Raw genomic sequence first — 57,299 nt, forward strand, 5'->3', positions numbered from 1 at the left:
TCGACCTCCACCTCCAGGGGCGGCTGCCGCTGGACGCCTTCGTCACCGAGACGATCCAGCTCGACGAGGTGGAGAAGGCCTTCGAGCGCATGCACGGCGGCGACGTGCTGCGTTCGGTGGTGGTGCTGTGATGACCACGCGCATCGAACGCCTCGTCACCTCCGGGCAGTTCACCCTCGACGGCGGCACCTGGGACGTCGACAACAACGTCTGGATCGTCGGCGACGAACGCGAAGTGATCGTCATCGACGCCGCGCACGACGCCCGGGCCATCGCCGAGGCGGTCGACGACCGTGTCCTGAAGGCGATCATCTGCACCCACGCCCACAACGACCACATCGACGCCGCCCCCGCCCTCGCGGACCTCACCGGCGCCAAGATCTGGCTGCACCCCGACGACCTGCCGCTGTGGAAGCTCACCCACCCCGACCGCGACCCCGACAACCACCTGTCCGACGGGCTGGTCATCGAGGCCGCCGGTGCCGACCTGACCGTGCTGCACACGCCGGGACACGCCCCGGGCGCCGTCTGCCTCCACGACCCCGGCCTGGGCGTAGTCTTCACCGGTGACACCCTCTTCCAGGGCGGCCCCGGCGCGACCGGGCGGTCGTACTCGCACTTCCCGACGATCATCGACTCCATCCGGGACAAGCTGCTCACCCTCCCGCCGGAGACGAAGGTCCTGACCGGGCACGGCGACCCGACCACCATCGGCGCCGAGGCACCCCAGCTGGCGGAGTGGATCGCCCGGGGGCACTGACCCGCACCCGAAGCCGGCTTCCGCGGCGGGCCCGCCACCGGCCACCGCGGAACCGGCCCGCCCTCAGCCGTCGGACACCGGCCGGGTGGGCCAGAGCGCCGGGTGCCCCGGCGGCAGCGCGAGATCCGCGCGCACGGCGGTGTAGTAGCGCTCCCGGCAGGCCCGCTGCCGTGCCAGCAGGTCCTGCCAGGCGTCCGGGTCGACCGTCCCGGAGCGCATGAACCGCTCCATGGCCATCACCGCGGTCACCCACTCCCGGGCCTGCTCCACCACCTCCCGGCTGCCCAGCATGATCAGTGCCTCCCCGGCCGGGTCACGGCCGTCGGTGGCCGCCGCCAGCTGCGGCTCGGCCTCGGCCGGGGAGATCGGGTGCGGATGCGGGTCGTTGCCGAGATGGGCGGCCACACGGTAGGTGAGGTTCACCGTCTTCTTCAGCGCCCGCGCGTAGTCGCTGTACACGGCGAGCCGCCGCTCCTCCCAGCGCGCCTCCTGTTCCCGCCGGAACCGCGCCCGGTCACCCCGCACCACCGCGAGATACGAACCGAGCGCGCCGATCACGACGCCTATCAGGGCCGGGAGTTGCTGCAGGAACGCGGTCATGTGCGCACGGTATCTGTCCTGTTGATCGTCCGGCCCGTACGGTCGTCGTCATGACCGGACTGACTCGCTTTGCCGGACACGGGGTTCTCGTCACGGGCGCGGCCCGCGGCATCGGCGCGGCCGTCGCCCGCCGGCTGGCCGAGGAGGGCGCACGGGTGCTGGCGGCCGACCGGGACCTGCCCGAGGCGGAGCGGACCGCGGCCGTGCTGCGCGAACAGGGGCTGGCGGTGGCGGCGTTCGCCTGCGACGTCGCCGACCGGGACTCGGTGGAGGCGGCCGTCGAGCGGGCCGTCGCCTCCTTCGGCACCCTGGACGTGCTGGTGAACTGCGCCGCGCACTGCACCCCGGACGTCACCCGGTTCGAGGACCAGGAGGACGACGCGTGGGCCCTGGACCTCGACATCACGCTCACCGGAGTCCACCGCTGCTGCCGGGCCGCCCTCCCGTATCTCGCGGCCTCGGGCCGGGGCGCGATCGTCAGCATCGGATCCGTCAACGCCCGGGCCGACTTCGGCAACCACGCCTACAGCGCCGCCAAGGCCGGCCTCGGCTCGCTGACCCGCACCCTCGCCGGGCACGCGGCCCCGCGCGGGGTGCGGGTCAACCTGGTGGAGCCGGGCACGGTCCGCACCTCGGCCTGGGCTGGCCGGGAGGACGAACTCGACGCCGTCCGCCCGCTGTACCCGCTTGGCCGGGTCGGCGAACCCGAGGACATCGCCGCCGCCGTCGCCTTCCTCGCCTCCCGCGACGCCGCCTGGATCACCGGCACCACGCTGAGCGTCGACGGCGGACTCACCGCCGTGCACAGCGGGTTCCACGCGGCGCTGCGACCGCACCGGGAGGCCCGGCACGGGTCAGAGAGCCGCTGAGGCCGCCGCGAGCGCGGCCAGCACGCGCCGCGTGTCGTCCCCGGTGGTCCGCCAGTTGCTGAACGCCGCCCGCAGCGCGGGCACCCCGCCGTACACCGTCGGCGTCAGGAACGCCTCCCCGGACGCGGCGACCGCCCGGGCCAGGGCGGCCACCCTTTCCTGGGTGGGCTGTTCGGCGAGGGTGAAGCAGACGACGTTGAGCCGGACCGGGGCGAGCAGGCGCAGGGCGGGCAGCTCCTCGATGCCGTCGCCCAGGCGGCGGGCCTCGGTGACGTTGCGTTCGACGATCTCGCGGTGCCCGTCCCGGCCGTACGCGGTCAGCGCGAACCAGGCCGGCAGCGCCCGCATCCGGCGGGAGTTCTCCGGGGTCAGGTGCAGGAAGTCCGGGGTGCCGGTGGGTGCGCCCAGGTACGGGGACTCGTTCTGGAAGACGGCCACCTGGAGGTCCGGGCGGCGGGTGAACTGGACGGCCGCGTCGTAGGGGACGTTCAGCCACTTGTGCAGGTCGACACAGACCGAGTCGGCCGCGTCGAGACCGGCGACGAGCGGGGCGTGGGCGGGGGAGAGGGCGGCGAACGCGCCGAACGCGGCGTCCGCGTGCAGCCAGAAGCCGTACCGCTCCTTCAGCGCGGCGATCGCCCGCAGGTCGTCGAAGTCGACGGTGTTCACCGTGCCCGCGTTGGCGACGACGATCGCCGGCCGCCCCTCCAGGGCGGCCAGCGCCGCGTCGAGCGCGGTCACGTCCACCGCCTCCCGGTTGCCGGGCAGCAGCGGCACCCGGCACAGCCGGTCCCGGCCGATGCCGAGTACCGACAGCGCCTTGCCGACGCTGGAGTGCGGGCTGCCGGAGAGCACGTCGACCGGGCCGAGCGCGGCGGCACCGGCCCGCGCGACGTCCACCCCGAGCCGCTCGCCGAGCCATTCCCTGGCGATCGCCAGCCCGACCGTGTTCGACATCGTGGCGCCGGTCACGAACGCCCCGCTGTGCGCCTCGCCGAGCCCGAACAGCCCGGCCAGCCAGGACACGGTCTCGCGCTCCAGGGCGGCACCCCAGGAACCGGCGTCGCCGGACAGGTTCTGGTCGTAGGCCGAGGTCAGCCAGTCGCCGGTGAGCGAGGCGGGGGTCACACCGCCGGTGACGAAACCGAGGTAGCGTGGGCCGGTCGAGGCGGACATTCCCGGCGCCCACCGCTCGGTGAACCGGGCCAGCGCGCCGGCCCCGCCCTCCCCCTGCTCGGGCAGCGGCGCCCGCGCGGGTGCGGGACCGAGCGCGGCCACCGGCCGCTCGGCCGACCCGGCCGCGGCGCGGACGGCCTCGTCGCGGGCGGACTGGAGGAGTTCGGGAAGCCGGGCGAGATCGGCGGCGAGTGCCGGGTGCATGAACCGCACACTAGGTCGGCCACGACGCTGTGGCGCGGGCCACTTCCGGGTAAGTGGACCGATGCCGGCCGGGTCGGCCGCGGCGGCTAAGTTAACCGTTTCGTCACAGCCCGCCCCGGGCTACAACCAATGCCGCGCATCGGGCGGTCAAGTACGACGAGACCACAGCGCAGGAAAAAGCGCAGGAAAAGGAGACAGGCATCACATGGGGGACATACGTAGACGAAGTGCCGTAGTGCTCGGTGTCACGGGCCTGGTGGCTCCGCTCACCCTCGCCCTGACGTCCGCTCCCGCGCAGGCGGCGAGCTGCACCACGCAGGCCGGGCCGTACCAGAAGCAGGTCGAGAAGTTCCTCGGCCGGCCGGTCGACGGCAAGCAGTCCACTGCCGACTGCAAGGCGATCCAGGCCTTCCAGAACAAGCACGGCATCACGCCCGCCGTCGGGTACGCGGGTCCCGTCACCTGGGGCGTGATGGACCTGATGAACAAGCAGAAGGCCGTCGGGACCAAGCCGAACAAGGACGGCAAGTGCCCGACCAACAAGGGACGCATCGCCTGCGTCAACCTCACGCTCCAGCTGAGCTGGATCCAGGACGGCAACAGGCTGGTCTACGGCCCGGTGCCGGTCCGCACCGGCCGGAACGGGTTCGAGACCCGGACCGGCCTGAAGAAGATCTACTGGCGTGACATCGACCACGTCTCGTCCGTCTACAACGTGCCGATGCCCTACAGCCAGTTCTTCGACGGCGGCCAGGCCTTCCACTCGGTGAACCTCAGCATGTGGAACCCGCCGGGCTCGCACGGCTGCGTCAACATGACCCCCACCACGGCCAAGAAGTACTGGTCGCTGCTGAAGACCGGCGACGACGTCTACGTCTACGGCCGCAAGCCGGGCACCTGACGGCACCCGGCCCGCGCCGCCGGCCCCGGCCGGCGGCTCCGGCTCAGCTCTCCGGGGCGTCCCCGAAGTCCGGGATCTCCAGCCTGGCCCCGCCCTGCCGCGCGGACTCGTGCGCGATGATGCCCGGCAGGGTGTAGCGGGCCGCGACCCACGCGTTGACCGACGGCAGGCTGCGCGAGTTGACGGCGGTCACGAAGTCGTCCACCAGGAAGTGGTGGCTGCCCTCGTGCCCGTTGTGCAGCGTCTCGAACTCCCGCGGCAGCCGCGCCCGGTCGTGCACCGGCGCCGACCCGGAGGTGAAGGCGGCCCGCAGCTCCGGCGCGATGTGCTGGAGCGACGGGTCGTCGGGGGACATGGTGGGCTTGGGCTCCAGCAGCTCGCTGATGTCCTGGACGCCCTTCTTGTCCTGCCACAGGGCCACCGTCGCCAGCTGCTCCATGCTGGCCTCCGTGCCGAAGAACCGGAAGCGGGACTCACGGATGTGGGACGGGTAGCCCACCCGCCGGAACTCGTTGGTGCGGAACGAGCCGCCGCCCGCCACCTCGAACAGCGCGGTCGCGTTGGACACGTCGTTGCCGAACTGGCTGACCTCCTTGTCGAAGACGCCGTCGCCGCGGTCGTCCACGACCCCGATCGCCGACACGCTCACCGCGTGCGTCTGCCAGGCGCCGAGCACCCCGCCCACCGCGTGCGTCGGGTAGAGCAGCGGGGGGTAGCTGGCGGTCGCCTTCCAGTTCTCGCCGCCGCTGTAGCGGTAGGCGTCGTAGAAGCCGAGGTCCATGTCGTGGACGTAGTCGCCCTCGGCGTAGAACAGCCGCCCGAAGGCGCCCTCGGCGATCTGGTTGCGGGCGTGCACGGTCGCCGGGTTGTACTGGCTGGTCTCGCCCATCATGTACGTCAGCCCGGTCGCCTTGACCGTGTCGATGATCGCGGCGATCTCCTCGGTGGTGATCGCCATGGGGACCGCGGAGTACACGTGCTTGCCGGCGTTCAGGCCCTGGAGGACCAGCGGGCCGTGCGTCCAGCGCTGGGTGAAGATCGCCACCGCGTCGACGTCGGACTCCAGCATGGCCTCGTACGACGGGAAGGTGCCCGCCAGACCCTGGGCGGCGGCGAGCTTCTCCGCCCGCTCGGGCAGCAGGTCGGTGACGTACACGTCGCCGACGCCGGGATGGGCCTGGAACAGCGTGGCGAACTGGCCGGAGAACTGTCCGGCGCCGACGATGCCGAGTGAGAAAGTCATGGGGGTTACTTTCGTCGCGGAAGAATCTTGGCGTCAAGGGGCGGAAGGAAGTCAGGAAGGTGCAAGCAGGGCGCTTATGCGGCGCACCCGGCGCACAGTAGGGTGGCTTGGTTGCTTCAGTTCCGGAAGAAAAGGGAAGCCGTGACCGACTGGCTGCCGCTGAGCTCCGCGGAGCGTTCCGTGGCGATCGAGGTACTCGTCCACGGCCCGCTGTCCCGCACCGAGCTGGCCCGTCGGCTGAACCTCTCCCAGGGCAGCCTCACCCGGCTCACCAAGCCGCTCATCGAGTCCGGGCTGCTCGTCGAGGCCCCCTGGACGGGCGCCCCGGCGGAGGCGCGCCAGGGCCGGCCCTCGCAGCCGCTCGCCGTGGTCGCCGAGTCCCGGTCCTTCATCGGCTTCAAGATCACCGACGAGATGGTCTACGCCGTCGTCACCAGCCTCAGGAGCGACATAGTCGCCCGCCTCGACCGGCCGCTCGCCGGCCACGACCCCGAGTACGTCGCCGACCTGCTGGCCGCCATGACCGCCGAGCTCGTCGCCCGCCACCCCGCCGTCGCGGGCATCGGCATCGGCGTCGGCGGGTTCGTGCGCGAGTACGCGGTGGTCGGCGAGTCGCCCTACCTGTCCTGGCGTGACGTCCCGCTGGCCGGGCTGGTCCGCGAGCGCACCGGGCTGCCGGTCGTCGTGGAGAACGACGTGGCCGCCCTGGTCGAGGCCGAGACCTGGTTCGGCGCCGGCCGCGGACTCGACCGCTTCGTCGTGCTGACCATCGGCGCCGGCATCGGCTACGGCCTGGTGCTCGGCGGCAAGCGGGTCCCCTGCGCCGAGGAGGACCGCGGCTTCGGGCGGCACTGGATCATCGACCCGCTGGGCCCGCTCACCCCGCAGGGCGAGCGCGGCAGCGCCGTGTCGCTGCTCACCATCCCCAGCATCCGCTACCAGGTCCGGGCCGCCACCGGCCGCGACGCGTCGTACGAGGAGATCCTCGCCGGCGCCGCCGCGGGCGAGCCGTTGGCCGCGCGGGTGATCGGCGAGGCCGGCCGGGCGCTGGGCACGCTGCTCGCGCAGATCGCCAACTTCGTCATGCCGCAGAAGATCCTGCTGGCCGGGGAGGGGGTCGGCCTGATGGAGGTGGCCGGCGGCACGGTGCGCGAGACGGTCCGCGCCCACCGGCACCCGCTCGCCGCCCCGCTCGGACTGGAGACCAAGGTCTCCGACTTCCACGACTGGGCGCGGGGCGCCGCCGTCCTGGCGATCCAGGTTCTGGTGCTCGGCCGGGCCGGTGGCTGAACTGCCGTTTCCGCAGGTGCGGGCGGTGCCGGACGGCAGCGAACTCCCGCCTGTGCTTGACATATTGACGTGACGAGTAACACGGTCCGATATGTCCGTATCAGTCGTACTTACTCACGGCGCCTTCACGTCGACCGGCATATGCTTCACACCATGTCCACCACTGTTGAAAGCGTCACCGAGCGATCGGCCGACGAGGTCAACGAGGAGATCCGGGCCCTGTGGCTCCGGTCGGGCGGGACACTGAGCACCGAGCAGCGCGAGGAGTACCAGCGGCTCGTCCTCGAATGGGCGGCGGCGACCCCGTAGCAGCCGGGCCAGCCGGCCTGACCGCCCGTCCCGGGCACCCGCAGAGGCCGGGTGCCCTTCTCGTCGGACCTCGCGCGGCAGACCCCGCGCCGCCCCCCGCCACCCCGTCAGCCCCAAGTGGCCGAGTAGTAGCGCTGGTAGGCCTTGCGGTCCTGCTCCGCGCGGATGAAGCGCGTGCCCACCAGCGCGATCAGACTGCCCCCGATCACCAGCAGACCCGGACCGACGTTGCGGGTGTCCGTGAGCCGGGCGACCAGACTCGTGTCGTCCCCGGTGACCGGCGCCGTCGAACCGGGCGAGGCCGCGCTCGGCGCGATGGCGCTGTGGTTGGCCGACGCGGACGGCGCGGGCGTGGCGCCCTGGGCCCCGGCCGCCTGCTTCGTCACGATCAGCTGCACGTTCAGCGCCGCCATCGCCCGCGTCACCGGCTGGAAGAACGTCACGCCGCCCGTGGTGCAGTCGCCGCTGCCGCCCGAGGTCACCCCCAGCGCGATGCCGTTGGAGAACAACGGGCCGCCGCTGTCGCCCGGTTCGGCGCACACGTTGGTCTGGATGAGCCCGGTGACCGTGCCCTCCGGGTAGTTGACGGTCGCGTTCAGCGCGGTCACCGTACCGTCGTGCAGACCGCTGGTGGAGCCGCTGCGGAACACCTTCTCGCCGACCGTCGGATCGGCCGCCCCCGTGATCCGCACGCCCTGGCCGTTGCCGATCGCGACCACGTCCGGGTTGTCACCGGCCTTCCCGTTCGCGTACTGGATCAGCGAGAAGTCGTTGCCCGGGAACTGCGTGTCGATCGTGGTGCCCACCTGCTGGTCGTTGCCCTGGCCCTCGTCGAACCAGATGGTGTTGGCGGGACCGCAGTGACCGGCGGTGAGGATGAAGTCGGTGGTCCCGTTCGTGACGTTGAACCCGGCCGAACAACGGCCGCCCGTCGACAGGATGGGCTGCGCCCCGTTCAGCCGGGTGGTGAACTTCCCCTCGGAGCGCTGCATCTGCACGAAACCGCCGATGCCCGCCGCGACCCGGCTCAGGTCCGACCAGTCGGAGGCGGAGACCGTGCTGTCGGCCTCCACCGTCACCCGGTTCGTCTTGTAGTCCACCACCCACGCCGTGCCGGCCACCCGCGGCGCGGCCTTCAGTGTGGCGGTCGCCGCCTTCAGCTCGTTCATGCTGTGCGACACCATCTTGGGCTCGGCGCCCGCCTGCTTCACCATCGCCGCGGCCCCGGCGTCGGTCACCGCGACCACCGGCCTGCCGTCGGCGCCGATCCAGCTGCCCGCCGTACGGGCGGTGCCGAGCTTCGCCACCAGCGCCGCGCCGGTGTCACCGGCCGCGGTCGCGGAGCCCGAGCTGAACGGGACGGCGGACGTGCCGGGAGTCTCGCTCGCCATGGCCGTGGTGACCATCGCGCCTCCCAGAAGGAGTCCGCCGACCGCCGCCAGCTGTGTCCCCCGCCGGACGACCCGTCGTCGTGCGTGCCTCATCCATGGCTCCCGAAACCCCGAACGCGCGGTGCCTGCACCGCGGGGCCCTCCGGTCGTCGAGCGCCCTGCTCTCCATACGTCCGCGGCCTCCAGGACGTTCACAGCGTTGGTGATCTTTACGATCCCGTGGCAGTGCGGCGCGGCCGTACGCCTCGTTCCCGGCCCCGCCGCAGCCGCCTATCTTGAGCCCATGACCAGCACCCCGCAGGAGAATCCGGGCGAACCGAACCCGCTGCGCGCCCTCACCCTCGACCGGCTGCGATGTCGTACCAGCATGAAATGGCGCACCTATCCCGAGGACGTGCTCCCGGTATGGGTGGCCGAGATGGACGTACCGCTCGCCCCGGCGGTCGTCCGCGCGGTCACGGACGCGATGGAACGCGGCGACACCGGCTACCCGGCCGGCACCGCCTACGCCGAGGCGCTCGCCGCGTTCGCCGCGAAACGCTGGGGCTGGGACGGGCTCGACACGGCCCGCACCGCGATCGTCCCCGACGTGATGCTCGGCGTCGTCGAGATGCTGAAGCTCGTCACCGGGCCCGGCGACCCGGTGGTCGTCAACTCGCCGGTGTACCCGCCGTTCCACCAGTTCGTCGCACACATGGACCGGCAGGTGGTGGAGGCCCCGCTCGGCGGCGACGGCCGCATCGACCTCGGCGTGCTGGAAGCGGCGTTCCGCGGACTCGGCGGCGGCCGGGCCGGGTATCTGCTGTGCAGCCCGCACAACCCGACCGGCACCGTCCACACCGCCGACGAACTCACCGCCGTCGGCGCCCTCGCCGAGCGGTACGGCGTCCGGGTCGTCGCCGACGAGATCCACGCCCCGCTCACCGCCCCGGGCGTCGGCTTCGTGCCGTACCTGAGCGTGCCGGGCGCCGAACGCGGGCTGTCCCTGATGTCGGCGTCCAAGGCCTGGAACCTCGCGGGCCTCAAGGCCGCGCTCGCCCTCGCCGGACCCGGGGCCGCCGCCGACCTCGCCCGGCTGCCCGAGGAGGTCAGCCACGGCCCGAGCCACGTCGGCGTCATCGCCCACACCGCCGCCCTGACCGACGGCACCGCCTGGCTGGACGCCCTGCTCACGGGCCTCGACGAGAACCGGCGCCTGCTCGCCGGCCTGCTCGACCGCCGGCTGCCCGGCATCCGGTACCGGCCCGGCGAGGCCACCTACCTCGCCTGGCTCGACTGCCGCGCCCTCGGCCTCGGCGACGACCCGGCCGAGGTCTTCCTGGAGCGCGGCCGGGTCGCCGTCAACTCCGGCCTCCCCTTCGGGACCGGCGGCGCCGGGCACGTCCGGTTCAACCTCGCCACCTCGCCCGAGGTGATCACGGAGGCGGTACGGCGGATGGCGGCGGCGCTCGCGTGAGGCGCTACAGCGCGGCTGACATCATGGCCGCATGCGTGTGCTGATGCCGCTTCCCGACCGGGACTTCGACGTGACCGAGGTGGCCGTGCCCTGGCGGGAGCTGACCCGGGCCGGCCACCAGGTCGTCTTCGCCACCGAACGCGCCGGCACCCGGCCCGCCGCCGACCCACGGCTGCTCACCGGCGTCCTGTTCGGACAGCTCGGCGCCGAGGACGAACCCAAGCGGTTCTACGAACAGCTCACCGCGGCACCGGAGTTCACCGCCACGGCCGCCTGGTCCGACCTCGACGTCACCGGCTTCGACGGGCTGCTGCTGCCCGGCGGACACGCGCCCGGCATGCGCCAGTACCTGGGCTCGCCCGAACTGCGTGACCAGGTGCGGAAGTTCTGGGCACTGGGCCGTCCGGTCGGCGCGATCTGCCACGGCGTCCTGGTGCTCGCGCGCACCCTGGATCCGCAGACCGGGCGCAGCGTGCTGTCCGGCCGCCGTACCACCTGCCTGCCCAAGTACATGGAACGCACGGCCTACGTGACCACCGCCTGGCGTCTCGGCCGCTACTACCGCACCTACCCCGCCTACGTCGAGGACGAGGTGCGCGGCGCCCTCGCCGACCCGGCAGCACAGTTCGAGCGCGGGCCCCGCGAGCTGACGCGGCGCGGCACGGCGACCGACGACAGTTACGCGTTCGTCGTCGAGGACGGGGCGTATCTGTCGGCCCGGTGGCCCGGTGACGCGTATCTGTTCGCGCGGAGGTATCTGGAACTGCTCGGCCGGCGGGCGGATGTCTGAGCGCTTCGCCGACCGCGGGTCGGTGGGGGCTGGTCGCGCAGTTCCCCGCACCCCTTCGGGGCGCGGGTCCGCCTAGACTTCAGGGATGGACGACACCACCGGTACGACGCTCGACCGGCTCGGTGCCGGCAAGTACTTGCTGGTCACCAGCTACCGCAAGGACGGGACCCCCGTTCCCACGCCGGTGTGGGTGGTGCGGGACGGGGATGCGCTCGGTGTCTGGACGGTCGCCGACTCGTTCAAGGTCAAGCGCATCCGGCGCCGGGCCGACGTCACGGTCGGCCCCTGTGACGTGCGCGGCAATCCGAGCGGTGACCCGGTACCGGCCACCGCCGAGATCACCGACGCGGCCACCGCTGCCCGCTACCGCGGCCTCATCGCCCGCAAGTACGGCATCTCCGGCCGCCTCGTCCTGCTCGGCAGCAGGCTGCGCCGGGGCAGCGACGGCACGCTCGGCATCCGGGTGACCCTGAAGCCCTGAGGAGGCCGGGACCCCCTCAGGGCGCGCGGAGCGCTACGAGGCGTCCAGCACCGTTCCGGTGAGCGTCAGACCGCCGGGCAACGGCTTGCCCTCGTCGTCCGCCTGCCGGAAGGTCACCGACTCGGCCGGTTCCGCGACCCGGTCCCCTACCGTGGGCACGGTCACGTCGAGGCCGGTCTGCCCGGCGGGCACGTCCAGCCACAGGTACAGGCCGTCGACCTGGGACAGCGGGCGTTCCGGGTCCGGATCCGCGCCGGAGACGTCGGCCAGCCAGGCCGGGTCGACGTCCTTGGTGGACAGCTCCGTGGAGCCGCTGCCGGCCGGTACCGGCACGAACAGCGCGCCGATGTCCGTGTCCGCGGTCTCCGACAGCGAGATCCGCCACTTCAGGGCCGAGCCCTCGGTCACCCGGTCCGCGAGCGGGGTCACGGTGACGGTGGGCGCCGGGTCGTCGTCGTGCACGGTCACCCCGCCCAGGTAGGAGCCGACGACCGCCCCGTGGACGGCCTTGACCAGCACGTCGTAGGGCACGTCGGCGCCGTAGCGGGTGTTGCCCCGCACCTTCACCGGCACGTCGATGCCGTGGCCGCCGGGCCGCACGGTGACCAGGCGGTCCTTCGCGGTACCGGTCGCCGGGTCGACGACGTACACCCGGACCTGGCCGCTGCCCCGCCCGGACACCCGCACCGGGACGTGGTAGGTCCGGACACCCGAGTCGCCCTCGTCGACTGTGAGCCGGCCGAGGTCGACGCGCGGCAGCCCGGGCGCGCGGACCGCGGGGGTGCCCGGACGCCAGCCCCAGGCGTCCATCAGCCAGGCCTGTCCGGAGCCCGAACGCGGGGTCAGTTCGAGCGAGGTGACGGACCGCAGGTCGAGGCCGGCGCGGCGGGCGGCGGTGAGCGGGACGCGCAGTTCGCGCGCCCAGTAGGACGCGGTGCGGTCGCTGCCGGGCAGCCCGTCGAGGCGGACCCGGCCCAGCGTGGCCCGTCGGCCGTGGCTGTCGGTGACGGTCACGTCGAGGGCGGTGCCCCGGGAGTTCGGCGGCACGAAGACCCGCAGCGCGAGTGCGTCGGCACCGGAGAGCGAGACCGGCCGGGCCACCCGGACCCGGGCCGGGGTTCCGGCGGACGTCCAGTGCAGCGCGATCGCGTGCCGGCCGGACTCCCGTGCCGTCTCCCACCGCGCGAAGTGCGGTGAGGCGCCGGAGGCACCCTCGCCCAGGCAGGCCACCGCCGGGTCGGGATCGACCGCCGAGCACAGCCGGCCGCCGGTCACGGTGACCTTGCCGTCCGGCAGGAACCCGGCGCCGCGGTTGGCGCCGACCGCGTGGCCGAGCACCCGCGCCGGGTCCGCGGACGGCGCCCGCCGTCCCGAACCGTCAAGGAGCGGACGGACCTTGTCGTCGCCCGCGACGAACAGCCCGGCCGCCGCCGCGATGTACGTCGAGCCCGCCCGGTGCTGCTGGTCGGCGGTGAGCCGGGTCGCGGCACCCGGCGAGCAGACCGGGTCCGGGTGGTCCGGGTCGTCGAAGAAGTCGTCCTCCGCGGGGGCCTGCGCCTGCCCCGGCGTCCACTCGGTGTTGAAGAAGTTGTGGTCGGCGCCGATCACGTACACCGCGCTGTGCAGGGCCTTGCCGCTGCTGACACCGCGGGTGCCGTCGACGTACACCTCGCCCTGGAGGTCGGAGACGTCGCCGTCGCAGCCCGGCAGGATGGTGACCGACGGCACGTCCGGGACCGGGTTCTGGCCGAAGACGGTCGGGCCGATCAGCACGGTCCCGCTGATGTGCCAGCGCACCCTGCCGTGGTAGCCGTCCTGGGCGGCCGGCGGCGGGTACAGGCTGTCCAGCGCCGCCCGGTCGACGCCCTCGCCGCCCCGCGAGTGGCCGATCAGCAGCACGCGGGAGAGGTCGGCGCGGGGGGACTCGCGCACGATGGCGGGTGCGTGGTGCGGGTCGTGCGCCCAGTCGGCCCAGTGCGCGAGGTGCAGCCGGATCAGGGACGAACGGGCCTGTGCGCCGCCGTCCTCGGCCTGCCAGTCCTGGCCGTTGATCCCGTTGGCCGAGATCGACACCGTCACATAGCCCTGGGAGGCCAGCAGTCGCTGGTCGCGCAGATAACCCCGGTGGCTCGGTACGGGGAGCGTGCCGGCCGGGCACGGCCAGGCGCCGGAGGCGTCGTCGGAGCCGCCCTGCGGGGCGTAGCAGGTGGCGTGGCGGCCGTGCAGGAACAGCGCGAGCGGGCGGGCCCCTGCGGCCCCGGCGGGCGCGACCACCATGGCCTGCATCTCGACCGGGACGGAGAACCCGGGCAGACGCACCGACCTGAGCCGGTACGAGCCCGTCTTCGTCCGGTACGGGCCGGGCTTGCCCGGGTCCACCGGATTGGCCGGCAGCGGGGCCGGGGGCCGCACTGCCGCCGGTGGCGCGACCCCCGGCTTCGCTGCCGGCCGGGAGTCCAATCGGCGTCCACCGGACCAGACCTGAAGGTTCTTCAGCGCCCCCGCCCGGGCCCCGTCCAGGCCGAGTCGGAAGGTGTGCCCGTCCCGTTCCGGCTCCGGCACCCCCAACAGCCGCCCGTCCGCACGGAATTCAACCCGCGCGTCCCCCATCGGCACCCGCCTGGCGGACCGCCACACCAACTGGGGCGCCTGCCGCCCCTGGTCGATGTGCCAGCCCGGTGGCAGCTCCCCGTCGGACCTGGCTGCGGCCGGGACCTGTTGAGCGTGTGCGGTGGTGCCGGACACTCCTCCCACGAGCGCGAGCACCGCCGCCGCGGTGACCCATATGCGCCGGGTACGGACCAATGTTCCCTCCTCCTCGGACCGCGAGCACGGGCCATCCGGACGGTCCCGGAGAGCCCCTCGCGCTCCGGAGGACGGAGAGTCGAGTCTGTGGGTTGCCTGTGGGGTGCGAGTGGCGGATCACGTGTCCCGATGCGCCGGCCCGGTCGGGCGGTTCGTTCACCGGGCGACCGGATGCGTGAGCGTCAGCTCCACGCCCGGTACGGCTCGTCAAGGAGTTGGAAGACCGGCTCGCCCCGTACCGGGTCCTTGGCGGTGGAGAGCCTGACCCGGTCGCCGCTGTGGATGCCGATCGGCGGGCCCATGACCCGGCCGCGGACCACGAAGCCCTCGGCCATCTCGATCAGGGACACGTTGCGTGCGGCGGGTGTGTTGCGGTGGACGACCGTCGAGTGGCGGACCGTGCCCGTGCCCTCGCTGCGTTCCGTCCGCAGCTCGCTGCCCTGGCACACCGGGCAGAGCAGGCGGTGGTACATCGCGGTGCCGCACCAGGTGCAGCGCTGGTAGACGATGGCGTCCTTGGCGCGGTCCGCGGGCACGGGCTCGAGAACGCCCGTCGCGAATCCGACCGCCGACTGCGTGGCGCTCGTCGAGTGGTGGTACACGCTGGTCAACTCCCTGCGCTCGCCCGGAATCCCGCGTGTCCGGACCTGGCCGCACACGCCTGTGCCCGGTCGGCCGTGCCACCGTGCACGCCGACAGCGTATGGCACTCAGTGCCAGCCGTAAAGGCACTGCGTACCCCGAATATGCGGTCTTCCGGAATCTCAGGCGCGGCCGAACGCGGACTCGATCTCCTGGACCACCCGCCACAGCGGGGCGTCCCGCCGGGAGACGAGGACGACCACGTCGTCCGGGTGTTCCGCCGGGCCGCCGAAGAGCCCGGCCGGCGCCCCGCCCGCGGCGGGTCCGGCGGCCTGGGTGCCGAACGCGGCCTGCACGTACCCGAGGGCGTGGCCGACCGTCTCGTCCGCGTCGACCCGCCCGTCCGATCGCAGCCAGGAGCGGAGTGCGTTGTTGTGCGCCGCGACCACCGCCGCCGCCACGACGTCGGCCCGCAGCGTCCCGTCGGGGCGGCCCGCGTACCGGCCGCGCAGGTAGTCGGCGAGCGCGCGCTCGTAGCGCCACACCACCGACAGCTCGTACGCGCGCAGCCCCGGCACCTGTTTGGTGAGCCGGTAGCGCTGCACGGAGAACGTCGGGTTCTCCGCGTACATCCGCAGCACCAGCCGGGCCGCGTCGCACACCTGCCGCACCGGCTCGCACTCCGGGTCGCCCGTCGCCAGGAAGGCCGTCATGTCGGCCAGGCACCCCTCGTGGTCGGGGAAGACCACGTCCTCCTTGGACGGGAAGTAGCGGAAGAACGACCGGCGCCCGACGCCCGCGAGGGCAACGATGTCGTCGACGGTCGTCTGCTCGTACCCGCGCTCCACGAAGAGCCGGAAGGCCGCCGCGATTAGGGCGTCCCGCATGGGCGGCTTGGCGGGCGGTGCCGCGCTGCTGGAGCTCATGGACGCGAACGTAGCATTCCGTCGGCCCGCGTGGCACTCAGTGCAGGCAGGAGGGGGACTGAGTGCTCTGCCTGTCCTTTCGGGCCCGGTCGTGCGCCCGGGCTGAACCGGCGGGGCGGTCCTCCCGTATGTGTTCTCGGGGATCGCGGACTCCCCGTGCGCACGGGGAGTGGAAGGAGAGCAGTGTGTCGACACCGCCCGACCCTGAACAGCCGCACCGCGGGCCGGTCCTGGAACCCGTCCGGGTCCTGCGCCCGCGCCGGCTCGACACCCTCGCGGAGCTGATGCGCGAGTTCCACGCGGACGCGGAGGCCGCCGAGCGGACGCGGGAGACGAGAGAAGCGAAGGAAGCGAAGGAAGCAAAGGAGAAGAGGGAGGCGAGGGAGGGGAGAGGCCGGGGGCTCGCGGACTTCGAGGCCTTCGAGCCCGCCGCCGGTTCCGGCACCGGGTCCCTCGGCTCCTTCGGGTCCTTCGGTTCCGGCACGGAGGACGAGACCCAGGAACTGCCGCCCGTCACCGACGGCCCGCGCACCGCGCCCGGCAGCCGTGGCCACGGCATCGACCCCTCCCGTTCCTTCGGCTTCGGGCCGGGACTGCGCCGGGCCGCCGTCGTGGTGGCCGTCGGCGCGGCGGCCCTGGTCGGCTTCGGCTGCGCCCTGCTGCTTCCCGGCAGGGAAGGCACCGCCGAGGCCGCCCAGCCGACCGAGTCCGCGACGTCCGCGACCACGGCCCCGGCCTCCACCCCGCCCGCCTCGGACACCTCCGCCGACCCCGACGGTGCCGGCACCCTCCGCCAGGGCGACACCGGTCCCGAGGTCGTCGAGCTGGAGCAGCGCCTGCTCCGCATCCCGGACGTCTACCGCGACGGCTCCACCGCCGGCACCTACGACGCGGCCCTGACCGCTGCCGTGGAACGCTTCCAGATCTGGTACGGCATCAGCGGGGACGAACGCGGTGTCTACGGCGACGACACCCGCCGTTCCCTGGAGTCCCGCACCAGCCTCACCGACGGCTGACGGCCCGGAGGTGCGACTACTCCTCGTCCGCCACCGGCACCCGGATGTCCAGCACGCACACGTCGTCCCGGCGTTCGCCCGCCAGCATCGCGGCGAGGAGCGCGTCCAGGCTGCCGGGTCCGGCGGCGAGCGCGGCGGCGGCCAGGCGGTCCAGGCCCGCGTCGATGTCCTCGCCGGGCCGCTCGACCAGGCCGTCGGTGTACAGCAGCAGCCGGTCGCCGGGCTCCAGCTGGAACTCGGCGGACTCGTAGACCGGGTTCGCCGACGCGCCGAGCAGCATCCCCTCCGGACGGTCGAGCCGGTGGGCCCTGCCCCCGCGCACGAGGAGGGGCGGCGGGTGACCCGCCTGGGCCCAGGCGAGCCGCCGCTCGGCAGGCTCGTAGCGGGCGAGGACGAGCGTCGCGGTGGACTGGGCGTCGCGCGAGTGCAGGAGCAGGAAGTTGAGCCGGGCCAGCGCACCGGTCAGCGAGGAGCCGGTGCTCACCATGCCCTTGGCGGTGAACCGCAGCTGGGCCATCGTGGCGACGGCGTCGACCCCGTGGCCCGCCACGTCGCCGATCACGAACAGCGCGGTCTCGTCCGGCAGTTCGATGGCGCTGAACCAGTCACCGCCGACATGCACCCCCGCCTGGGCGGGCAGATAGGCGACCTCGACGCGCAGCCCGTGCAGCCGCACCGGATTGCTGGGCAGCGGCAGCAGCGCGTGCTGGAGCCGGGCGGCGAGCGCCCGCTCGGCATCCAGGACGCCGCGCTGCACGAGGATCGCCCGCTCGCTGTCCACCAGGGCGAGTTCGGCGCTGCGCTGGGCGGTGAGGTCCTGCACGAACCCGTGCACCTCGACGACCGTGCCGTCCGAGGCGCTCACCGCCTCCGCGACGGCCCGCAGGTGCCGTACCGCGTTCCCGGTCCTGATCCGGAACGGTACGTCGAACGACCGGCCGGTGCGGGCGAGTTCGGACACGGCACGGGCCAGCGCGTGGGCGTCCTCGGGCAGTACCAGGTCCGGCAGCAGGTCCAGCGGCACCGCTCCGCGTCCCGGGTCGCGTCCCAGGATGGTGTACACCTGGGTCGACCAGTTGACCTGGCGGGTGACCAGGTTCCAGTTCGCCCAGCCGAGGTTGCCCAGCCGCTGCAGCTCCGCCAGCCGCTGCTCCTGGCGGTCCTCGGTGTCGTGCCGCAGCCAGGTCACCAGCAACTGGTCGCCGAGCCGCGCCGCGCGCACCGAGTAGGTGGCGGTCACGGTCACCCCCGCGACGATCTCCTCGTAGACGAACGGCTCGCCCTCGTACGGCTCGCCCCCGCCGAGCGCCTTCAGGTACCCCTGCCACAGCGACTCGCCGGCGACGGACGGATAGCTCTCCAGGATGTGCGAGCCGACCAGCTCGCGACCGGTGCGGCCGAGGATGTCGACGGCTCCCGGAGTGGCCGCCTCGATGCGGTAGTCCTCCACCTCCCCGGCGCCGGTGCGCAGCGGGACCAGCAGGACCGTCGCTCCCGGCAGCGCGTCGAGCACCGACTGCACCGCCGCGGAGAGGTCCGAGGCCACCGGTTCGGCGGGGGCGCCCAGGGCGCCGAGCCGGCCGGCGCCGAGCCGGGCGACGGACCGCAGCAGCTCACGGTCCGCGAGGCCGAAGGCGCCCTCGCGGCGGCGCAGCACGCCGAGGACCGTGTCCGCCGAGACCGGCAGCCAGGCCCGGGACAGCCAGCGCCCGGGCGGCTCGTCGATGAGCTGGAACGACTGCCGGTCCTCGGTGAAGTCCTCCAGCCAGAGCGGCTCGCCCGCCTTCAGCGCCTCCAGCGGGGCGAACCCCTGCAGCGGCGGTACCTGGTGCCACTGGGCGGCGAGCGTGGCGTCGAGTCCCGCGTGCCCGACGAGTTCGAGGCCGTCGCCGGGCAGCCGCCGGTAGAGCAGCACCGCGTCGGCGTCGATTCGGGGTGTCAGGTGCTCGCGGAGCGTTCCGGCCAGTTCCTGCGGGGAGCCGACGTGCAGCAGGGCCTTGCCCAGACGGCCGAGGATCTCGGCGGTGCCGGGCCGGCCGGGCGTCTCCCGGGCCACGGCCGGGGCGAGCGGTTCGGCGGCGGGGACCGTACCGGCGGAACCCGTACCGGTGGGGACCGCGGCGGCGGGCGTGGTGGGCATCAGGGCGCCGAGGGTGAGCCAGCACTCCTCCAGCAGCGTGCGGTCACCGGCCTCGGCCCGCTGCGCGAGCGCCTCGTGCGCGGCGTCGGGGGAGCAGCCCGTGGTGGCCATCAGCGCACCCTTGGCGCGCTCCACCACCGCGGAAGCGGCCACCGATTCCCGCAGAAGGTCCAGCTCCGCGCGCTGCCTGGACACGATCCTGGCCAGGGCTGCCAGCTCGGCGACGGCGCCGGTGTCCACTGCAGGCACGTACTCGCTCGTCACGGGTCGAGCATCGCACAAGACGGTGTCTCCGATCACACTCGTACCCGATCCGTGAAGGATATGGGCATCCGTGGACGGATTTGGTCAGCGGCCGGTGCTGTGCCCGACGAGCGCCTCGGTGACCACGCGGACGCTGCGGGCGATGTGCTGGAGCTGCATGACCTCGGCCGCGTACAGCTTGATGGTGTGCTCGATGACCGACTCCGGCAGACCCAGCAGGGGCAGTTCGGCACGCGCGGTCTGGAGCGCCGTGCGCGCCACCCGGACCTCGTGCTGGACCTGGATCTGCGCGTGCCGGGCGAGCAGCACGGGGTGCCGGATCAGCGCCGGGTAGCTGGCGTAGCGGGCCGGAACCAGCTCGCGCAGCCACTTGGCGGCGGAGCGTTCCCAGTCGTAACTCCCCGGTGCCTTGACCTGGCAGGGCCAGTCGGGGCTGATGCGCGCGGTCGTCGTCAGAGTCATGGTCATCGCTTCCGGGTGTGCGGTGTCGTGAGGGTGCTCGACGAGGGTGTGGGCGGCTCCGGCCTAGGGGATGGCCGGAGCCGCCGCGGGCGGATCGCGCAGGCGATGCCCGTTCGAACATCCCCGGCGCCGACGCGGGTAGGAGACGGCGGCTGGGGGTGTCCGTGCGAGGCCCCGGGCGCCGGCCGCCGGCACTGCGGTTCGTGCTGCGTGCGCATGGGCGGTCCGTCGGCTTTCTCGGGGAGGGTGCGAGCGGTGCGTCCTCGGGTGCGGAACGTGCCCGGAGTGGGCCGGGGGTGATCCGTTGAGCAGTATTTATATATGCCGTCCGGTTTTCAAGACGTATGAAAACATTCATGCGCGAAATGAGGTGAATAATCCCCCTACGTGGTCCTGCGGGGGACGTCCGGTCCGAGGCCGGTCAGGTCAGTCCTTGAGGAAGAACTGGTGCTCCTCGGCGACCTGCTCGTACTCCTCCAGCCGCGCCTGGGTGCGCGCGGGGTCGGCGTCGGTCATGGCCTGGAGCAGGGCGGCTGCCATCAGACCTGGCGCCGCGTAGGTGTCGAAGACCAGGCGGGAGCCGATGCCGGTGCTGAAGGTGACGTCGGCCTCGTCGGCCAGCGCGCCGAGCGCCAGGTCGGTCACGAGCGCGACCCGCAGCCCCGCCGTGCGCGCCACCCGGATCGCCGTCAGCGTCTCCTGCGCGTGCCGCGGCATGCCGAACGCCAGCACCCAGGTGCCGCCCGCCTCGCGCGACTGCAGCAGCGCGTCGTAGGCCACGCTGCCGCCCCGGGTCACCAGCCGTACGTCGGGGTGGATACGGCGGGCGGCGTAGGCGAAGTACTCCGCAAGCGAGACGGAGATGCGCAGGCCCAGCACGGTCAGCGGGGACGACTGGGACAGCTCGCGGCCGATCCAGATCACCCGGTCCGGGTCGGCGAAGTCCCGGCGCAGGTTCTCCAGGTTCTCGATCTCGGCGTCCACGGCGGCCTGCAACTCGTTGCTGCGCTGCTCGGTGGCGGGCCCGGTGCCGCCCGCCAGGGTGCGCAGCGCGATCGACTGGAGCCGCTCCCGCAGCGCCGGGTAGCCGCTGAAACCGACCGCGCCCGCGAACCGGGTCACCGACGGCTGGCTGACCCCGACCCGCTCGGCCAGGTCGGTGATCGACAGGAAGGCCGCCTCGGTGATGTGGTCGATCAGGTACTGGGCGATGCGGCGCTGGCCGGGGGAGAGACGGGGACCGTCGAACAGCTCGCGGAGCTGGGAGGTGGGCGCGGCCTCCGCCTCCGGCACGGTTTTGCCCGAGGTGATCGCGGATGCCTGGGCCCGGGCCTGCTGCGGCGATGGCACCGAAGCGCCTCCTTTGTCTCCCACGAGGACTCAACATAGCTCACGGACCGTGGTGACCAGGGGTTGTGCGGTACGCCGGACCGTCCCGGCGGCGAACGCCCAGGATGCGGAAACAGCACCGGGATTCCGGTGCTCACCGGCGACGGATGCGGTGGTCCGCGCCGGTGGATCGGATGGATCGTACGGTCATCGCCGATAGATGGTGATCGAATGACCGACATCATCGACCGCACGGCTGGTGTCGATCAATTCGGCAAGTCTGCCCCGTGCCTTGGCGGCCGACGAGTCCGAGACGACGAGCACTCCGTGCACCTGCCCGGGCGGCACCTCGCGAGGGTCGGCGGCGTGGATGCCGTAGTACGCCGGGACGCCACTGCCCTTGTAGACCAGCCAGATCCGCTCGCCCGGGTAGCGCTCCCTCAGCCGGTCGGCGAGCCGGCCCAGGTCCTGACCCCAGTCCACGTTGGAGTCGTGCAGCCACAGGTGCGTCTTCGCCGGACCCCCGAACGCCTCGTTGGCGTACGGCAGGTAGAACGGGAACGCGCGCAGCGAGCTGACCGCGACGAACAGGGCCAGCGCCCCGCCCACCGGCCGCGCCCACCGCCGGCGCACCGTCAGGACCGCGGCTCCCGCCACCGCGAGGAACATCGGCATGAAGACCGCGTACCGCGTCCCGAAGTCCCGCGACCCGGTCATCGCCGAGACCAGCAGCACGGCCGGCGGCAGCAGGAGGTAGGGCGCGGCCCGCCGCAGCCGCCGTACCGCCACCAGCGCGAGGGCACCGGCCGCCCACAGCGCCAGCATGCCGAGGGGGGTCTTCACCAGCAGGGCGGCCGGCAGGTAGTACCAGCGGGAGCCGGTGTAGAGGTGCCCGAACAGGTAGCCCTGCCAGGGGTAGTCCTCCATGGCGAACTGCATCCGCATGCCGTCCCGGTAGGCCTGCGGGAAGGGCATCAGGTCGACCAGGAGGCCGCGCAGTCCGTGCACCGCCGGCACCGGCTGGGCGGACAGCGGACGGAGCCGCGGGTCGACCGCCAGGTAGGAGAGCCACACGACGGCGACCGCCGTCACGGCCACCACGGCCGCCGCGGCGAGGGCACGCAGCGCACGCCCCGGGCGCGCCCCCCACACCGACACCACGGCCAGTGCCACGAGCACCGGGATCGCGGGCAGCGCGCTCATCTTCGTCGCCACCGAGGCCCCCAGCGCCGCCCCCGCCAGGGGCAGACAGCGCCGGGGCCGCCGCCGGGCCCGCCACACCAGCCAGGCCGCCGTCAGCACGAACCCGGCCGACGGCACGTCCAGGGTGGCCAGCGAGCCGTGCGCGACGACGTCGGGGGAGAAGCAGTACAGGGCGAGCGCCAGCAGCCCGGCGGCCGTACCGAGGACCTCACGGGCGAAGGCGAACACCACCAGACCGAACAGCAGTGTCAGCACGATCACCGGCAGCCGCGCCCACAGCATCACCCGCCAGGGGTCGTTGCCGGACGAGTACAGCAGATGCCGTCCCACCTGCCCCTGGTCGCCCCGGTACGACGGGTCGTAGTGCGGGTCGGCGACGGCGAGGCCGGCCATGATCACGAGCTTGCCGAGCGGCGGGTGCTCGGTGTTGTAGCGCAGCCGGTGCTCGTGCAGGTAGTCGGTGGCGGTGGCCACGTAGACCGGTTCGTCGATGGTGGGGGTCTGCTGGACGGCGGTGGTCACCATCGCCGCCGCCATCTGCCCGAGCAGCAGCACCGCGAGGACCGGTACCAGCCACCGGCGGCGGGCCCGCAGGGCGGCGGCGAGCCGGGCCGCGGCGGTGCGCCGGGGGAGCGGCCCCGCTCCCGCGGGCGGGCCCGGGCGGCCGGGGACGTGTGGGACGTCGGGTTCGAGGACCGACTGCTGTTCGCTTGCCATCTTCCGCCCCGCGGGGACACCGGGCCCGCGGTGACGGGAGCGATCACGAGCGGCCATGGGCCCTACTGTCGCATCGCTCCCGCCACCGGGTGCGTCACCGCTTCACGAGTCGTACCGACAGACCGTCTGCCGTGTACACGGGTACGGCCCGCAGCGTGGCGGAGTTCAGCTCCACCGTGTCGAACTGCCCGCGCAGCCGCGGAGCGTCGACGACCTTGAGGGTGCTGCCCGCGGCCGGCTGGTGCTCGGTGTCGAGGTGCAGGGACAGGGTGGTGCCCCGGCCCAGGACGGCCAGGTGCTTCACCGTCAGCGGCGCCTTGCGGCCCTTGGCCAGGGTGACCTCCAGGGTGCCCGCGTCCTGGGTGTACGTGCCGCGCACGAACAGCTCCCCGGCGACCCGCAGGGTGCCGGCCGCGACCCGGACGTCACCGCGGCCCAGCGCGTCCTCGGAAGCGGCGACCAGGGCGCCGCCCGCCACCACGGTGCCGCCCCGGTAGCGGTTGTCGCCGCTCAGGGTCAGCGTGCCGGTGCCCTTCTTGGTCAGCGCGCCGTGGCCGTCGATGTCGTTGCGCCAGACGTCGGCTGCCGCGAAGCCGCCGGCCGCCGCGTCCAGGGTGACCGTGACGTCCGTGTCGAAGGCGCCGTAACCGTCGGCCGCGGCGAACAGGTTGAGGCGGCCCCACTGCTCAGGGCCGTCCAGCAGCACGTACCCGGAGGGCAGTCCTGTGGTGCGCAGCACCTCGCGGCGCTGGTCCGCGGTGAGGTACGGCTGGCGGGTCTCGAGGAGCACCTCCGCGCCCTTGGGCACGTCGAAGGGCAGCTCGCGGCCCTCCCGGTCCAGGATGTACGTCAGCCGGGGCGTGGCCGCGCGCTCGTTGGCCGCGCGGTCGGCGTACGGGTCGGTGGCGGTGCCGGCCGAGTGGGCGTAGGCGTACAGGGTGTCGGCGGTGGAACCGGTCTGCGCCTCGAAGTACGCGAGGGCCTGGGCGCGGGCCGCCGCCTTCAGGTCGGCGTTGGCCGGGTCGGCGAGGGTGGCGGCGGCCAGGGCGGTGGCCATGATGCGACCGCCGATCACGTCGACCGTGTTGTGCATACCGGCGATGATGCGGGTGTCGCTCAGCTCCAGGGCGCGGGTGACCAGCTCCTGGAAGCGCTCCGGCACCGCGTACGCGTAGGCCAGGCCCGCCAGGTGGAAGGCGTTGGTGTGGCCGGACGGGAAGCCGCCGTCGTCGGTGGGGGAGGTGCTGCGCTGGCGCAGCAGCTGCGGGGCGACGGCCACCTCGGAGTCGTACACGGGGAAGCCGTACGCGTCGGTCCTGCCGGTGTCGACGACCTTGCTGTCCTCGTTCATGCGCCACGGACGCGGGTACTGGTAGGCGTACTTGGACGGGTTGCCGGACGCGTAGTTGCCGCGCACGGTGTCGACCAGGGTGGCCACCTTGCCCAGCGCCGAGTCGTGCGAGCCCGCGCCGAGCGCCGAGCCGGCCGGGGCGTCGGCCGGGACGGCGTCGTTGATCGTGGTGGCGGGGGTGCCGTCGGGGGCGCTGGTGATCGAGGTGACCGCGAGGGCACCGGCCTTGTAGAGGTCGGCGAGCGGGCCGAGCCCGGCGATCATCGCGTAGCTCTGGTGCTGGCGGTCGTAGAGGAACGCCTTCTTCGCGTCGGCGGCGCTCCGCTTCCTGGTGATCTTGGCGCAGTAGCGCATGTTGTCGCGCAGGATGTCGGCGCGCAGCACGCTGCCCGTGTTCCAGGCGGAACCGGTCTTCCAGATCCGGGCGAAGCCGCCGAGGATGCGGACCACGGCGTTGGTGTCGGCGGTGAGGTTGGTGCTGATGTTCGTCTTGTAGTCGTCGACGAACGCCAGGGCCGTGGCGGCCTTCGCGTCGGCGGCGGCGAGCCAGCCGACGAAGGTCGGGGCCGCGAGGACACCCGCCGACGCGCCGAGCGAGGTCTTCAGGAATCCCCGTCGGCCGACGGCGGATCCACGGGTCGGAGAAGCGGAGTGGTGCCCGGCAGGTGACGGCATGGATGTGCCTCTCTTGAATTCTGGGGAGTTCACGCGGACGGCCAGTGCTCCAGATGCGCGTGAGCGTGTGGGTTCGCGTGGGAAAAGTGTTGAACGAGCGAAGTTCTAGGGTGAGTTCGTGTCCCGGCGGTCATCGCCCGACGACCGCCACGTGACCCGGAGTTGAACGGCGGCCCTGTGGTTCACAGGAAGAACCGGCCGGGACCTGCGTGTGCGCAGCCTCGAACGGCCCGTGGTCCGGTGCCGTGGGACCGGACGGGCTGCGGACAGGTTTCTCACAGGATCGAACGCGCCAGCGCCACCGCTCCTTCGACCGGCGGGAGCCGCAACGGCTGGGGCCGAGCTCCCGGTACCGCCTCGGCGAGCCCGGCCGCGAAGGCGTCGTACAGCCGCGGCTGGGAGAGGATCGTGCCGCCCGCGACCACCACGTCGTCCACGGCGAGACCGCGGGCGGCGAGCCGGGCCACGAGGGCGGCGAGGGCGCGGCCCCCGCCGGTTATGACGTCGGTGGCGAGCCGGGAGCCGGCGTCGGCCGCGGCGAAGAGCACCGGGGCGTGCCGGCCCCACTCGGCGGAGACGTCCGTGGCGCTCTCCAGGGCGGCACCGAGCGCGGGCACCTCCGCCACCTCGAAGGCGGCGACGAGCCCGGTCGCGAGCGCGTCGGGAGCCTCGCCGCGGTCGTGCGCGGCCCAGACGGCGCGGGCGGCCTCCCGGACGAGTCCGGCGGCACCGCCCTCGTCGCCGAGGACCGCACCCCAGCCGCCCACCTGCACGGGGCTGCCGTCGGCCTGCCGGCCGACGGCCACCGAGCCGGTGCCGGCCACCAGGCCGACGCCCTTGTCCAGGCCTGCCGCCGGGACGAGGAGTTCCGCGTCGCCCACCACCCGGACGGGCACGCCGAGGAGGTCCCGCAGGGCGGCGGCGATGCCGGCGCACTGACGGGGGGTCTCACAGGCATGCCCGCCGACGGCCAGGGCGGCCGGGCGGGTGCCGGGTGGAAGGACGTCGTGGACCAGTGCGGCCAGCCAGCGGGCCGCGGCGGCCGGGTCGTGAGGCCGCCAGCCGCTGCTCGGCCGGACGTGGTCGGCGACCCGGTCCGGGCCGGCGACGGCGCGGAGCTGGGTCTTGGTGCCGCCCACGTCGATGCCGGCCACGAGCGGGGGAGAAGATGTGTCCTGCACGGATCCTCTTTCGTCGTCTGGGCGAACAGCGCCGAAGAGCTTGGCACTGTGCTGCGACGGCGGGCGAACCGTGCCTGGCCGAACAGGAGTCGAGCACGTCGGGAAGCCCCGGGACGGGCTTCTTGCGGAGCACGGCAGGCGAGTACCGTGTACTTCGTTAGGAAGTTAACTAACGAAGTACAGTGCGTCAAGAGTTGCCGCGGACTCGATCAACGGGACGCTGTCGAGGCCAGAACCGCGCGGCACAACGGCACCGCATCGCCGCATCTCCCGGCCCCCGGGGGAGCGCGGCCCCTGACCCATGGGGGATCTGTGGAACACGTCGTGGCTGAAGCCCCCCGGCTCACCGAGAGCGCCGGCGCGGTCTTCGCCGTGCTGGCCCAGGCCGGCAGCGCCACCCGGCCGCAGCTCGCGAGCCTCGCCGGCCTGTCCAAGCCGACGGTCTCCGCGGCCGTGGCGGAGCTGGAGGGTGCCGGACTGGCCACCCACTCCGGCACCGCCTCCAGCGGCACCGGCCGCTCCGCCGCCGTATACGGTCTCGGACCCGCCTCCGGCTCGGTCCTCGCCGTCGACCTCGGCCCGGCCCGTACCCGGGTCCGCGCCTGCGCCCTGGACGGCACCCTGCTCGCCGAGGCGGACACGCCCCGCACCAGAGCGCCCGACGCCGTCCGCGAGGCCCTGGCCGCGCTGCCCGCCGGGGCGCCGCCGCGGGCCATCGTCGTCGCCATCGGTGACGTCACCGCCCCCGACCTGGCGGGCACCGGGATGCGCCCGGCGACCGCCAAGGCCGGACCCGTCTTCGACGCGGTCTCCGTCGCCCTGCCCCCGGGAGTCCCCGTCCACCTGGAGAACAACGTCAACTGCGCCGCCCTCGCCGAACTCCACGAGGGCGCCGCCCGGGGCCGCCGCAGCTTCGGCTACCTGCGGATCGGCGTCGGTATCGGTCTGGGCATCGTCATCGGCGGCCACGTGCTGCGCGGCGCCAACGGCGCGGCCGGTGAGCTGGCCCGGCTGCCCTACCCCTGGGACGACGACCGGGAGCCCCGCCAGGAGGCCCTGGAGGCCTACGTGGGCTCGCACGCCCTGCTGCGCCGGGCCGCCGAGGCCTGGCCGGAAACCGACGGCCCGAGCCCGCGCACCGCCGAACAGCTCTTCGCGTTGGCGGCCCAGGGCCGGGAGCCCGCCCGTGGCCTGGTCGCCCGGCACGCGGCCGACGTGGGCCGGCTGGCCGCAGCGGTGGCCGCCGTGCTGGACCCGGGGCTGATCGTCCTCGGCGGCAGCACGGGCGCGGACCCGCAGGTCCTGCCCGGGGTGCGGGCCGAGCTGGGAAGACTGAGCTGGCCCACCGAGGTGGTCAGCAGCCAGATCGGTGATCTCGGTACCGTGGTGGGTGCGGCCCGGCTCGCGGTGGCCAAGGGAGTCCAAACCGTGACCGAAGGCGCGCAGGCGAAGGATTGACGGCTTCCTAATCGGTCTGCCAATGTCCGGACAAGCGCTTTCTAAGTCGGCCGGGACGCCGACTTGGGGCGAGCCTCCCAGCCCGTACACGACGTACGGCAACCGCACGAGGGCGTGCCCGTGCGGTGACGGCCAGGACGGCCGGGGATCTCACCCCGCGTGGACGATGCGGCCGGGCGAGGCCGCGCCCCCCGGAAAGCGACTTTTCCTTCAAAATGCACCAGTGCCGCCTCAGCCGGCGCCGTGCTCCGTCCGTACGACGAAATGGGATCGAAGATGACCACTGTGGGTGTGCGGCGCTCCAGCCGACTCGGCCGCGGCGGTATGCGCCGCCTTGTTCCCCTCGCTGCCGCGACCGCGGCAGGAGCCCTGCTGCTCTCCGCCTGTGGCTCGGGCTCCGACTCCGGCGGTACCTCCAAGTCGCTGACGTTCTGGATCTCCACGGTCCCGGGACAGGACGCGGGCTGGAAGAAGCTGGTGGCGCAGTACAAGAAGGAAACCGGCGTCAACGTCAAGCTCGTCAACGTCCCCTACGACGGCTACACGACGAAGCTGCACAACGCCGCGCAGGCGAACTCCCTGCCCGACGTCGCGGACGTCCCGGCGCTGGACCCGATCTGGTCGAACAAGCTGATCGACCTCAGCTCCATCGCCAACAACAAGAGCTACAACATCAACAGCAACTTCCTCGCCAAGGACTCGTCCGGCAAGGTGCTGTCCATCCCCTCGGACGTCACCGCGTCCGGCCTGTTCATCAACAAGACGCTGTTCAAGAAGGCCGGCGTCGAGGTCCCGAGCTCGCCCTCGGACACCTGGACCTGGGACGAGTTCATCGCGGCGGCCAACAAGGTCCGCGCGAAGACCGGCGCCAAGTACTCCCTCACCTTCGACCAGTCGCCGTCCCGGCTGCGCGCCATGGTGTACGAGATGGGCGGCAAGTACGTCCACGCGGACTCCTCCGGCAAGTTCTCCGCGGACGCCGCGACCAAGAAGGCCGTGAACTACTTCGTCGGGCTGAACGACGACAAGGTCATGCCGAAGTCGGTGTGGACCAGCGGCGCCGACCCGTCCGCCATGTTCCAGAGCGGCGACGTCGTCGCCTACTGGTCCGGTGTGTGGCAGGTCGCTGCCTTCGCGGACAGCATCAAGAAGTTCGACTGGGCGAGCGTCCCGACCCCCGCCCAGCCGGTGCAGGCCAGTGACGTCAACAGCGGCGGCATGATGGTCGGCTTCAACAACAACGGCGCCGCCTCCACCGCGGCCAAGAAGTTCATGTCCTGGGTCTACGACCCGAAGCAGTACACCGAACTGGTCGAGACCTCCGGGTTCCTTCCGGTCGAGAGCGGTCTGAGCCCGAAGTACCCCTTCACCTCGGACGCGGCGCAGGCGGCCTTCAAGCTGTACAACGAGGAGATCCCGCTGTACGCCCCGATCTCGGGCTACTTCAACAACGCGCAGACCGCGTGGGTGCTGAAGGGCAAGAGCCTCACCGAGGACCCGACCAAGACGGAACTCGGCAAGGCGATCAACGGCCAGCAGACGGCCGACAAGGCCCTCCAGAACATCGTGGACGGCTACAACCAGCAGGTCGGCGGCTGATCGCAGGCCACAGGGCCGGGCGGCGGAGGTCGAGCCACCGCCGCCCCGCCCTGGGCGTCCAGGTCACGCCGGGCTCATGGTGTGAGCCCCCGGCAATCCCATCCACCAGCACGGAGTCAGGAAGATGAAAAAACGCGCCTCGGACGTGTCCGGGAGCCCGCCCAGGCGACGCAGCACCTACACCGTCGCGCCGCTCGTCCTCATCGCGGCCAACGTCGTGCTCTTCGGACTGTTCTTCGTCTGGCCGGCGGTGATCGGGCTCGTCTACTCCTTCACGAACTACACGGGTGTGGGGGCGTTCCAGTTCGTCGGACTGGACAACTACACGAACCTGTTCGGGGACTCCACGTTCTACGACGCGCTGTTCCGGACGCTGCTGTACACCGTGCTGGTCGTGCCGCTGAACTTCGTGCTCTCGCTCCTCATCGCCAACCTGGTGGTCAGCAAGCAGGCCAAGGGCGCGTCCTTCGCCCGGGTCATCTTCTTCATCCCGTGGCTCATCTCGCCCATCGTCGTCGGTGTCCTGTGGCGGTGGCTGTTCGGTGAGAACTTCGGACTGATCAACTACGTCGTCGAGAAGCTCGGCGGGCACGCGATCGCATGGCAGTCGAACGCGGACCTGTCGCTGGGCGTGGTCGTGATGGCCGGCGCCTGGTGGGGAACGGCCTTCTCGATGCTGCTGTTCATCGCGGCGATCAAGAACGTGCCCACCTCGTACTACGAGGCGGCCTCGCTCGACGGCGCGGGCCCCTGGCGCCAGTTCATCAGCATCACGCTGCCGAGCATCGCGCCGACGTCCTTCATCGTCATCCTGCTCAACACGATCAACGCGATGAAGGAGTACCCGCTGTTCGTCTCCCTCAACAACGGCGGACCCGGCACGTCGAACAACCTGCTCGTCCAGTACATCTACCAGACCGGATTCAACCGGGGCCAGATCGGCTACGCGAGCGCGGCGTCGTTCGTGCTGATGCTCATCCTGATGGCCGTCGCGATCATCCAGCTGATCGCCAACCGGCGGATGGAGAACCGATGACCACCACCGACACGCCGCGTCCGGTCGACGCCGGATCCCCGAAAGCCCCTTCCAGGCGGCGGCCCCGAGGCGGGCGCGACGGTGGGCTCCGGCGCGCGGTACCCGCGACGACACTGCTGTGGATCCTGGCCGCCCTCTACGGGCTGCCGGTGCTGTGGTTCGTCCTCAGCTCCTTCAAGCCGGCCGGAGACCTGTTCTCCCTTCCGCTCACGGTGCTTCCGCACCACCCCACCCTCTCGGGCTACAAGGCGGCGTGGGACAGCGCCAACTTCTCCCAGTACTTCATCAACACCGCCCTCGTGTGCGTGATCACGACGATCCTCACGGTGGGCGTCAGCTGCTGCACCGGGTACGCGCTGGCCAAGTACGACAACAAATGGCTCAAGGCCTTCTTCATCTGCATCCTGGCCACCACGATGCTGCCGTCCGAGGTCATGCTCGCCCCGGAGTTCCTGGTCGTCCGCGACCTCGGCCTCTACAACACCTTCGGCGGCATCATCCTCCCGGCCGTGCTCACCGCGACCGGATGCTTCATGTTCCGCCAGTTCTTCCTGACGGTCCCCGACGAACTCGTCGAGGCCGCCCGCATCGACGGCGCACGTGAACTGTCGATCTTCCTGCGGATCATGGTGCCGATCTCCCGGCCCATCATGCTGACCCTCGCCATCCTGTCCTTCCAGTGGCGCTGGAACGACTACATCTGGCCGCTGCTGATGCTCAACGACCCCAGCAAGTTCACCGTGCAGATCGGCATCCAGAGCCTGGTCGGGGCGCAGAACATCAACTGGTCGGTGCTGCTGGGCGGATCGGTCATCTCCATGATCCCGCTGATCCTCGTCTTCCTGGTGTTCCAGCGGTACGTCATGAGCGCCGACATCAACGCCGGACTGAAGGACTGACCTTGCCCACCCCGCTCGACCACGAGTTCGTCCGCGCGGCGGCCGGGGCGGCCGACCGGTCGGCCGCCCCGCTCGCGGCCCGCCCCGACGAAGAAGCCGTCGGGGTGACCCACCGCGAGCTGGCCCGCCGGGTGAAGACGCTGGTCGCGGCCTACCGTTCCCCGGAGTCGGCCCTGCACGGCAGCGGGCGGGCCGTCACCGCCGCGCTGACCCACCTCCGCGCCCTCCGGGCCGCCCAGACGCCCTCCGGCCTCTTCGCCGGCGGCGACAACGTGCAGTCACCGCCGGACTCCGCCTTCACCGTCAACGACGTCTGCGACGCGCACGTCCTCGCGGCGGGAGCGGGACCGGAACTGCGGGACGTCACGGCCGCGCTCGCCGAGATCGCCGGCGCCGCCACCACCGCTCTCCTCACCGGCGGGGTGCACACCCCGAACCACCGCTGGGAGCTGTGCGCGGCGCTGGCCCGGCTGCACCGGTCCTTCCCGGACGACCGGCTGCCCGACCGCGTCGACGCGTGGCTCGCGGAGGGTGTCGACATCGACGCGGAGGGCCTCTACTCGGAGCGCAGCGCCGTCTACGCGTCGCACGTGACCAACCCGTCGCTGCTGCTCCTGTCCGACGTCCTCGGCCGCACCGACCTGCGGGACGCCGTCGAGCGCAACCTCACCGCGACCCTGGACCTCATCAGGCCGGACGGCACGGTGGAGACCGTCCACTCGCGCCGCCAGGACCAGCGCCACCCGTTCCCGCTGGCGCCCTACCTGCCGCACTACCGGCTGTTCGCGATCCGCACCGGCCGGGGCGACCTCAGCCGGGCGGCGCGGCTGGCCGCAGCGGGCGGCATCGACGACCCCGACCTGCTCGCGCAGACCCTCCTCACCCCCGACCTGTGCCGCGCGCTGCCGGCACCGGCGCCGGAACCCCTGCCCCGCGCCCGGTACCTCACCACGGCCCGTCTCGCCTCGCACGCCTCCGCCACCGCGCACAGCGTCCTGTACGGCGGCTCGGACGTGCCCGAACACCGGCGCATCCGCTCGGGCCTGGCCTGCAACCCCACCTTCCTGCGGCTGTTCGCCGGCGACGCCGTCCTCGAATCGGTCCGGCTCTCCCGGGGATTCTTCGACCTGGGCCCGTTCCGCGCCGCCGGCATGGAGCAGCTCGCCGACCACCGGTACCGGCTCACCCAGACCCTGACGGCCGCCTACTACCAGCCGCTCCCGCCGGAGCTGCGACGCGACGACGGCGCCTACCGGATGGCGGACGAGGGCCGCTTCTCGGCCGCCATGGCCTTCCCGGACCGGCCCCGGGACGAGATCTCCCAGACGACCCGCGTCGAAGCGGAACTGCGGGACGACGGCGCCGACCTGCGGATCGAGATCAGCGGACCACGGGTGCCCTGGGCCCTCGAACTGACTTTCCGGCCGGGCGGCGTGACCGAGGGCGCCGTACCGATCGGCGACGGCCGCTGGTGCCTGACGACCGGGGCGACGACCTACCGGGTCGGCTCCGACGAGATCCGGGTCGAGGCCGCCGTCGAGGCGGGCGAACCGCTCGCCGGACCGGACCGGAGCGACGTACTACGGTACGACCCGGGGCAGGACCACACCGTGGTGGGCGGCACCGACGCGACGACCGGGAACCGCGTGTACCTCGGTGGACTCGGCCCCCAGACACTGACCGTCGCACTGCGCGCCCGCCGTTCCCCGCCCGTCGCCTGACCCGACGCAACACACCATGGCCACCTCCGGCATGAAGGGCTGACCTCCTCCGATGCACCTGCCGCGCCAACTCGGCCCGCTGCACGACCTGCCGTCCACCCCCGAGGCGTACGACGCGGTCCTCGCCGACGTCGTCGAACAGGCACTGGCCCGCCTCACCCCCGAGGGCAACCTCGAACACCCCGACGCGGACGACGACATCGGCGACACCTCCCTCGGCGTCACCTCCCTGCTGGCCCTGGCCTGGCAGCGGTCCAAGGACCCGCGGCTCCCGGAGGCCGTGCACCGCAGCCTCGCCTTCCATCTGCGCGAACGGGTCTACACCGGGGACAACCCCGGCTACCCGAACCTCACCGTCCGCAACTCGGGTCTCCCGTACGCCCGTTACGTCCTGGCGGCGGGCGCGCACCCGATCGGGGACTGGCCCAGCACGGTCTGGGCGCTGCTCCAGGCCGTGAACATCCTCGACCTCGCGGACGGCCTGGTCGACGACGGACAGCGCACCGAACTGCTCGACCTGGGCCGCGGCTACTGGCGCTGGCTGACCGAGGCCACCTTCTTCAACCCGCAGGAGGCCGGCAACCAGGCCATCGGCTGCGTGGTCGGCGGGCTGATGCTGGCGCGGCACCTCCCGCCCGAGGAGGCCGGGCCGGTCCGCGAGCGGGCACTCGCCCTGTACACCGACCGGATCCGCGCCCACCGCGTCCTCGACCGGGGCGCCCTGCTGCCGCCCGAGCACGGCGGCGCCTACGACAACAACTACGGCCCGATCTCGCTGTCCTTCCTGGCCCGGGCCCACCGCATCAGCGGCGCGGACATGTTCGCCGAGGACGGTGACGCGCTCGCCCGGTACATCGACGCCCGGCTGCCCAACGGCGGCTTCGACAACGGCGGCCCCCGCTACAGCGAACAGCACTCCGGCTTCGAATCCGTCCTCGGGCTGCGCTACTTCGGCGCCCGGATCGGCTCCGACCTGGGCCGCTACCGGGGCGACACCAACTGGGGCCGGCACGCGGTCAAGCCGGACGGCGGCGTCGACGGGCACTTCGCCTGGATGCTGGTCTGGCAGATCCAGGACACCACTCCCTGGCACCGCGAACCGTCGACGGAACCGGCCCGCCACCAACTCCGCGCGGGCGACGTCTCGGTGGCCTTCGACAGCCGCATGACCCCCTCGCTCGTCGAGGCCGGCGGCACCTACCACCTGCCGGCGGCGGTGAACCGGCAGCACGGCTTCGGCCCGGTCCTGGACGGCTTCCTGTACTGCCGGCCGATGGGCGAGGTCCGGGTCCGCGACGTCCACGCCGACGGCCTGACCGCCAAGCTGGTCAGCAAGCCGGTGGTGGGCCGCGACCACGTGCTGCGCCACGTGCGGTCGCTGTACGTCACCGACGGCACCCGGCTGTGGGTGACGGTGGCCGTGGAGCGGCTCGGCGGGACGCCGTACCTGCTGGCCGGGCTGCCCTACGCGGCGGACGACGGCGACCGGGTGCGGCGGGTCGCCGAGGGCGAGGTCGCCGCGGCGGGCGTCCTGCGTCTGACGCACCCCGACCGGCAGGACCCGGACCACTTCGACGCCCGCGCCGAACTCACGCAGGAACAGGCCGCGTTCGCGCTCGCCGCCGACCCGCGCGGGTACGGCAACCCGGACGAGGGCTGGCGTCACCTGGTCGCCTCGACGGCCTACGAGGCCGAACCGGCACCGGGCGCACCGGAGCACCTGCACGTGTTCGCCGTACGGTACGGACCCGGCGGCGCCTTCACCCCGTCCTTCGAGGGCGATCTGACCGTCCACACCGACGAGTTCACGGCCGCCATCGGGCCAGAGGACGCCGACGGAGTGCCCGAACTGGCCCTGACCGCCTGCTAGGGGTCGTCCCGCGCGCGTCGATGAGTCCTGGGATCCCCGGCAGTCGTACTGTCGAACCCGTTCCCGAGCAGGAGGACTCCCGATGCGCAGCGTGACCTATTCGATGAGCATGTCACTCGACGGCTACATCGTCGGGCCGGACGGCACGTTCAACTGGACGGCGCCCGACAAGGAGGTCTTCCGCTTCTGGATCGACGAGATCCGGGAGGTCGGCGTCCACCTGATGGGACGGCGTCTCTACGAGACGATGCTGTACTGGGAGACCGCCGACCAGGATCCCGCGCTCGACGCCGCCGAGCGCGAATGGACCGCGCTCTGGAACCCGCTCCCGAAGGTGGTGTTCTCCACCACCCTGCCGGAGGTGCGGGGCCAGGCCGCCCGGCTGGCCTCCGGCAGCGTGGCGGAGGAGATCGCACGCCTGCGCGCCGAGCCGGGAGAGGGCGACATCGCGATCGGCGGTGCGACGCTCGCCGTCGAGGCGGCCGAACGGGGCCTCATCGACGAGTACCGGACCATGGTCTACCCGGTGCTGGTCGGCGGCGGCACTCCGTACTTCCCCCGCCACGACCGCCGCGTGGATCTCGAACGCGTCGAGACCCGCACCTTCGACTCGGGGGTCACCTACCTCCGCCACCGGGTGGTGCGCTAGGCGGAGGCGGCGGCCACGGAGAACGGCACGGCGACGAGGCAACGGCCGGCCTCGTCCCGTCCGCGCTGCTGGGCGAACCGGGCGGACGCCCCCGTCACCTGCGCCAGAACAGGTGGTGGGTCACGCCGCTCGGGCTGGGGACGACCTCCAGGTGGAAGCGGTCGAGGAGTTCGTCGGGGGACTCCCAGAGGCGGAGACCGGAGCCGAACTCCACCGGTGAGACCGCCACGTGGAGGGTGTCGACGAGGTCGGCGTCGAGGAACTGGCGGACGGTGGTGACGCCGCCGCCGAGCCGGACGTCCTGGCCCCGGGCGGCCTCACGGGCCTGGGCGAGGACGGTGGCCGGGTCGCCCTCGACGAAGTGGAAGGTGGTGTCGGAGAGGGTGAACGACGGACGCTTGTGGTGGGTCATGACGAACACCGGGGTGCGGAACGGGGGCTCGTCGCCCCACCAGCCCTGCCACTCGAGGTCCTGCCAGGGCCCGCGCTGGGGGCCGAACTTGTTGCGGCCCATGATCTCGGCGCCGATGTTGCGGGCGAAGTCCCGGGTGAAGTAGTCGTCGAGGCCCCGGCTGCCCCCGGCATCCGTGCGGTTGGGCCAGCTCGCGGTGGCGCCGGCCCAGGAGAACAGCCGCTCGGCACGGTCGAGGCCGAACGGCCGCTCGAAGCTCTGGTGCTCACTGGCACCGGCAGCGATCCCGTCGGCCGAGACGACGAAGTTCATGACTCTCAGTAGCTGATCCACGTGTTTCCTCGCCAGGTTCGGTTCGTGTCATCGTGGGGCGGGACGCCGCACATCATGATGTCGAACGGGAGGCGGCCGGATCGACAGCGGCCCGGGATTATTTTCGCGCGGGCAGCGCGGTCCCCGGCACCACCAGGTCCGCCCGGTCCCGGGTGGTCGCGACCAGGTCGGCGTTGAGCTGGTCGGTGCCCGCCACCCAGGCCACCGCCTCGGCGTGGCCCTTGCCGAACTCCTCGTGCCGGGCGACCAGCCGCCGTATCCGCTCGGACTCGTCCGTCTCGCAGAACCAGACCTCGTCCAGGGCCGGCCGCACCCGCGCCCACAGGCCCTCCGCCAGCAGCAGGTAGTTGCCCTCCGTCACCACAAGCCGGGCCGTCGGCGGCACCGGGATCACGCCCGCGATCGGCTGCTCCAGGACCCGCTCGAAGCCCGGCGCGTACACCACGACGTCCCGCTCCTCGCGCAGCCGCCGCAGCAGTGCCGCGTACCCGGCCGCGTCGAAGGTCGCGGGCGCCCCCTTGCGGTCCCGCAGCCCGAGGCGGTCCAACTCGACGTCGGCCAGGTGGAACCCGTCCATCGGCACATGCGCGGCCCACGGCTCACCGGCGCCGTTCAGCTCCCGCACCAGGTGTTCGGCGAGGGTCGTCTTGCCGGCGCCGGGACCGCCCGCGATGCCGAGCAGCGCGCGCGGGGCCCGTCCGGCGAGTGAACGGGCGCGGTCGAGGAGGTCGTCGAAAGTCAGCGGCACGCAAAAAGTGTGGCACCGGGCCCGGAATGTGGCGGGCGCCACCCCCTCGAAGCCGAAGGGTGGGGAAGATGCGGGACATGACTGCACTCGGTCTGCCCGACACCATCCAGGCCTGTCTCTTCGATCTCGACGGGGTCGTCACCAGGACGGCCGTCGTGCACGCGGCGGCCTGGAAGGAGACCTTCGACGCCTTCCTGCGCGGCCACGCCGGACAGCGGCCCTTCGACTCGGTCGCCGACTACGACGAGTACGTCGACGGACGCCCCCGCGCCGACGGGGTCCGCGCCTTCCTCGACTCCCGCGGCATCCAGCTGCCCGAGGGCACCCCGGACGACCCGCCGGACGCCCCGACCGTGCACGGCCTCGGCAACCGCAAGAACGAACTGCTGCTGGAGAAGATCCGCACCCAGGGCGTCGAGGCCTACGACGGCACCCTGCGCTACCTGGAGGCGGTCCGCGCGCACGGGCTGCGCACCGCGATCGTCTCCTCCAGCGCCAACTGCCGTGACGTGCTGCGCTCGATCGGCGCCGAGCACTTCTTCGACGTCCGCATCGACGGAGTCGTGGCCGCCGAGCGCGGGCTGCCCGGCAAGCCGCACCCGGACACCTTCCTGGCCGCCGCCCGTGACCTGGGGGTCGAACCCGCCGCCGCCGCGGTCTTCGAGGACGCCCTCGCCGGGATGGACGCGGGTCGGGCGGGCCGGTTCGGGTACGTCGTCGGCGTGGACCGCGTCGGGCAGACGGACGCCCTGTACGCACACGGCGCGGACACGGTCGTGAAGGATCTCGCCGAGCTGGGAGGCAAGGAGTGATCACCCAACGGTCGTACGCCGTGGAGCCCTGGACGGTCCGCGAGACCACGCTCAACCTGGACGTGCTCGCCCAGAGCGAGTCGGTCTTCGCGCTGTCCAACGGGCATGTCGGCTGGCGCGGCAACCTCGACGAGGGCGAACCGCACGGGCTGCCGGGCAGCTACCTCAACGGCGTGCACGAGGTGCACCCGCTGCCGTACGCCGAGGCCGGCTACGGCTACCCGGAGTCCGGGCAGACCGTCATCAACGTCACCAACGGCAAGATCCTGCGGCTGCTGGTCGACGACGAACCCTTCGACCTGCGCTACGGCCGGCTCGTCGCCCACGGGCGGGTCCTCGACCTGCGCCGGGGCGTCCTGGAGCGAACCTGCGAGTGGACCTCGCCGGCCGGCTCCACCGTGCGGGTGCGCTCGACCCGGCTGGTGTCGCTGACCCAGCGGGCCATCGCCGCCGTCGCCTACGAGGTGGAGGCCGTGGACCGGCGCTGCCGGATCGTCGTCCAGTCCGAACTGGTCGCCAACGAGCAGCTGCCCGAGGCGAACGGCGATCCCCGCGCGGCGCTCGCGCTGCAGTCGCCGCTGGAGCAGGAGGACGACTTCGCGTCCGGGCACCGGCTGCGCCTCGTGCACCGCACCCGCCGCAGCGGACTGCGGGTCGCGGTCGCCGCCGACCACACCGTCTCCGGTCCCGAACGGACCTCGGCGCGCGCCGAGAGCGGCGTGGACGTGGCCCGGCTGACCGTCACCTCCGTCCTGGAGCCCGGACAGCGGCTGCGGGTGGAGAAGCTCGTCGCGCACGGCTGGTCCGGGGTGCGCTCGCTGCCCGCCATGGCCGACCAGGTGGACGCGGCCCTCGCCGCCGCCGCCCACGAGGGCTGGCAGGGGCTCGCCGACGAACAGCGCGGCTACCTGGACGACTTCTGGTCCCGCGCCGACGTGGAGGTGGACGGCGACGAGGAGATCCAGCAGGCCGTCCGCTTCGCCCTCTTCCACGTGCTGCAGGCCGGGGCCCGCGCCGAACAGCGGGCGATACCCGCGAAGGGCCTCACCGGCTCCGGGTACGACGGGCACGCCTTCTGGGACACCGAGATGTTCGTGCTGCCCGTCCTCACCCACACCGCCCCCGGCGCCGTCGCCGAAGCGCTGCGCTGGCGCCACAACACCCTGCCCGCGGCCCGCGAACGCGCCGCCCAACTGGGCCTGGACGGCGCCGCGTTCCCCTGGCGGACCATCGCGGGACCGGAGGGCTCCGCCTACTGGCCGGCCGGCACCGCCGCCTTCCACGTCAACGCCGACGTCGCCGACGCCGTGGTCCGCTACGTCGCCGCCACCGGCGACACCGACTTCGAACGGGACACCGGCGTCGAACTGCTCGTGGAGACCGCAAGGCTGTGGCGCTCGCTCGGCCACCACGACAGCCGCGGCGCCTTCCACATCGACGGCGTCACCGGCCCCGACGAGTACAGCGCGGTCGCCGACGACAACACGTACACGAACCTGATGGCCCGGGCGAACCTGCTGGCCGCCGCCGACGCCGCCGAACGCCACCCGCGCGAGGCCGCCCGGCTCGGCGTCGACGCGGAGGAGAGCGCCGCCTGGCGGGACGCCGCCGAGTCCGTGCACATCCCGTACAACCACGAGCTGGGTGTCCACGAACAGCATGCCGGGTTCACCCGCTACCAGCGCTGGGACTTCGAGAACACCCGCCCCGAGCAGTACCCGCTGCTGCTGAACTTCCCGTACTTCGACCTCTACCGCAAACAGGTCGTCAAACAGGCCGACCTGGTGCTGGCGATGTACACCTGCGAGGCGTACTTCGACGAGGAGCACATCGCCCGCAACTTCGCCTACTACGAGCCGCTGACCGTCCGCGACTCCTCGCTCTCCGCCTGCTGCCAGGCCGTCGTCGCCGCCCAGGCCGGGCACCTCACGCTCGCCCACGCCTACACCGCCGAGGCCGCGCTGATGGACCTCGACGACCTGGAGCACAACACCCGCGACGGACTGCACATCGCCTCCCTCGCCGGCACCTGGATGGCCCTGGTGGCCGGCTTCGGCGGGCTGCGCCACTACGACGACGGGGCCCGCTTCGCCCCCCGGCTGCCGGAGCGGCTGCGCCGGCTCGCCTTCAGCCTGCAACTGCGCGACAGCAGGCTCCGGGTGGAGATCGGCGCCGACAAGGCGACGTACACCTTGCTCGACGGCCCGCCGCTCACCGTCCACCACCACGGCGAGCCGGTGACCGTCGGCACGGACAGCCCGGCGGTGCGCGCGGTACCCCCGGTCAGGCCGGGCCCGCCCCCGGGCCAGCCACCGCACCGGGCACCCACTCGACCGAGCTGAGCTACAGCGCCCCTGACAGGCGCCTACGTGAGGGCGTTGAAGAGGAGCTGTACCAGGTCGTCCGTCGCGTCTGCCGCGAACAGGGCGGCTCCGGCGCCGAGCGCGAGGACGGCCGCCGCGGCCGGCCACAGCGAGGGCGGCGGAGCCGTCTGCAGCGCCGCGATCCGGCGCGTCACCGCACGGTCCGCGAAGTTCAGGGCGCAGCCCGGCCGCGCGCTGAGGGCCGCCCGGGCCAGCGCCCGGGCGGTGGTCCCGCGGTCCCCGACCTCGGTCGCCGCCTGCTCGTCCGCCCACCGCTCCACCAGGAAGATCACGGCGGACCGGACCGGACCGAGCAGCGGGTTCGCGGCGGCGGCGACCGTCACCGCCGCGACCAGGCGCCCGTGCCGGTGCCGGAGATGGGCCCGCTCGTGGGCCAGCAGCACCCGCCGCTCCGCCGGGGCCAACGCGCCCAGCATCGCCGAGGTGACCAGGATGCGGCCCGGCCGGCCCGGGATCGCGAACGCCTGCGGCACCTCACAGGCCGCCACCACCAGCTCGGTGTCCCGCGGATGCCCCTCGCACAGCCGTCGCAGCGCCCGCCGGGTGCGCCGCTCGGCCCGTACGGCGCGCTGCACCCGCCAGACCACCACGACCAGCGCGAGACACGCGGCGACGCCGATCACCTCGGGCACCGGGTCGGCCAGCGGGCGCCCGTCCTCGTGGGCCTCCCGGACCACCGGCGGGGCGTCGCCCAGCAGGGCCGTCGTCAGCAGGATCAGCGACCAGGTGGCCGCGGCGGCGGTGAGCACGGCGGCGGACGCCAGTACGCGGGCCGCGAGGGCGGGGGCCATCCGGCGGCCGATCACCCGGCTCACCAGGGGCAGCAGCAGGGAGACCAGCAGGGGGGTGTAGACGTCGAACCTCATGCGCCGCCTCCGGCGAACAGGTTCCGCAGCGCCCGCTCCTCCTCCGGGCTCAGCCCGGACACGAACTGCTGGAGCGCCGCGATCGGGTCCGGGCCCCGGTCCAGGGCCTCGTGCATGGCCTCGGCGGTCAGCTCGGCCGCGTTCTTCGCCGGCCGGTACGCGCCGCGCCGGCCGTCCGCGTCACGCAGGACGAGCCCCTTGTCGTAGAGCCGCTTCAGGATGGTGTGGACCGTGTTGTACGCGAGTCCGCCGCCGATCTCGGTCTGGATCTCGGCCGGGGTCAACGGGCGTTCGGTCGCCCACAGGGCCGCCAGGACCTCGCTCTCCAGCTCTCCGGCGCTGCGCCGCTCCGTCCTGCCGCGGGACCCTGTGCCAGCCATGGCACAACCTTACAGGTTGTAGTGCCGCCGTTCGTATGGACGTACCCGCGCTGCCTCCGCCGGTAAGTCCGGTTAGTTTGTCACTGTTTGTCCCTGAGTCCACGGAGGGTCCTGCGTGCCGCAGGGGAACAGGGGGGTGCCTCGATGGTCCCGAACGTGAACGCCACGCCCGTCCTGGGCCGCCGGGGACTCTACTGGCAGAGCGCCGCCTGCCTGGTGCTGCTGACCGGCGCGGGCTGGCTGGTCCGGCGGCACTGGCCGGTGGTGGCGCACGGGGCGGTCCGGCTCGCGGGCGCCGACCAGGGGTGGCTGCTGGTGGCGGCCGTGGCGGCGGCCGGGACCTGGGCGTCCTCCGCGCTCGCCCAGCAGGGCGCGGTCACCCGCCGGCTGCCCGGCGGGCGCCTGGTCGCCGCGCAGTTCGCCGCGTCGGCCGCCAACCATGTGCTGCCCGCCGGGCTCGGCGCCGGCGCGGTGAACCTGCGGTTCCTGATGCGCTGCGGCATCACGGCGGGCCGCGGTGGATCGGCCCTCGCGGTCAAGGCGGCCTCCGGTGCCGTGGTCCGGCTGGTGCTGATCGCCGCGCTCGCCCCCGCCTGCCCGGGGCTGCTGCGGATCCCGCACGTGTCCGGGGCCGCGCTCCTCGCGGTCGCCGCCGCGGCCGTCCTGGGCATGGTGCTGCTCCGGGCCCGGGTGTGGCCCCGCTGCCGGGGTGCGGTGGCCGCCGTGGCCGCCGACATCCGGGCCCTGCATGCCCGCCCGGTCCGCGCGGCGGCGCTCTGGGGCGGCTCGCTGGCCTTCGCCGGGCTGCACGCGCTGGTGCTCTTCGCCGTGACCCGGGCGGTCGGCCTGCCGCTGTCCCCGCCCCGGGTGGCCCTGCTCTACCTCGCCGCCAGCGGAGCCGCCGCGCTGCTGCCCACGCCGGGCGGCTTCGGCTCCCTCGACGCGGCCCTCGCGTTCGCCCTCACCGCCTCCGGGACTCCGGCCGCCGTGGCCGCCTCCGCCGTGCTCGGCTACCGGCTGCTGACGGTGTGGCTGCCGCTGCTTCCCGGCCTGCTGGTGCTCGGGCTGCTGGTCCGGCGCCGGGCGCTGTGACCGGGCAGGCGTTTCCCGGCGCCCCGCGTCAGGTAGGAGTCCGGTGTCGTCGGCAGACAGAAGGGGGACCGGTATGACAGCGAACGGCACGGAGGGCCGGCTGGGGGAGGAGTTCTTCACGCCGGGGACCTCGTCCTTCGCCCGCTTCCTCGCCGCCCACCGGCCGGAACTGCTGCCCACCCGCAGCCCGTTGCCCGCCGGCACGGTCGCCGCGCCCGACGCCTTCCCGCACGGCACCACCGTCCTCGCCCTCGCCCACCGCGACGGCGTGCTGATCGCCGGCGACCGCCGGGCCACCATGGGCAACCTCATCGCCCAGCGCGACCTGGAGAAGGTGCACCCCGCGGACGACCACACCGCGGTCGCCTTCGCCGGCACCGTCGGCCTCGCCCTCGACATGGTCAAGCTCTACCAGGTCGAACTGACCCACTTCGAGAAGATCGAGGGCATCCCCATGACCCTCGACGGCAAGGCCCGCCGGCTCGCCACGATGATCCGCGAGAACCTCGACCAGGCCATGCAGGGCCTCGCGGTCGTCCCGCTGCTCGCCGGCTACGACCCGAAGGCCCCGGAGGGCGCGCGCGGCCGTATCTTCAGCTTCGACGTCGCCGGCGGCCTCTACGAGAAGCGCGCCTTCCATGCCGAGGGCAGCGGCTCGCCGTACGCCGGGGGCGCCCTGAAGAAGCTGTACCGTCCCGGACTCACCCGGCGCGAGGCGGCCCTGGTCGCGCTCCAGGCGCTGTACGACGCGGCCGACGACGACTCGGCGACCGGCGGCCCCGACCTCAACCGCCGGATCTTCCCGCTGGTCTCGGTCATCACGGAGGACGGCTTCGAACGGCTGCCGGAGTCCGAGACGGCGGACCTGACCCGGGAGATGGTCGCCCAGCGCCAGAGCCGTCCGGACGGACCGGGCGCCGAGTCCTGACCAGGGGTGCGGTCACCGGTCGCCGCTCGGACGCGGTCACCGCTCGCCGCTCAGATGCGGTCACCGCTCGCCGCTCAGGGTGCGGCCACCGGTCTCTCCGGCAGGCCGTCCGGTGTTCCCGCGTCCGGAACCCACCGGGCCGCCAGGCACGCGCAGAGCCCGAGCCAGCCGGCCGCGAACAGCCAGCCGCCGATCACGTCGGTCCACCAGTGCACGCCGAGGAAGACCCGGGTGGCCCCCACGGCGAGCCCCCAGCAGGCGAAGGCCGCGCACCAGGCCGTACGGCCGCGCGGGGCCCGCGTCCGGATCGCGAGGACGACCAGGCCGGCGGCGAGCGCGGCCGTGGTGGTGTGGCCGGAGGGGAACGACCAGCCGGAGGCCGACGTCTGCCAGTCGGCCTGCGGCGGCCGGGGCCGGGCGACCAGGTCCAGTACGACCCGCCGGGCCGTCTGGCCCAGGGCGAGGCAGCCCGCGCCGAGCAGCACGGCGGCCACCCGCTGCCGCCGGGTGCGGCCCGCGACCAGACCGGCCGCCACGACCAGGGCGTACGGCACGACTCCGGTGCCGGTCGCGGTGATCCCCCGGGCCACGGCCACCGCCACGTCCGGCCGGTGGCCGAGGGACCAGGCCAGCAGCGTGCGGTCCGGGCCGAGCGGGGCGCCGTGCCGGCCCGCCACGACCAGGGCCAGCACCGCGAACGCCGCCCAGGCCCCCAGCGCGATACTCCCCGCGAACTCCGCGGTCCTCTTGCGGTCCATGACGCCGGCGACGGCCCTTTCGATGCGGTACGGGACGGTCCAGGGGCGGGTGCTGAAGTGGTGACTACGAAGCTGTAGACGGTCTACCCGAATGTAGACGATTGCCGTGCCGACCGCGTTCCCGGGGCCCCGGGTCCGTGTTCGAGCCCTGCTTTTGCCGCACCATTGCCAGTTCATGACCGACTGACTACACGGGTGTAGTCATCATGGTCGGCGGAGTAAGGCATGCCTTCACTAAGTTCGAGCCACAGGGCGGGGACGGGCCTGCCGGGGAGGGCTGCGGCGAATGTGGGACGACGCGTTTCCTAGTTTCCTGATCGGGCTGAGGGAAGGTCTCGAGGCCGGCCTGATCGTCTCGATCCTCGTCGCCACGCTGGTGCGGGCCGGGGCGAGGAACCGGCTGCCGCAGGTGTGGACGGGCGTCCTGGCCGCGATCGCCCTGGCGATGAGCTTCGGCGCGGTCCTCACCTTCACGGCCGCCTCCCTCTCCGCGACCGCCCAGGAGGCCTTCGGTGGCACCCTCAGCGTGATCGCGGTCGCCTTCGTCACCGCCATGGTCTTCTGGATGCGCCGCTCGGCCCGCAGCCTCGCCGGCGAGATCAAGGAGAAGGTCACCGGTGCCCTGGCCATGGGTACCGGCGTACTGATCCTGACGTCGTTCCTCGCGGTCGGCCGCGAGGGCCTGGAGACCGCTCTGTTCCTGTGGACCACCGCCCGGGCGGCCGGGGAGTCCGCGGGGCCGCTGACCGGCGCCGGGATCGGCCTGGTCCTGGCGGCCGGCCTCTGCTGGGGCCTGTACCGCCGCGTCCTGAAGATCAACCTCACGAGGTTCTTCACCTACACGGGCGCCGTCCTGATCGTCATCGCGGCCGGCGTCCTCGGCTACGGCCTGCGCGACCTCCAGGAGGGCGGCGTCCTCCCGGGCAACACGGCCTACGCCCTCGACCTCAGCGCCCACATCGACGCGGGCTCCTGGTACAGCACCCTCCTCCAGGGCGTCCTCAACATCACGCCGACGATGACCTGGCTCCAGGTGGTCGGATACCTCGGCTATCTCGCGGTCGTCATGACCCTGTTCGTACGGGGAGTGCGCACCGCTGCACCGAAGCCGGCCGCGGCGAAGCCCGCGCCGGACCCGGCCGCCGACGCGCCGCAGGCGCAGCCGGACCCCGCTGCCGAGCGGCCGGAGCCCGGTCCGAAGGCCATGGGAGGGTGGCGCCGGCCCGCCTGGGTGGTCCCCGTCGCCGTGGTCGCCGTGCCGGCCGTGGTCGCCGGACTCGTCGTCGCCTTCGCCCGGCCCAAGCCGGCTTCCGGCGAGACCGTCGCCGTCTCCGAGACCGAGTGCGGCAAGGGCTTCACCGCGCCGAAGCCGGGCCGGCAGACCTTCCGGATGCAGAACACCGGCGGCAAGACCGCCGAGGTGTACCTGATCGACCCGGGCAGCAACGCCGTCTACGGCGAGGTCGAGGGCCTCGCCCCCGGCACCACCCGGGACCTGGTCGCCACGGTCGCCGGCGGCACCTACGCCTGGCGCTGCGTCCCCTCCAGCGGCAAGGCCGTCACCTCCGCGTCGGTCACCGTCAGCGGCGGCACGGCCGGCACCAAGGCGGTCGTACCGGTCTCCGAGAACGACCTCGCGGCGCCGCTCAACGCCTACAAGGCGTACGTCGAGCAGGGACTGGCCACCCTCGTCGCCCAGACCCGCACGCTCGACGCCGACATCGCCGGCAATCACCTCGACAAGGCCCGCACCGACTGGCTGACCGCCCACCTCACCTACTCCTCCCTCGGCGCCGCCTACGGCACCTTCGAGGACTTCGACCAGAAGATCAACGGGCGTGCCGACGGCCTGCCGGGCGGGGTCGCCGACCAGGACTTCGCCGGGTTCCACCGGGTCGAGTACGGGCTGTGGCACGGGCAGACGGCCGGCCGGCTGAAGGCTCCCGCGCAGGCCCTCGCGGACGCGGCGGCCGGACTCCGGAAGGCCTTCCCCGCCCAGGACTTCGACCCGGGCGACCTGCCGCTGCGCGCCCACGAGATCCTGGAGAACACCCTCCAGTTCGAGCTGACCGCCGACACCGACGAGGGCAGCGGCACCAACCTCGCCACCGCGAACGCCAACCTGGCCGGCACCGGCGAACTGCTCACCGTGCTGCGACCGCTGCTGACCACCCGGGCGCCCAAGCTGCTGCCGGCCGTCGACGCGGACATCGCCCGCCTCCAGAAGCTCCTGGACGCCGAGCACCGGGGCGCGAGCTGGACCCCGGTCGAGCAGCTCGACACCGTCACCCGGCAGCGGATCGCCGGCGCCACCGGACAGCTCCTGGAAGACCTCGCCCCGGTGCCGGACCTCCTGGAGATCAGGAAGTCCGCCTGATGAACCGCGCACCGCACCCGCACCCGTACGACGAAGGGAACCCTCCGATGTCCGCTGCCGACACCCCGTCCTGCCCGATGGGCACGGGCCGCCGCTCCTTCGTGCGGACGGCACTGGGCGCCGGGGCCGCCGGCGCGGTCCTGGCCGGCGGCGGCTTCGCGCTGAGCCAGGCCGGCGGCACCGCCGAGGCCCAGGCCGCCGACGCGACCGGCGCCACGAAGATCCCCTTCCACGGCACCCACCAGGCCGGCATCCTCACCCCGGCCCCGGCCGCCGCCACCTTCGTCTCCCTCGACGTCATCGCCGACAGCCGGCAGGAGCTCGCCGACCTGCTGAAGACGATCACCGCACGGGCCCGCTTCCTCACCTCCGGCGGCACCCCGGAGGATCTCGGCGTCGGCGCCCCGCCCGCCGACAACGGCATCCTCGGCCCCGAGGTCCCCTCCGACGCGCTCACCGTCACCGTCGGCGTCGGTGCGTCCCTCTTCGACGACCGCTACGGCCTGGCGAAGGCGAAGCCCGCCCGGCTGACCCCGATGCGGACCTTCCCGAACGACAACCTGAAGGCCGCCGAGTGCCACGGCGACCTCTCGCTGCAGATCTGCGCCGACAGCACCGACACCGTCCTGCACGCCCTGCGGGACATCGCCAAGCACACCCGCGGCGCCATGCAGATCAAGTGGCGGATCGACGGCTTCCAGAACGCCCCCCGCCCCACCGGAGCCCAGCGCAACCTGCTCGGCTTCAAGGACGGCATCGCCAACCCGGACGTGAACTCGGTCCGCGAGACCGACCGGCTGATCTGGGTCGGCGACGGTCAGGGCGAGCCGGCCTGGACGGCGGGCGGCAGCTACCAGGTGATCCGGATCATCCGGATGCTCGTCGAGTTCTGGGACCGGGTCTCGCTCAGCGAGCAGGAGCTGATGTTCGGCCGCCGCAAGGACACCGGCGCCCCGCTGGACGGCGCCAAGGAGACCGACATCCCCCACTACGCCAAGGACCCGCAGGGCAACGCCATCCCACTGGACGCCCACATCCGGCTCGCCAACCCGCGCACCGCCAAGACGGACACCTCCCGCATCCTGCGCCGCGGCTACAACTACGACCGGGGCATCGACGGCGTCGGCAACCTCGACATGGGCCTGGTCTTCTGCTGCTACAACCAGGACGTCAAGCGCCAGTTCGAGGCCACCCAGACCCGGCTGATCGACGAGCCCCTCGTCGACTACATCTCCCCGACCGGCGGCGGCTACTTCTTCGCCCTGCCGGGCGTGAAGAGCGCCAAGGACTGGCTGGGGAGCGGGCTGCTGTCGGCCTGACCGGCCTTTACCGTCCCATGACGTTCTCTTGGTGAAGGCCTGTCGCGGGCGTTGCTGCGAACGATGTGCAAGTACGGGAGGATGGCACCAGGCTGCCCATGGCAGCTGCCCATCGCTCGACCGAAGGATGTCACCTCCCGATGACGGCCGCCCCTGGTTCCGCTCCGCCCCTCCCCGCCCAGGCCGAGACCAAGCGCTCGGCCTGGCACCGTGTCCGGAGCTCCATGACCCGGCAGGAGTGGATCAGGGTCGGCGGGATGGCCGGCTTCGTGCTGGCCCTGCACGTCATCGGCTGGGGCACGCTGGTCGGGATCATCGCCCCGCAGCACTTCAGCGTCGGCACCGAGTCCTTCGGCATAGGCATCGGCGTGACCGCGTACACGCTGGGCATGCGGCACGCCTTCGACGCCGACCACATCGCGGCGATCGACAACACCACCCGCAAGCTGATGGGGGAGGGGCAGCGTCCGCTGTCGGTCGGCTTCTGGTTCTCCCTCGGCCACTCCAGCATCGTCTTCGGCCTCGCGCTGCTGCTCTCGCTCGGCATGAAGACCCTGGCCGGACCGGTCCAGGACGACAACTCGCACCTGCACGACGTCACCGGCCTGATCGGCACCACCGTCTCCGGCACCTTCCTCTACCTGATCGCCGGCATCAACCTCGTCATCCTGGCCGGCATCTGGAAGGTCTTCCGGCAGATGCGCTCCGGCGCCTACGACGAGGCCGCGCTGGAGACCCAGCTCAACAACCGCGGCTTCATGAACCGCTTCCTCGGCCGGGTCACCGGCTCGATCCGCAAGCCGTGGCAGATGTACCCGCTGGGCCTGCTGTTCGGCCTCGGCTTCGACACCGCCACCGAGATCGCCCTGCTGGTCCTCGCCGGTTCCGGCGCCGCCTCCGGCCTGCCCTGGTACGCCATCCTCACCCTGCCGGTGCTCTTCGCGGCCGGTATGTCGCTCCTGGACACCATCGACGGTTCGTTCATGAACTTCGCCTACGAGTGGGCGTTCTCCAAGCCGGTCCGCAAGGTCTACTACAACCTCACCATCACCGGCCTGTCCGTCGCCGTCGCCCTCATCATCGGCACTGTCGAACTCCTCGGCCTCCTCGCCGACAAGATGGACCTGCACGGCGTCTTCTGGGACTGGGTCGCCGGCCTCGACCTCAACACCGTCGGCTTCGTCATCGTCGGTCTCTTCTTCGCCACCTGGGTCATCGCCCTGCTGATCTGGAAGGCGGGCCGCATCGAGGAGAAGTGGACAGCGGGCCTCGCCGAACAAACCGAGGGCTGACCAGCGCGCCCTAAAGGGGCGCTGGGGGTCCCCCCCCCCCGGCCGAAGGCTGGGGGGGGGAACTGCGCGACAAGCCACGACGGCGGCGCGGTCGGCATCCGGCGTATCAGCCACGCATCTTCAGATCCGCCCGCCACTTCACGATCTGCTTCTCCGCATCCCCGGTGTACGACCACGGCGTCCGTGTCGCCCGCCGCCCCTGGAGCCGCAGCAGCTCCACCGCGAGGTCCGTGACGCCCGCCTGGCAGGCCGCGTGCGTCAGGTGGTTGAGGTCGCGCAGCTCACCCGGGGCGACCGGGCCCTCCCCGCGCTGGGCGACCCACCGCTCCCAGGTGCGCCGCACGTCGCTGACCGCGCCGTCGTGCTTCCAGTGCTGGCTGAGCGCGACCGGGTTCTGCTGTCCGGCCCCCGAGTCGAGGGCGTACCGGAACTCCTCGACGCGGGCGTACTGCACCAGGATCGGCAGCGGGCAGCCGGGCGGGGCGACCCCGGCCGCGTCCCGGGCGAAGTCGTACATCAGGCCGTGCGTGCCGTGCCAGCGCGCGGAGTAGTAGTGGAGCACCTGGAGGTGGCCCTCCACGTTGTACGGGTCGCGCCGGTGCAGCTCGTCCCACCAGCGGGCGAGTTCCTGCCGGCGCACCCCGGTCGGATACAGCCGGGCCACCGAGATCAGGGAGACCCAGGGGGTGGGGTCCGGCGGGTACGCGTCGGCGGCGGCCAGGCAGGCCAGCACGGCGCCGTCGATCCTGGCCCGGTCGATCGGGACACCCCGGCCCGCCGAGATGGCCAGGGTGAACGCCCGGGCCGTCTCGGTCGCCGCCCGCAGTACCAGCGCGTCGGCGCCGTGCGGCTCGGCGGCCAGCCAGGACTCGGCTGTCGAGTTGCCCGCGCAGGCCTGTGCGAGCAGCCGTACCCGGTGTCCCCGGACCAGCCAGTCCGGGCCGGTGGCCCGGAGCAGATCCCGGAGGCCCTGCCAGCGGCCGATGACGATGTCCTGACGGGCCGAGGTGAGGGCTTCGTCCCCGCAGTCCGGGTCGAAGTCGGGGGCGAAACGTTCGCGCGCCATCGGACTCGTACCTCAGAAGTCGGTGGGGAGGCCTTCGTAAGCCTGGGCCTGCGCGGTGACATGGTCGTCGGGGACGTAGTCGGCCTCGACCGTGCGGGTGGCGTCCAGCTTGGCCGGCCGGTAGTAGTCGCTGCCCTGCCGCCAGTACCAGAGCATCGGGACCAGGCCGACGGCGAGGCCGCCGACGCCGATCGAGATCGCCGCGGTGCTCAGCTCGCCCAGTGACTCGACGAAGATCCAGAACATGAACACCGCGCCGCACAGCGGCCACAGCCCGCCGAGCAGGAAGTTGCCGGCCGACCTGAAGAGCATCTTGCGGTAGGCCACCACGACCGCGAGGCCGGCGAGGCCGTAGTAGACGGCGATCTGGAGGCCGATCGCCGAGATGGCGTCGGAGAGGATCTCGCCCACCGAGCCCAGCGCGTTGGAGGCGATGAACAGCGTCAGGGCCACCGCGCCGACGACGCCGATCGCCACGTGCGGGGTGTTCCAGGTGCGGTGCACCCTGCCCAGCGCGGTCGGCATCGTCCGGTCGCGGCCCATCGCGAACAGCGAGCGGGTGACCTGGATGAGGGTGGTCTCCAGGGTGGCGATGGTGGACAGCATCACGGCGACGATCAGCACCTTGCCGCCCCAGCCCGGCGCGATCACGTCGCCCAGCGCGCCCAGCACGTTGGCGTCGTTGGCGGCGATCTGGTCGGAGGACATGATCACGTTCACCGCGATGGTGAACACCTCGAACAGCGCGAAGACGATGCCGACGCCGATCAGGCCCGCGAGGCCGGTGGTACGGCGGGAGTTGCGGGTCTCCTCGCTGAGGTTGCTGGTGACGTCCCAGCCCCAGTAGTAGAACGCGGCGATCAACGCGCCCGAGGCGAAGCCGGAGACGCCGTCGAAGTGGGAGAAGCCGAGCCAGGACCAGTCGAAGGAGCGGGCGCTGCCGGTGTGGAAGAGGGCCAGCACCGCGAAGAGCAGCAGGATCGCCAGCTCGATGCCGGACATCAGCAGCTGGGCGCGCACGGTGAGGCGGGCGCCGCCGAGCACCACCGCCAGCATGACCAGGAACCAGGCGGCGCCGACCACCGTGGAGAGCGCCACGTTGTCCGCGAGGTCCGCGTCGAACAGGGACAGGGTCATCGACCCGGCGGGCAGCGAGCCGGCCACCATGAAGATGGTCGCGGACACCACCAGCGCCCAGCCGCTGACGAAGCCGAGGAACGGGTGCAGGGTGCGGCCCACCCAGGAGTAGCTCGCGCCCGCGTTGACGTCGATCCGGCCCAGGTAGCTGAAGGCGAGCGCGATGCCCAGCATGGGTATCGCACACCACAGCAGGGCGGCCGGACTGGCCAGCCCCACCGCCCCGACGAGCACCGCGGTGGTCGCGGCCAGCGAGTACGCCGGTGCGCTGCCCGCGACGGCCATCACTACGGTGTCGAACGTGCCGAGGGCGTTGGCCTGGAGCCCTCTGCCCCTGTTGTTGCTCATGGTTGTGCTGCTTTCCGGTCGTGCAGGGCGCACGGGAGTGCTGACCCGCGGCGGTACGGGTGGGGGGTGCACGACCCGCCCCGCACCCGGTGAGGGATGGCCTCGGGCAAGGACCGGTCGGAAGAGAAAGGTGGTGAGGGCCGCATGCCGAGAGTCGGCGAACGGTCACACCGCGTGTGTGGGTGTGACTATAGCGGCACTCTTTGACCTTTCAAGCTGACCGACCGGTAATCACATATGCCACTTGGGGCCGGTAACGCACCCGCCGGAAGCAGTGGTTCCGCCGGTCCCTCAGTCCTCCAGCCGGTCGAGCTGCCGCAGCTTGTTGGTGGCGTCCAGGGCCGCAACCTTGTACGACTCCGCGAGCGTCGGGTAGTTGAAGACCGCGTCCACCAGATAGTCGACCGTGCCGCCGCAGCCCATCACCGACTGACCGATATGGATCAGTTCTGTCGCTCCGGTTCCGAAGCAGTGCACCCCGAGCAGCCGCCGGTCCTCGGGGGAGACCAGGAGCTTGAGCATGCCGTGCGAGTCGCCGATGATCTGGCCCCGGGCCAGCTCCCGGTAGCGGGCCACCCCGACCTCGAACGGCACGCTGTCGCCGGTGAGTTGGTCCTCGGTCCGGCCGACGAAGCTGATCTCGGGAATGGTGTAGATGCCGATGGGCTGGAGGTTGTCCATCTGCCCGACCGGCTCCCCGCAGGCGTGGTACGCGGCGACCCTGCCCTGCTCCATCGAGGTCGCGGCGAGCGCCGGGAATCCGATGACGTCGCCGACGGCGTAGATGTGCGGCACCTCGGTGCGGAAGTGCTCGTCCACCGTGATCCGGCCGCGCCGGTCCGCGGACAGGCCCGCCTTGTCGAGGTCGAGTCCGTCGGTCAGGCCCTGGCGGCCCGCCGAGTACATCACCGTGTCCGCCGGTATCTTCTTGCCGCTCTCCAGCACGGTCAGCGTGCCGCGCGGATGCCGTTCGACGGCGGCCACGGTCTCCCCGAACCGGAAGGTGACGGCCAGGTCCCGCAGGTGGTACTTGAGCGATTCCACGACCTCGACGTCGCACATGTCGAGCATGGCCGCGCGCTTCTCGACCACGGTGACCTTGCTGCCCAGCGCCGCGAACATGCTCGCGTACTCCATGCCGATGACGCCGGCACCGACGATGACCATGGACCGCGGCACCCGCTCCAGGGACAGCACGTTGTCCGAGTCCATGATGGTCCGGCCGTCGAACTCGACGCTGTCCGGGCGGGCCGGCCGGGTGCCGGTGGCGATGACGATGTGCTCCGCGGTCAACAGCCGCTCGTTGCCGTTCGGTTCGCGCAGGGCGACGGTGTGCGGGTCGACGAACCGGCCGGTGCCGGAGCAGAGGGTGACGTGGTTGCGGGAGAGCTGGTTGCGGATGACGTCCACCTCGCGGCTGACCACGTGCTGGGTGCGCGCGGTCAGGTCGGCGACGGTGATGTCCTCCTTCAGCCGGTAGCTCTGGCCGTACAGGTCGCGCTGGGTCAGGCCGGTCAGGTAGAGGACCGCCTCGCGCAGGGTCTTGGAGGGGATGGTCCCGGTGTGGATGGACACGCCGCCGACCATGTCGGGGCTGTCCACGACGGCGACCCGGCGGCCGAGCTTGGCGGCGGCGATGGCGGCCTTCTGGCCGCCGGGTCCGGAACCGATGACGAGCATGTCGAAGTCGGGCACCCTGCGAAGTCTGTCAGCAGCCGCCCCCGCTTCGAAAGGGTGAACGAGCAACCTTCGCGTGAAATCCGGTACGGGCCCGGGCCGTTGCGAACCCCACCGGCCCCGCCCGCCGCCGGCGTCAGGGCAGGAGCCGCTCGATGCAGTTCGGCCCCTCGCGCTCCATCTTCTTCCTGGCCCATTCCAGCGTGGCCGGGGTGACGTCCCGGCCCGACGCCATCACCAGGTCTTCGGGCGCCACCCCGGTGCCGGGGGCGCTGTGCAGCAGGGAGTCCGGGGTGGCGCGGTCGTCGGACGGCCGGGACGCTTCGGGTTCTGGGGTCGACATGGTCCCTCCTTCACGGAGCGGGGTGCACACTCTCACGATTGCCTGCCCGGCCGCACCCCGCATCCCGAGAAGGAATTCGTCCCTTTTAGGTTGTAAGGTGACCGTACATCCGTTCCGGGGAGGCCGTCACGATGGCCGAGCAGGCGTTCTTCGAGAATGCGCCCGGGAGTCCCCGCTACCTGCCGATCGCCGAACACGGACTGATCGGCGATCTGCGCAGCGTGGCCCTGGTCGGCAGCAATGGCACGATCGACTGGTACTGCAGCCCGTCCTTCGACGCCCCCAGTGTCTTCGCCGCCGTCCTGGACGCCGAGCGCGGCGGTTTCTTCGCGCTGGCCGCCTCCGTACCGGCCCGGACCAAGCAGTTCTACTTCCCCGACACCAACGTGCTGATCACCCGGTTCTACACCGACGAAGGCGTCGGCGAGGTCCAGGACTTCATGCCGGTGACGGGCGAGTCGGCCGAGTGCGCACGGCACCGGCTGATCCGCCGGGTGCTGTGCGTGCGCGGCACGGTGCCCTTCCGGGTCCGGGTGGCGCCGCGCTTCAACTACGGCGCCGACCCGCACACCCTGCGCACGCTCGGTGACACCGCGCTGTTCGAGTCGGCGGCCAAGTCGCTGCTGCTCACCTCCACGGTGGCCCTGGAGAGCGACGGCCCGGACGCCTGTGCCGACTTCAAGCTCTCCGAGGGCGAGTCGGCCGTCTTCGCCCTCGACCAGGCCGGCGAGGACATCGCCCCGCGCGGCTGCGCCCGGGCCGAGGCGGAGAAGCAGTTCGAGACCACCGTCTGCTACTGGCGGCGCTGGCTCCACCAGTCCCGCTACCGGGGCCGCTGGCGTGAGATGGTGCACCGCTCGGCGCTCACCCTGAAGCTGCTCACCTACGCCCCCACCGGCGCCATCGTCGCCGCGCCCACCACCAGCCTCCCCGAACAGTTCGGCGGCGAACGCAACTGGGACTACCGCTACGTCTGGATCCGCGACGCCGCCTTCGCCGTCTACGCCCTGCTGCGGCTCGGCTTCAGCAGCGAGGCCGCGGCCTTCATGAAGTTCGTGACCACCTACATCAGCCCGGGCGACGGCTTCGCCTCCGGCCCGCTGCAGATCATGTACGGCATCGACGGCCGCTCCGACCTGCCCGAACGCGAGCTCACCCACCTGGAGGGCCACTGCGGCTCCGCCCCGGTCAGGGTCGGCAACGGCGCCGCAGGCCAGCTCCAGCTCGACATCTACGGCGCCCTCATCGACTCGATCTACCTCTACGACAAGTGGGCCGAGCCCATCTCCAGCGCCCAGTGGGACGACGTCACCCGCCTCGTCGACTGGGTCTGCGACCACTGGGACCAGCCCGACGAGGGCATCTGGGAGACGCGCGGGGGCCGCAAGAACTTCCTCTACTCGCGCCTGATGTGCTGGGTCGCCATCGAGCGGGCGATCCGCCTCGCCAACCGGCGCGGCCTCCCCGCCGACCTGCCCCGCTGGCGGCAGTGCCGCGACACCATCTACCGGTGGATCATGGACCGTGGCTGGTCCGAGCGGCGCGGCGCCTTCGTCCAGCACGAGGGCGGCGACGTCCTCGACGCCTCGCTCCTGATGATGCCGCTGGCCAAGTTCATCGCCCCGACCGACCCCAAGTGGCTGTCCACCCTCGACGCCCTCACCGAGGACCTGGTCTCCGACTCCCTCGTCTACCGCTACGACCCGCAGGCCAGCCCCGACGGCCTCCGCGGCGACGAGGGCACCTTCTCCATCTGCTCCTTCTGGTACGTGGAGGCCCTGGTGCGCGCCGGACGCGTGGACGAGGCCCGGCTCGCCTTCGAGAAGATGCTCACCTACGCCAACCATCTCGGCCTGTACGCCGAGGAAATCGGCCGCACCGGCGAGCAACAGGGCAACTTCCCGCAGGCCTTCACCCACCTCTCGCTCATCAGCGCCGCCTTCAACCTGGACCGCGCGCTCGGCTGAGGATCACGGCAGCGGCTGCTCCGCCCAGATGATCTTCCCGGCGGGCGTGTAGCGGGTGCCCCAACGCTCGGCCAGCTGCGCGACCAGGAAGAGGCCCCGGCCGCCCTCGTCGGTGCTCGCCGCGTACCGCAGGTGCGGGGAGGTGGTGCTGCCGTCGGAGACCTCGCAGATCAGCGTCCGGTCGCGCAGCAGCCGTACCCCGATCGGCGCCCGGCCGTGCCGGATGGCGTTGGTGACCAGCTCGCTGAGGACCAGCTCGGTGGTGAACGACAGCTCGTCCAGGTCCCACTCCGCCAGCTGCCGGGTCACCCGGGACCGCACCTCGGAGACGGCCGCCGGATCCGCCGGGACCTGCCATGCGGCGATCCGGTCCGCGCCCAGCGCCCGGGTCCGGGCCACGATCAGCGCCACGTCGTCGCTGGGGCGGGCCGGCAGCCGCTCCAGGACGGCCGCGCAGGTCTCCTCCGGGGTGCCGCCGGCCGCCGACTCCAGGGCGCCGGCGAGCAGTTCGAGCCCCTCGTCGATGTCCCGCTGCCGGTCCTCCACCAGACCGTCGGTGTACAGCACCAGGCTGCTGCCCGCGGGCAGCTCCAGCTCGGCCGTCTCGAAGGGCAGCCCGCCCAGGCCCAGCGGCGGACCGGCCGGCACGTCCGCGAACTCCACGCTGCCGTCCGGCCTGACCAGTGCCGGCGGCGGATGGCCGGCCCGGGCCACCGTGCAGCGCCGCGACACCGGGTCGTAGATCGCGTACAGGCAGGTCGCCCCGGTGATCGTGGCCGTGGTGTCCGCGTCGTCCGCCGGGGTCTCGTCCTGGTCGATGCGGCCCACCAGCTCGTCCAGCAGACCCAGCAGTTCGTCCGGCGGCAGGTCGAGGGCCGTGAAGTTGTGCACGGCGGTGCGCAGCCGCCCCATGGTCGCCGCCGCGTGCAGCCCGTGCCCCACCACGTCCCCGACCACCAGCGCCACCCGGGCCCCGGACAGCGGCAGCACGTCGAACCAGTCGCCGCCCACCCCCGACTGGGCCGGCAGATAGCGGTAGGCGATGTCCAGGGCACTCTGCGCGGGCAGCCTGCGCGGCAGCAGACTGCGCTGGAGGGTCACCGCCATGCTGTGCTCGCGCGTGTAGCGGCGGGCGTTGTCGATGGAGACGGCGGCGCGGGCCACCAGCTCCTCCGCGAGGGCCAGCTCCTCGGTGTCGAACGGGTCGGGCTTCTCCGAGCGGCAGAAGTTGGCGAGGCCCAGCACCATGTTCCCGGCCCGCAGCGGAACCGTGATCAGCGAGTGGATGCCGAATTCCAGGATCTTGCCGGTCAGCTCCTCGTCCTGGGCCCGCCAGCCGGGCGAGTCCCGCAGCCGCGGCTCGACGACGGACTCGCCGGTCTCCAGGCTGCGGCCCTGCGGCGAGGACGGCACGAACTGGAACCGCTCGCCGACCGGGTACAGCGGGGCGTCCTTGCGGATGCCGGTGCACGCCACCCGGCGCAGCGCGTCCCCGGGTTTGGGCTCCTCGCCCTTGAGGACCGCCTCGTACAGGTCGACGGTGGCGTAGTCCGCGAACCGCGGCACGGCCAGCTCCGCGAGTTCCTCGGCGGTGCGGGTGACGTCCAGGCTGGTGCCGATGCCCACCCCGGCGTCGTACAGCATGTTCAGGCGCTCGCGGGCCACCTCGGCGCGGCCGGAGAGGGCGCGCAGCTCGGTGGAGTCGCGC

47 protein-coding genes and 1 pseudogene (1 of these 48 running past the window's edge) are annotated in these 57,299 nt (G+C 72.5%); 25 read left to right on the forward strand and 23 right to left on the reverse strand.

Going from position 1 to position 57,299, the window contains the following annotated elements; genetic code table 11:
* A pseudogene (locus AB0D74_RS44700) lies at positions 1-131 on the forward strand (S-(hydroxymethyl)mycothiol dehydrogenase); the annotation flags it as partial.
* Entirely contained in the window at positions 131-760 is a 630-nt protein-coding gene (locus AB0D74_RS44705) for an MBL fold metallo-hydrolase (protein WP_093506757.1), read from the forward strand. The pseudogene AB0D74_RS44700 and the gene AB0D74_RS44705, both read left to right, overlap by 1 nt.
* Positions 761-823: 63 nt before the next feature.
* On the opposite strand, the gene AB0D74_RS44710 is transcribed toward AB0D74_RS44705, so the two are convergent.
* Complete coding sequence (locus tag AB0D74_RS44710; protein WP_362600260.1) at positions 824-1,360, reverse strand: hypothetical protein; 537 nt, start codon at positions 1,358-1,360, stop codon at positions 824-826.
* A gap of 50 nt (positions 1,361-1,410) precedes the next feature.
* Here AB0D74_RS44710 and AB0D74_RS44715 point away from each other — a divergent pair, with 50 nt between their 5' ends.
* A complete protein-coding gene (locus tag AB0D74_RS44715; RefSeq protein ID WP_362600263.1) occupies positions 1,411-2,229 on the forward strand; it encodes an SDR family NAD(P)-dependent oxidoreductase in 819 nt (272 codons plus the stop codon).
* On the opposite strand, the gene AB0D74_RS44720 is transcribed toward AB0D74_RS44715, so the two are convergent.
* Complete coding sequence (locus AB0D74_RS44720; protein WP_362600266.1) at positions 2,215-3,609, reverse strand: pyridoxal-dependent decarboxylase; 1,395 nt, start codon at positions 3,607-3,609, stop codon at positions 2,215-2,217. The two genes, AB0D74_RS44715 and AB0D74_RS44720, sit on opposite strands and share 15 nt — an antisense overlap.
* Before the next feature lie 205 nt (positions 3,610-3,814).
* Between AB0D74_RS44720 and AB0D74_RS44725 the strand changes: the two genes are divergently transcribed.
* Positions 3,815-4,510 carry a L,D-transpeptidase gene (locus tag AB0D74_RS44725; RefSeq protein WP_362600268.1) on the forward strand — a complete coding sequence of 232 codons (696 nt, stop codon included), beginning with the start codon at positions 3,815-3,817 and terminating at the stop codon, positions 4,508-4,510.
* A 43-nt stretch (positions 4,511-4,553) separates the two neighbouring features.
* Here AB0D74_RS44725 and AB0D74_RS44730 read toward each other — a convergent pair whose 3' ends face one another.
* A complete protein-coding gene (locus AB0D74_RS44730; protein ID WP_362600272.1) occupies positions 4,554-5,753 on the reverse strand; it encodes a Gfo/Idh/MocA family oxidoreductase in 1,200 nt (399 codons plus the stop codon).
* Positions 5,754-5,894: 141 nt separating this feature from the next.
* Here AB0D74_RS44730 and AB0D74_RS44735 point away from each other — a divergent pair, with 141 nt between their 5' ends.
* Positions 5,895-7,043 carry an ROK family transcriptional regulator gene (locus AB0D74_RS44735; protein WP_362600275.1) on the forward strand — a complete coding sequence of 383 codons (1,149 nt, stop codon included), beginning with the start codon at positions 5,895-5,897 and terminating at the stop codon, positions 7,041-7,043.
* Positions 7,044-7,196: 153 nt separating this feature from the next.
* The gene (locus AB0D74_RS44740) at positions 7,197-7,352 is read left to right on the forward strand and encodes a hypothetical protein (protein ID WP_362600447.1); all 156 of its coding nucleotides are present in this window, start codon (positions 7,197-7,199) and stop codon (positions 7,350-7,352) included.
* Between the two features lie 107 nt (positions 7,353-7,459).
* Here AB0D74_RS44740 and AB0D74_RS44745 read toward each other — a convergent pair whose 3' ends face one another.
* Entirely contained in the window at positions 7,460-8,836 is a 1,377-nt protein-coding gene (locus AB0D74_RS44745) for a S1 family peptidase (protein WP_362600278.1), read from the reverse strand.
* Positions 8,837-9,026: 190 nt separating this feature from the next.
* Between AB0D74_RS44745 and AB0D74_RS44750 the strand changes: the two genes are divergently transcribed.
* The 3 genes from AB0D74_RS44750 to AB0D74_RS44760 all read left to right on the forward strand — a co-directional run bounded on the left by AB0D74_RS44750 (position 9,027) and on the right by AB0D74_RS44760 (position 11,470).
* The gene (locus AB0D74_RS44750; protein ID WP_362600281.1) at positions 9,027-10,199 is read left to right on the forward strand and encodes an aminotransferase class I/II-fold pyridoxal phosphate-dependent enzyme; all 1,173 of its coding nucleotides are present in this window, start codon (positions 9,027-9,029) and stop codon (positions 10,197-10,199) included.
* Positions 10,200-10,230: 31 nt separating this feature from the next.
* A complete protein-coding gene (locus AB0D74_RS44755; RefSeq protein ID WP_362600284.1) occupies positions 10,231-10,989 on the forward strand; it encodes a type 1 glutamine amidotransferase domain-containing protein in 759 nt (252 codons plus the stop codon).
* Positions 10,990-11,074: 85 nt separating this feature from the next.
* Complete coding sequence (locus tag AB0D74_RS44760) at positions 11,075-11,470, forward strand: PPOX class F420-dependent oxidoreductase (protein WP_362600287.1); 396 nt, start codon at positions 11,075-11,077, stop codon at positions 11,468-11,470.
* A gap of 33 nt (positions 11,471-11,503) precedes the next feature.
* Here AB0D74_RS44760 and AB0D74_RS44765 read toward each other — a convergent pair whose 3' ends face one another.
* From AB0D74_RS44765 to AB0D74_RS44775, 3 genes are all read right to left on the reverse strand, one after another.
* The gene (locus tag AB0D74_RS44765; protein WP_362600290.1) at positions 11,504-14,275 is read right to left on the reverse strand and encodes a hypothetical protein; all 2,772 of its coding nucleotides are present in this window, start codon (positions 14,273-14,275) and stop codon (positions 11,504-11,506) included.
* A gap of 182 nt (positions 14,276-14,457) precedes the next feature.
* Complete coding sequence (locus AB0D74_RS44770; protein ID WP_362600293.1) at positions 14,458-14,877, reverse strand: zinc ribbon domain-containing protein; 420 nt, start codon at positions 14,875-14,877, stop codon at positions 14,458-14,460.
* Positions 14,878-15,038: 161 nt separating this feature from the next.
* Positions 15,039-15,782 carry a TetR family transcriptional regulator gene (locus AB0D74_RS44775; protein ID WP_362600296.1) on the reverse strand — a complete coding sequence of 248 codons (744 nt, stop codon included), beginning with the start codon at positions 15,780-15,782 and terminating at the stop codon, positions 15,039-15,041.
* A 185-nt stretch (positions 15,783-15,967) separates the two neighbouring features.
* Between AB0D74_RS44775 and AB0D74_RS44780 the strand changes: the two genes are divergently transcribed.
* Positions 15,968-16,798 (forward strand): peptidoglycan-binding protein, encoded by an 831-nt coding sequence (locus AB0D74_RS44780; protein ID WP_362600298.1) that lies wholly within the window; start codon positions 15,968-15,970, stop codon positions 16,796-16,798.
* Between the two features lie 16 nt (positions 16,799-16,814).
* On the opposite strand, the gene AB0D74_RS44785 is transcribed toward AB0D74_RS44780, so the two are convergent.
* From AB0D74_RS44785 to AB0D74_RS44810, 6 genes are all read right to left on the reverse strand, one after another.
* Positions 16,815-19,202, reverse strand: coding sequence for a SpoIIE family protein phosphatase (locus AB0D74_RS44785; protein WP_362600300.1), 2,388 nt, complete (start codon positions 19,200-19,202; stop codon positions 16,815-16,817).
* A gap of 84 nt (positions 19,203-19,286) precedes the next feature.
* Positions 19,287-19,670 carry a hypothetical protein gene (locus tag AB0D74_RS44790; RefSeq protein WP_362600302.1) on the reverse strand — a complete coding sequence of 128 codons (384 nt, stop codon included), beginning with the start codon at positions 19,668-19,670 and terminating at the stop codon, positions 19,287-19,289.
* Between the two features lie 420 nt (positions 19,671-20,090).
* Entirely contained in the window at positions 20,091-21,014 is a 924-nt protein-coding gene (locus AB0D74_RS44795) for a MurR/RpiR family transcriptional regulator (RefSeq protein WP_362600305.1), read from the reverse strand.
* 186 nt (positions 21,015-21,200) lie between these two features.
* Positions 21,201-22,913 carry a phospholipid carrier-dependent glycosyltransferase gene (locus AB0D74_RS44800; RefSeq protein ID WP_362600308.1) on the reverse strand — a complete coding sequence of 571 codons (1,713 nt, stop codon included), beginning with the start codon at positions 22,911-22,913 and terminating at the stop codon, positions 21,201-21,203.
* A 94-nt stretch (positions 22,914-23,007) separates the two neighbouring features.
* The gene (locus AB0D74_RS44805; RefSeq protein WP_362600311.1) at positions 23,008-24,939 is read right to left on the reverse strand and encodes a phosphatase PAP2 family protein; all 1,932 of its coding nucleotides are present in this window, start codon (positions 24,937-24,939) and stop codon (positions 23,008-23,010) included.
* 275 nt (positions 24,940-25,214) lie between these two features.
* Positions 25,215-26,120: a BadF/BadG/BcrA/BcrD ATPase family protein gene (locus AB0D74_RS44810; protein WP_362600314.1), complete on the reverse strand. Its 906-nt coding sequence runs from the start codon at positions 26,118-26,120 to the stop codon at positions 25,215-25,217.
* 324 nt (positions 26,121-26,444) lie between these two features.
* Here AB0D74_RS44810 and AB0D74_RS44815 point away from each other — a divergent pair, with 324 nt between their 5' ends.
* The 7 genes from AB0D74_RS44815 to AB0D74_RS44845 all read left to right on the forward strand — a co-directional run bounded on the left by AB0D74_RS44815 (position 26,445) and on the right by AB0D74_RS44845 (position 35,352).
* Entirely contained in the window at positions 26,445-27,578 is a 1,134-nt protein-coding gene (locus AB0D74_RS44815; protein WP_362600317.1) for an ROK family transcriptional regulator, read from the forward strand.
* 276 nt (positions 27,579-27,854) lie between these two features.
* Complete coding sequence (locus tag AB0D74_RS44820; RefSeq protein WP_362600320.1) at positions 27,855-29,177, forward strand: sugar ABC transporter substrate-binding protein; 1,323 nt, start codon at positions 27,855-27,857, stop codon at positions 29,175-29,177.
* Between the two features lie 124 nt (positions 29,178-29,301).
* Positions 29,302-30,213: a sugar ABC transporter permease gene (locus AB0D74_RS44825; RefSeq protein WP_362600323.1), complete on the forward strand. Its 912-nt coding sequence runs from the start codon at positions 29,302-29,304 to the stop codon at positions 30,211-30,213.
* Positions 30,210-31,112, forward strand: coding sequence for a carbohydrate ABC transporter permease (locus tag AB0D74_RS44830; RefSeq protein WP_362600326.1), 903 nt, complete (start codon positions 30,210-30,212; stop codon positions 31,110-31,112). The genes AB0D74_RS44825 and AB0D74_RS44830 overlap by 4 nt, the downstream gene beginning before the upstream one ends.
* Before the next feature lie 2 nt (positions 31,113-31,114).
* The gene (locus AB0D74_RS44835; RefSeq protein WP_362600329.1) at positions 31,115-32,833 is read left to right on the forward strand and encodes a hypothetical protein; all 1,719 of its coding nucleotides are present in this window, start codon (positions 31,115-31,117) and stop codon (positions 32,831-32,833) included.
* Positions 32,834-32,885: 52 nt separating this feature from the next.
* On the forward strand, positions 32,886-34,703 hold the full coding sequence (locus AB0D74_RS44840; RefSeq protein WP_362600332.1) for a hypothetical protein: 1,818 nt from the start codon (positions 32,886-32,888) through the stop codon (positions 34,701-34,703).
* An 82-nt stretch (positions 34,704-34,785) separates the two neighbouring features.
* Complete coding sequence (locus AB0D74_RS44845; RefSeq protein ID WP_362600335.1) at positions 34,786-35,352, forward strand: dihydrofolate reductase family protein; 567 nt, start codon at positions 34,786-34,788, stop codon at positions 35,350-35,352.
* Between the two features lie 94 nt (positions 35,353-35,446).
* Here AB0D74_RS44845 and AB0D74_RS44850 read toward each other — a convergent pair whose 3' ends face one another.
* Both AB0D74_RS44850 and AB0D74_RS44855 read right to left on the reverse strand, forming a co-directional pair.
* Positions 35,447-36,097, reverse strand: coding sequence for a dihydrofolate reductase family protein (locus AB0D74_RS44850; protein WP_362600338.1), 651 nt, complete (start codon positions 36,095-36,097; stop codon positions 35,447-35,449).
* A gap of 97 nt (positions 36,098-36,194) precedes the next feature.
* A complete protein-coding gene (locus tag AB0D74_RS44855; protein WP_362600341.1) occupies positions 36,195-36,845 on the reverse strand; it encodes a nucleoside/nucleotide kinase family protein in 651 nt (216 codons plus the stop codon).
* A gap of 77 nt (positions 36,846-36,922) precedes the next feature.
* On the opposite strand from AB0D74_RS44855, the gene AB0D74_RS44860 reads away from it, so the two are divergent.
* Both AB0D74_RS44860 and AB0D74_RS44865 read left to right on the forward strand, forming a co-directional pair.
* Positions 36,923-37,657 carry a beta-phosphoglucomutase family hydrolase gene (locus AB0D74_RS44860; protein ID WP_362600344.1) on the forward strand — a complete coding sequence of 245 codons (735 nt, stop codon included), beginning with the start codon at positions 36,923-36,925 and terminating at the stop codon, positions 37,655-37,657.
* Positions 37,654-39,999 carry a glycosyl hydrolase family 65 protein gene (locus tag AB0D74_RS44865; protein WP_362600347.1) on the forward strand — a complete coding sequence of 782 codons (2,346 nt, stop codon included), beginning with the start codon at positions 37,654-37,656 and terminating at the stop codon, positions 39,997-39,999. Before AB0D74_RS44860 ends, AB0D74_RS44865 begins: the two co-directional genes overlap by 4 nt.
* A 23-nt stretch (positions 40,000-40,022) precedes the next feature.
* On the opposite strand, the gene AB0D74_RS44870 is transcribed toward AB0D74_RS44865, so the two are convergent.
* Complete coding sequence (locus AB0D74_RS44870) at positions 40,023-40,907, reverse strand: M56 family metallopeptidase (protein WP_362600350.1); 885 nt, start codon at positions 40,905-40,907, stop codon at positions 40,023-40,025.
* On the reverse strand, positions 40,904-41,287 hold the full coding sequence (locus AB0D74_RS44875) for a BlaI/MecI/CopY family transcriptional regulator (protein WP_294007099.1): 384 nt from the start codon (positions 41,285-41,287) through the stop codon (positions 40,904-40,906). The genes AB0D74_RS44870 and AB0D74_RS44875 overlap by 4 nt, the downstream gene beginning before the upstream one ends.
* Positions 41,288-41,443: 156 nt before the next feature.
* Here AB0D74_RS44875 and AB0D74_RS44880 point away from each other — a divergent pair, with 156 nt between their 5' ends.
* Together AB0D74_RS44880 and prcB are read left to right on the forward strand one after the other, a co-directional pair.
* A complete protein-coding gene (locus AB0D74_RS44880; RefSeq protein ID WP_362600354.1) occupies positions 41,444-42,379 on the forward strand; it encodes a lysylphosphatidylglycerol synthase domain-containing protein in 936 nt (311 codons plus the stop codon).
* Between the two features lie 73 nt (positions 42,380-42,452).
* Positions 42,453-43,307: a proteasome subunit beta gene (gene prcB / locus AB0D74_RS44885; RefSeq protein ID WP_362600357.1), complete on the forward strand. Its 855-nt coding sequence runs from the start codon at positions 42,453-42,455 to the stop codon at positions 43,305-43,307.
* A 74-nt stretch (positions 43,308-43,381) separates the two neighbouring features.
* On the opposite strand, the gene AB0D74_RS44890 is transcribed toward prcB, so the two are convergent.
* Positions 43,382-44,065 carry a phosphatase PAP2 family protein gene (locus tag AB0D74_RS44890; RefSeq protein WP_362600360.1) on the reverse strand — a complete coding sequence of 228 codons (684 nt, stop codon included), beginning with the start codon at positions 44,063-44,065 and terminating at the stop codon, positions 43,382-43,384.
* A 286-nt stretch (positions 44,066-44,351) separates the two neighbouring features.
* On the opposite strand from AB0D74_RS44890, the gene efeU reads away from it, so the two are divergent.
* The 3 genes from efeU to AB0D74_RS44905 all read left to right on the forward strand — a co-directional run bounded on the left by efeU (position 44,352) and on the right by AB0D74_RS44905 (position 49,053).
* Complete coding sequence (gene efeU, locus AB0D74_RS44895) at positions 44,352-46,442, forward strand: iron uptake transporter permease EfeU (RefSeq protein WP_362600363.1); 2,091 nt, start codon at positions 44,352-44,354, stop codon at positions 46,440-46,442.
* A gap of 47 nt (positions 46,443-46,489) precedes the next feature.
* Positions 46,490-47,761 carry an iron uptake transporter deferrochelatase/peroxidase subunit gene (efeB, locus tag AB0D74_RS44900; RefSeq protein ID WP_362600366.1) on the forward strand — a complete coding sequence of 424 codons (1,272 nt, stop codon included), beginning with the start codon at positions 46,490-46,492 and terminating at the stop codon, positions 47,759-47,761.
* Positions 47,762-47,901: 140 nt separating this feature from the next.
* Entirely contained in the window at positions 47,902-49,053 is a 1,152-nt protein-coding gene (locus AB0D74_RS44905; RefSeq protein ID WP_362600369.1) for a HoxN/HupN/NixA family nickel/cobalt transporter, read from the forward strand.
* 106 nt (positions 49,054-49,159) lie between these two features.
* On the opposite strand, the gene AB0D74_RS44910 is transcribed toward AB0D74_RS44905, so the two are convergent.
* The 4 genes from AB0D74_RS44910 to AB0D74_RS44925 all read right to left on the reverse strand — a co-directional run bounded on the left by AB0D74_RS44910 (position 49,160) and on the right by AB0D74_RS44925 (position 53,624).
* A complete protein-coding gene (locus AB0D74_RS44910; protein ID WP_362600372.1) occupies positions 49,160-50,119 on the reverse strand; it encodes a hypothetical protein in 960 nt (319 codons plus the stop codon).
* Between the two features lie 12 nt (positions 50,120-50,131).
* Positions 50,132-51,604 carry an APC family permease gene (locus tag AB0D74_RS44915; RefSeq protein WP_362600375.1) on the reverse strand — a complete coding sequence of 491 codons (1,473 nt, stop codon included), beginning with the start codon at positions 51,602-51,604 and terminating at the stop codon, positions 50,132-50,134.
* Between the two features lie 291 nt (positions 51,605-51,895).
* Positions 51,896-53,299 carry a Si-specific NAD(P)(+) transhydrogenase gene (gene sthA / locus AB0D74_RS44920; protein WP_362600378.1) on the reverse strand — a complete coding sequence of 468 codons (1,404 nt, stop codon included), beginning with the start codon at positions 53,297-53,299 and terminating at the stop codon, positions 51,896-51,898.
* Between the two features lie 118 nt (positions 53,300-53,417).
* Positions 53,418-53,624 (reverse strand): hypothetical protein, encoded by a 207-nt coding sequence (locus tag AB0D74_RS44925; protein WP_362600381.1) that lies wholly within the window; start codon positions 53,622-53,624, stop codon positions 53,418-53,420.
* 131 nt (positions 53,625-53,755) lie between these two features.
* On the opposite strand from AB0D74_RS44925, the gene AB0D74_RS44930 reads away from it, so the two are divergent.
* The gene (locus AB0D74_RS44930) at positions 53,756-55,591 is read left to right on the forward strand and encodes a glycoside hydrolase family 15 protein (RefSeq protein ID WP_362600384.1); all 1,836 of its coding nucleotides are present in this window, start codon (positions 53,756-53,758) and stop codon (positions 55,589-55,591) included.
* A gap of 3 nt (positions 55,592-55,594) precedes the next feature.
* On the opposite strand, the gene AB0D74_RS44935 is transcribed toward AB0D74_RS44930, so the two are convergent.
* Positions 55,595-57,299 carry the 3' portion of a SpoIIE family protein phosphatase gene (locus tag AB0D74_RS44935; RefSeq protein WP_362600387.1) on the reverse strand. The gene runs 1,037 nt beyond the window's last position, so only the last 1,705 of its 2,742 coding nucleotides appear in the window; its start codon lies beyond the right edge, outside the window; its stop codon occupies positions 55,595-55,597.

The sequence above is a fragment of the Streptomyces sp. NPDC048278 genome (assembly GCF_040652195.1).
Classification (GTDB): domain Bacteria; phylum Actinomycetota; class Actinomycetes; order Streptomycetales; family Streptomycetaceae; genus Streptomyces.

Bases quoted from the DNA above. Each gene is read 5' to 3' on its own strand.
- AB0D74_RS44800 (WP_362600308.1), bottom strand. From the start codon at position 22,913: ATGGCAAGCGAACAGCAGTCGGTCCTCGAACCCGACGTCCCACACGTC.
- AB0D74_RS44875 (WP_294007099.1), bottom strand. From the start codon at position 41,287: ATGGCTGGCACAGGGTCCCGCGGCAGGACGGAGCGGCGCAGCGCCGGA.
- AB0D74_RS44775 (WP_362600296.1), bottom strand. From the start codon at position 15,782: ATGAGCTCCAGCAGCGCGGCACCGCCCGCCAAGCCGCCCATGCGGGAC.
- AB0D74_RS44860 (WP_362600344.1), top strand. From the start codon at position 36,923: ATGACTGCACTCGGTCTGCCCGACACCATCCAGGCCTGTCTCTTCGAT.
- AB0D74_RS44820 (WP_362600320.1), top strand. From the start codon at position 27,855: ATGACCACTGTGGGTGTGCGGCGCTCCAGCCGACTCGGCCGCGGCGGT.
- AB0D74_RS44915 (WP_362600375.1), bottom strand. From the start codon at position 51,604: ATGAGCAACAACAGGGGCAGAGGGCTCCAGGCCAACGCCCTCGGCACG.
- AB0D74_RS44705 (WP_093506757.1), top strand. From the start codon at position 131: ATGACCACGCGCATCGAACGCCTCGTCACCTCCGGGCAGTTCACCCTC.
- AB0D74_RS44710 (WP_362600260.1), bottom strand. From the start codon at position 1,360: ATGACCGCGTTCCTGCAGCAACTCCCGGCCCTGATAGGCGTCGTGATC.
- AB0D74_RS44755 (WP_362600284.1), top strand. From the start codon at position 10,231: ATGCGTGTGCTGATGCCGCTTCCCGACCGGGACTTCGACGTGACCGAG.
- AB0D74_RS44715 (WP_362600263.1), top strand. From the start codon at position 1,411: ATGACCGGACTGACTCGCTTTGCCGGACACGGGGTTCTCGTCACGGGC.
- AB0D74_RS44740 (WP_362600447.1), top strand. From the start codon at position 7,197: ATGTCCACCACTGTTGAAAGCGTCACCGAGCGATCGGCCGACGAGGTC.
- AB0D74_RS44930 (WP_362600384.1), top strand. From the start codon at position 53,756: ATGGCCGAGCAGGCGTTCTTCGAGAATGCGCCCGGGAGTCCCCGCTAC.
- AB0D74_RS44840 (WP_362600332.1), top strand. From the start codon at position 32,886: ATGCACCTGCCGCGCCAACTCGGCCCGCTGCACGACCTGCCGTCCACC.
- AB0D74_RS44830 (WP_362600326.1), top strand. From the start codon at position 30,210: ATGACCACCACCGACACGCCGCGTCCGGTCGACGCCGGATCCCCGAAA.
- efeU (WP_362600363.1), top strand. From the start codon at position 44,352: ATGTGGGACGACGCGTTTCCTAGTTTCCTGATCGGGCTGAGGGAAGGT.
- AB0D74_RS44890 (WP_362600360.1), bottom strand. From the start codon at position 44,065: ATGGACCGCAAGAGGACCGCGGAGTTCGCGGGGAGTATCGCGCTGGGG.
- AB0D74_RS44845 (WP_362600335.1), top strand. From the start codon at position 34,786: ATGCGCAGCGTGACCTATTCGATGAGCATGTCACTCGACGGCTACATC.
- AB0D74_RS44910 (WP_362600372.1), bottom strand. From the start codon at position 50,119: ATGGCGCGCGAACGTTTCGCCCCCGACTTCGACCCGGACTGCGGGGAC.
- efeB (WP_362600366.1), top strand. From the start codon at position 46,490: ATGTCCGCTGCCGACACCCCGTCCTGCCCGATGGGCACGGGCCGCCGC.
- AB0D74_RS44790 (WP_362600302.1), bottom strand. From the start codon at position 19,670: ATGACCATGACTCTGACGACGACCGCGCGCATCAGCCCCGACTGGCCC.
- AB0D74_RS44760 (WP_362600287.1), top strand. From the start codon at position 11,075: ATGGACGACACCACCGGTACGACGCTCGACCGGCTCGGTGCCGGCAAG.
- AB0D74_RS44925 (WP_362600381.1), bottom strand. From the start codon at position 53,624: ATGTCGACCCCAGAACCCGAAGCGTCCCGGCCGTCCGACGACCGCGCC.
- AB0D74_RS44730 (WP_362600272.1), bottom strand. From the start codon at position 5,753: ATGACTTTCTCACTCGGCATCGTCGGCGCCGGACAGTTCTCCGGCCAG.
- AB0D74_RS44720 (WP_362600266.1), bottom strand. From the start codon at position 3,609: ATGCACCCGGCACTCGCCGCCGATCTCGCCCGGCTTCCCGAACTCCTC.
- AB0D74_RS44725 (WP_362600268.1), top strand. From the start codon at position 3,815: ATGGGGGACATACGTAGACGAAGTGCCGTAGTGCTCGGTGTCACGGGC.
- prcB (WP_362600357.1), top strand. From the start codon at position 42,453: ATGACAGCGAACGGCACGGAGGGCCGGCTGGGGGAGGAGTTCTTCACG.
- AB0D74_RS44825 (WP_362600323.1), top strand. From the start codon at position 29,302: ATGAAAAAACGCGCCTCGGACGTGTCCGGGAGCCCGCCCAGGCGACGC.
- AB0D74_RS44870 (WP_362600350.1), bottom strand. From the start codon at position 40,907: ATGAGGTTCGACGTCTACACCCCCCTGCTGGTCTCCCTGCTGCTGCCC.
- AB0D74_RS44905 (WP_362600369.1), top strand. From the start codon at position 47,902: ATGACGGCCGCCCCTGGTTCCGCTCCGCCCCTCCCCGCCCAGGCCGAG.
- AB0D74_RS44805 (WP_362600311.1), bottom strand. From the start codon at position 24,939: ATGCCGTCACCTGCCGGGCACCACTCCGCTTCTCCGACCCGTGGATCC.
- AB0D74_RS44745 (WP_362600278.1), bottom strand. From the start codon at position 8,836: ATGAGGCACGCACGACGACGGGTCGTCCGGCGGGGGACACAGCTGGCG.
- AB0D74_RS44750 (WP_362600281.1), top strand. From the start codon at position 9,027: ATGACCAGCACCCCGCAGGAGAATCCGGGCGAACCGAACCCGCTGCGC.